Source organism: Psychrobacter sp. Ps3, assembly GCF_022129275.1.
GTDB classification, from domain to species: domain Bacteria; phylum Pseudomonadota; class Gammaproteobacteria; order Pseudomonadales; family Moraxellaceae; genus Psychrobacter; species Psychrobacter submarinus.
This window is the reverse complement of the sequence record NZ_JADQAL010000001.1, coordinates 115343-159484: the sequence shown is the minus strand read 5'-3', so window position 1 is coordinate 159484 and position 44142 is coordinate 115343. Positions and strand designations below refer to the sequence as shown.

The 44142-nt window shown below is 44.7% G+C and carries 39 protein-coding genes and 2 tRNA genes (1 of these 41 running past the window's edge); 19 read left to right on the top strand and 22 right to left on the bottom strand.

What is annotated here, in order from left to right:
• Positions 1–198: 198 nt before the first annotated feature.
• The 4 genes from I3248_RS00705 to I3248_RS00690 form a co-directional block, all read right to left on the bottom strand.
• Complete coding sequence (locus I3248_RS00705) at positions 199–531, bottom strand: CopG family transcriptional regulator (protein ID WP_201601218.1); 333 nt, start codon at positions 529–531, stop codon at positions 199–201.
• Between the two features lie 559 nt (positions 532–1090).
• A tRNA-Asn gene (locus I3248_RS00700) sits at positions 1091–1166 on the bottom strand.
• A 322-nt stretch (positions 1167–1488) separates the two neighbouring features.
• Positions 1489–1564 (bottom strand) — tRNA-Asn (locus tag I3248_RS00695).
• 303 nt (positions 1565–1867) lie between these two features.
• Entirely contained in the window at positions 1868–3070 is a 1203-nt protein-coding gene (locus I3248_RS00690) for a pyridoxal phosphate-dependent aminotransferase (RefSeq protein ID WP_025646393.1), read from the bottom strand.
• 373 nt (positions 3071–3443) lie between these two features.
• Between I3248_RS00690 and I3248_RS00685 the strand changes: the two genes are divergently transcribed.
• The 7 genes from I3248_RS00685 (at position 3444) to I3248_RS00655 (ending at position 11473) form a co-directional block, all read left to right on the top strand.
• Positions 3444–4184 carry an SDR family NAD(P)-dependent oxidoreductase gene (locus tag I3248_RS00685; RefSeq protein WP_201601212.1) on the top strand — a complete coding sequence of 247 codons (741 nt, stop codon included), beginning with the start codon at positions 3444–3446 and terminating at the stop codon, positions 4182–4184.
• A 69-nt stretch (positions 4185–4253) separates the two neighbouring features.
• Positions 4254–5984, top strand: a complete 1731-nt coding sequence (locus tag I3248_RS00680) for an FAD-dependent oxidoreductase (protein ID WP_238062172.1) — start codon at positions 4254–4256, stop codon at positions 5982–5984.
• A gap of 11 nt (positions 5985–5995) precedes the next feature.
• Entirely contained in the window at positions 5996–6988 is a 993-nt protein-coding gene (locus I3248_RS00675; protein ID WP_238062171.1) for a DUF1365 domain-containing protein, read from the top strand.
• A gap of 160 nt (positions 6989–7148) precedes the next feature.
• Positions 7149–8597: a cyclopropane-fatty-acyl-phospholipid synthase family protein gene (locus I3248_RS00670; RefSeq protein WP_238062170.1), complete on the top strand. Its 1449-nt coding sequence runs from the start codon at positions 7149–7151 to the stop codon at positions 8595–8597.
• Positions 8598–9102: 505 nt separating this feature from the next.
• A complete protein-coding gene (locus I3248_RS00665; RefSeq protein ID WP_025646388.1) occupies positions 9103–9528 on the top strand; it encodes a DUF2177 family protein in 426 nt (141 codons plus the stop codon).
• A gap of 166 nt (positions 9529–9694) precedes the next feature.
• Positions 9695–10264 carry an acyl-CoA thioesterase gene (locus I3248_RS00660; RefSeq protein ID WP_025646387.1) on the top strand — a complete coding sequence of 190 codons (570 nt, stop codon included), beginning with the start codon at positions 9695–9697 and terminating at the stop codon, positions 10262–10264.
• Positions 10265–10405: 141 nt separating this feature from the next.
• Positions 10406–11473, top strand: coding sequence for a cation diffusion facilitator family transporter (locus I3248_RS00655; protein ID WP_238062169.1), 1068 nt, complete (start codon positions 10406–10408; stop codon positions 11471–11473).
• 104 nt (positions 11474–11577) lie between these two features.
• Here the strand turns inward: I3248_RS00655 and dps are convergent, their stop codons facing one another.
• A complete protein-coding gene (gene dps / locus I3248_RS00650; protein WP_025646386.1) occupies positions 11578–12060 on the bottom strand; it encodes a DNA starvation/stationary phase protection protein Dps in 483 nt (160 codons plus the stop codon).
• 459 nt (positions 12061–12519) lie between these two features.
• On the opposite strand from dps, the gene uvrB reads away from it, so the two are divergent.
• Both uvrB and I3248_RS00640 read left to right on the top strand, forming a co-directional pair.
• Positions 12520–14631, top strand: a complete 2112-nt coding sequence (uvrB, locus tag I3248_RS00645) for an excinuclease ABC subunit UvrB (protein WP_238062168.1) — start codon at positions 12520–12522, stop codon at positions 14629–14631.
• A 222-nt stretch (positions 14632–14853) separates the two neighbouring features.
• A complete protein-coding gene (locus tag I3248_RS00640) occupies positions 14854–15234 on the top strand; it encodes a hypothetical protein (protein ID WP_269117114.1) in 381 nt (126 codons plus the stop codon).
• Between the two features lie 129 nt (positions 15235–15363).
• Here the strand turns inward: I3248_RS00640 and I3248_RS00635 are convergent, their stop codons facing one another.
• The 3 genes from I3248_RS00635 to I3248_RS00625 form a co-directional block, all read right to left on the bottom strand.
• Complete coding sequence (locus tag I3248_RS00635) at positions 15364–16863, bottom strand: alkaline phosphatase D family protein (protein ID WP_346268413.1); 1500 nt, start codon at positions 16861–16863, stop codon at positions 15364–15366.
• Positions 16864–16940: 77 nt separating this feature from the next.
• Complete coding sequence (locus I3248_RS00630; RefSeq protein WP_025646382.1) at positions 16941–17327, bottom strand: hypothetical protein; 387 nt, start codon at positions 17325–17327, stop codon at positions 16941–16943.
• A 161-nt stretch (positions 17328–17488) separates the two neighbouring features.
• Positions 17489–18004, bottom strand: a complete 516-nt coding sequence (locus I3248_RS00625) for a YcjF family protein (protein ID WP_238062167.1) — start codon at positions 18002–18004, stop codon at positions 17489–17491.
• A 254-nt stretch (positions 18005–18258) separates the two neighbouring features.
• On the opposite strand from I3248_RS00625, the gene recJ reads away from it, so the two are divergent.
• Positions 18259–20100: a single-stranded-DNA-specific exonuclease RecJ gene (gene recJ / locus I3248_RS00620; protein ID WP_238062166.1), complete on the top strand. Its 1842-nt coding sequence runs from the start codon at positions 18259–18261 to the stop codon at positions 20098–20100.
• Positions 20101–20104: 4 nt separating this feature from the next.
• Here the strand turns inward: recJ and I3248_RS00615 are convergent, their stop codons facing one another.
• The 5 genes from I3248_RS00615 to I3248_RS00595 all read right to left on the bottom strand — a co-directional run bounded on the left by I3248_RS00615 (position 20105) and on the right by I3248_RS00595 (position 25113).
• Positions 20105–20767, bottom strand: a complete 663-nt coding sequence (locus I3248_RS00615) for a trimeric intracellular cation channel family protein (RefSeq protein ID WP_238062165.1) — start codon at positions 20765–20767, stop codon at positions 20105–20107.
• 25 nt (positions 20768–20792) lie between these two features.
• Complete coding sequence (locus I3248_RS00610) at positions 20793–21428, bottom strand: trimeric intracellular cation channel family protein (RefSeq protein WP_025646378.1); 636 nt, start codon at positions 21426–21428, stop codon at positions 20793–20795.
• Between the two features lie 80 nt (positions 21429–21508).
• Entirely contained in the window at positions 21509–22669 is a 1161-nt protein-coding gene (locus I3248_RS00605) for a multidrug resistance efflux transporter family protein (RefSeq protein WP_238062164.1), read from the bottom strand.
• Positions 22670–23165: 496 nt separating this feature from the next.
• The gene (dapD, locus tag I3248_RS00600; RefSeq protein ID WP_238062163.1) at positions 23166–23987 is read right to left on the bottom strand and encodes a 2,3,4,5-tetrahydropyridine-2,6-dicarboxylate N-succinyltransferase; all 822 of its coding nucleotides are present in this window, start codon (positions 23985–23987) and stop codon (positions 23166–23168) included.
• Between the two features lie 184 nt (positions 23988–24171).
• Positions 24172–25113 (bottom strand): alpha/beta fold hydrolase, encoded by a 942-nt coding sequence (locus tag I3248_RS00595; protein WP_238062179.1) that lies wholly within the window; start codon positions 25111–25113, stop codon positions 24172–24174.
• 227 nt (positions 25114–25340) lie between these two features.
• On the opposite strand from I3248_RS00595, the gene I3248_RS00590 reads away from it, so the two are divergent.
• The 5 genes from I3248_RS00590 to I3248_RS00570 all read left to right on the top strand — a co-directional run bounded on the left by I3248_RS00590 (position 25341) and on the right by I3248_RS00570 (position 30079).
• The gene (locus I3248_RS00590; RefSeq protein ID WP_238062162.1) at positions 25341–26543 is read left to right on the top strand and encodes an FAD-dependent oxidoreductase; all 1203 of its coding nucleotides are present in this window, start codon (positions 25341–25343) and stop codon (positions 26541–26543) included.
• Between the two features lie 236 nt (positions 26544–26779).
• On the top strand, positions 26780–27757 hold the full coding sequence (arsS, locus tag I3248_RS00585; RefSeq protein WP_238062161.1) for an arsenosugar biosynthesis radical SAM (seleno)protein ArsS: 978 nt from the start codon (positions 26780–26782) through the stop codon (positions 27755–27757).
• A 57-nt stretch (positions 27758–27814) separates the two neighbouring features.
• On the top strand, positions 27815–28636 hold the full coding sequence (locus I3248_RS00580) for a DUF547 domain-containing protein (protein ID WP_238062160.1): 822 nt from the start codon (positions 27815–27817) through the stop codon (positions 28634–28636).
• A 9-nt stretch (positions 28637–28645) separates the two neighbouring features.
• Positions 28646–29356, top strand: a complete 711-nt coding sequence (locus I3248_RS00575; protein WP_238062159.1) for a TIGR04283 family arsenosugar biosynthesis glycosyltransferase — start codon at positions 28646–28648, stop codon at positions 29354–29356.
• A gap of 84 nt (positions 29357–29440) precedes the next feature.
• Positions 29441–30079: a TIGR04282 family arsenosugar biosynthesis glycosyltransferase gene (locus I3248_RS00570; protein WP_201601171.1), complete on the top strand. Its 639-nt coding sequence runs from the start codon at positions 29441–29443 to the stop codon at positions 30077–30079.
• A 66-nt stretch (positions 30080–30145) separates the two neighbouring features.
• Here the strand turns inward: I3248_RS00570 and mtnP are convergent, their stop codons facing one another.
• From mtnP to I3248_RS00550, 4 genes are all read right to left on the bottom strand, one after another.
• A complete protein-coding gene (mtnP, locus tag I3248_RS00565) occupies positions 30146–31042 on the bottom strand; it encodes an S-methyl-5'-thioadenosine phosphorylase (protein WP_238062158.1) in 897 nt (298 codons plus the stop codon).
• Between the two features lie 111 nt (positions 31043–31153).
• Entirely contained in the window at positions 31154–31627 is a 474-nt protein-coding gene (locus I3248_RS00560) for a GFA family protein (protein ID WP_238062157.1), read from the bottom strand.
• Positions 31628–31809: 182 nt separating this feature from the next.
• The gene (lipA, locus tag I3248_RS00555; protein ID WP_238062156.1) at positions 31810–32853 is read right to left on the bottom strand and encodes a lipoyl synthase; all 1044 of its coding nucleotides are present in this window, start codon (positions 32851–32853) and stop codon (positions 31810–31812) included.
• 117 nt (positions 32854–32970) lie between these two features.
• Positions 32971–33390 carry a carboxymuconolactone decarboxylase family protein gene (locus I3248_RS00550; protein ID WP_238062155.1) on the bottom strand — a complete coding sequence of 140 codons (420 nt, stop codon included), beginning with the start codon at positions 33388–33390 and terminating at the stop codon, positions 32971–32973.
• 391 nt (positions 33391–33781) lie between these two features.
• On the opposite strand from I3248_RS00550, the gene acnB reads away from it, so the two are divergent.
• Together acnB and I3248_RS00540 are read left to right on the top strand one after the other, a co-directional pair.
• Complete coding sequence (gene acnB / locus I3248_RS00545; RefSeq protein ID WP_238062154.1) at positions 33782–36385, top strand: bifunctional aconitate hydratase 2/2-methylisocitrate dehydratase; 2604 nt, start codon at positions 33782–33784, stop codon at positions 36383–36385.
• A gap of 218 nt (positions 36386–36603) precedes the next feature.
• Positions 36604–37050, top strand: coding sequence for a PACE efflux transporter (locus I3248_RS00540; RefSeq protein ID WP_238062153.1), 447 nt, complete (start codon positions 36604–36606; stop codon positions 37048–37050).
• Between the two features lie 238 nt (positions 37051–37288).
• Here I3248_RS00540 and I3248_RS00535 read toward each other — a convergent pair whose 3' ends face one another.
• On the bottom strand, positions 37289–38086 hold the full coding sequence (locus tag I3248_RS00535; protein ID WP_238062152.1) for an enoyl-CoA hydratase-related protein: 798 nt from the start codon (positions 38084–38086) through the stop codon (positions 37289–37291).
• A 329-nt stretch (positions 38087–38415) separates the two neighbouring features.
• On the opposite strand from I3248_RS00535, the gene I3248_RS00530 reads away from it, so the two are divergent.
• Positions 38416–39237: an alpha/beta fold hydrolase gene (locus I3248_RS00530; RefSeq protein WP_238062151.1), complete on the top strand. Its 822-nt coding sequence runs from the start codon at positions 38416–38418 to the stop codon at positions 39235–39237.
• Positions 39238–39269: 32 nt separating this feature from the next.
• On the opposite strand, the gene I3248_RS00525 is transcribed toward I3248_RS00530, so the two are convergent.
• From I3248_RS00525 to I3248_RS00510, 4 genes are all read right to left on the bottom strand, one after another.
• A complete protein-coding gene (locus I3248_RS00525) occupies positions 39270–40334 on the bottom strand; it encodes an HpcH/HpaI aldolase/citrate lyase family protein (RefSeq protein WP_238062150.1) in 1065 nt (354 codons plus the stop codon).
• 86 nt (positions 40335–40420) lie between these two features.
• Positions 40421–41584 (bottom strand): cysteine protease StiP domain-containing protein, encoded by a 1164-nt coding sequence (locus tag I3248_RS00520; RefSeq protein ID WP_238062149.1) that lies wholly within the window; start codon positions 41582–41584, stop codon positions 40421–40423.
• Positions 41585–41598: 14 nt separating this feature from the next.
• Positions 41599–42429: an HAD hydrolase family protein gene (locus I3248_RS00515; protein ID WP_238062148.1), complete on the bottom strand. Its 831-nt coding sequence runs from the start codon at positions 42427–42429 to the stop codon at positions 41599–41601.
• On the bottom strand, positions 42426–43688 hold the full coding sequence (locus I3248_RS00510) for a phosphoribosyltransferase domain-containing protein (protein ID WP_238062147.1): 1263 nt from the start codon (positions 43686–43688) through the stop codon (positions 42426–42428). Before I3248_RS00510 ends, I3248_RS00515 begins: the two co-directional genes overlap by 4 nt.
• A 439-nt stretch (positions 43689–44127) precedes the next feature.
• On the opposite strand from I3248_RS00510, the gene I3248_RS00505 reads away from it, so the two are divergent.
• On the top strand, positions 44128–44142 hold the 5' end (the start) of the coding sequence (locus I3248_RS00505; RefSeq protein WP_238062146.1) for a sugar transporter. It continues 1182 nt past the right edge of the window; 15 of the gene's 1197 nt are visible here — the first part of the coding sequence; its start codon is at positions 44128–44130; its stop codon lies off the right edge, out of view.

Genomic DNA, 44142 nt, shown 5'->3' with positions numbered 1-44142 from the left:
TCAAACCTATCTAATAGTCAATATTGGCTAGGTTTGAGTAAGATTTTTGGAACGGGTGAGACTAAAGAGTTGTCAGTCCAAGGATAAATGATCAAGAATATGAGATAAAAAAAGCTAAGCGCGATTAAGCAAACTTAGCTTTTTTTGAGTCTTTGAGTAGGCGTTAACGATATCGTCTAACGATAGAGGTCGCCCTCATCACTTATCATTGTCTTGTAGCTCAGATAGAGGATGGGTGATATTGTTATTATGAGTCACCACAATAGCCTCATCGATAATACGCTGACTAACGCCGCGCTTACGTAAGGACTCAATAAACACCTCATCATGCGCCAAAGTATAGTCTTGATGGTCGCGATCCAATCCTTGGCGTATATACAAGCGAATCAGCCCCTGAATGCGCTTAAAGCCAAGCTCTGAAGAGGTAGACTGTAATAGCTCAATCATTTCCTCAGAGAGGCGAATGCTAATCGGACGCATGATTTTTTGGGGATGATCAGAGAATTTATTTTTTATGCGTACAGGTATCATAATAAACCATTACTTTTAGTGAGTAGGAATAATAGGGCGTGTTGAACATTCGACCATGGCACTGACAGAGACTATTTTTTAGGCGATTTGCAGATAAAAATGGTAAGTTTAGTCGTTCTAAGCGTCTATTTTTATCAATAAAGCGGCAAAAAATAGTCCTGTCCCTGTTGTTGTAGTTAGGGCTGATGCTAAAATCGCCCTAGTCGTTGTGAAAATCTAGCCAATGCAATAAGCATTACCTGCAATTTTAACGACGACTAGAACTATTTTAGCGATCAGCAGTACGCATTTGTGAATGTTCAACACGCCCTAATATTAAGAAAAAAGATAGCCGACTTTAGAGTGTGCAATGCTATAAGTGCGCTGCGCTATTCATAATGGCAATCAGTATATAGGAGTCATCAGCACTAGCAAAAAAGCTCTCTAAAACACGCTATCTAAATAAACCAGCTATCTGTCTTACCATACAATAAAATGGCGCAAAAAAATAGCTAAGCCAGAAAATAACGCACATAAAAAAGCCCCCATCACATCATGATGAAGGCCTCTTTATAGAATATGGCTCCTCAACCTGGGCTCGAACCAGGGACACACGGATTAACAGTCCGACGCTCTACCAACTGAGCTATTGAGGAATAAAAGGGTATAACTTTAAACTTAAATTAGCAGTGTTTGCTAAGTAGTTCGCGTTATGTGTGGCATATTTTAGCCAAGTCACTTGAGACTGTCAACCTTTAAGCGCAATATTTTTGAACTCTTTAAACCTCGTCTAAAGTCTCTAGCGATTTGCGTAAAAGCTCAAAAATGTAAGATATCAGTCATAAAAAAACCCTCATCAAAAAGATAAGGGTCTTGGCAAATGCCATAATTGAATCAAAGTGATTCAACAAAACAGATTAGCTGGTCATTAAGATATTCGTAGATAACCAGCTAACGATTGACTAATAGTCAAAAATTTGGCTCCTCAACCTGGGCTCGAACCAGGGACACACGGATTAACAGTCCGACGCTCTACCAACTGAGCTATTGAGGAATAAGCTATGAGTGTTTATGCTCATAACGAGCTTAACAACGACTTATTTAGACAATGAGTTGCTGCTAAGTGGAGCGTATTCTAGCAAAGATAAAAAATACGTCAAGCCTTTTTTATTTTTTAATGCAAATTTTAGCTAAATTGGCAAAATTAAGGCTTATTCTTCTTCTGACAGCTAGGATACGCCTTAGTGCTTGACACTATTGGCGAGTATGCCGTAGCCACAAAAAAGACGTCTTTAATAGACGTCTTTTTGCTAAATCATCAAATTTGCTCAATGCTGCTCACGTTTAGATTGGCTAATTACTCTGCAACATCCAAATCAGCAACCGCCGATTCGATACGCGACAGGGCATCTTTTAAAGTCGCTTCATCAGTGGCATAAGAGATACGCATAAAGCCGCCTAAACCGAAAGCATCGCCAGGGACGACTGCGACGCCAACTTTCTCAAGCAACCACTCTGAGAACTCGGTGCACGAAGATAGACCAGCTGCTTTAATCAAAGGCTTAATATTAGGATAGACATAGAAGGCACCGTCAGGGCGCAGGCAAGTAATACCCTTAATCGCATTTAGACCGTCGACAACTAAGTCGCAGCGCTTCTCAAACGCATCGACCATAGGTGTTAGGACACTTTGATCGCCGCTAATAGCGGCAGCTGCTGCTACTTGACTGATAGAGGTTGGGCAAGAGGTCGACTGCGATTGTACTTTTTTCATCGCGCCAATCAGCTTGGCAGGACCACCGGCATAACCGATACGCCAGCCGGTCATGGCATACGCTTTTGATACACCATTTAAGATAATCGCGCGCTCTTTTAATTCAGGAGCGGCGTTTAAGATATTATAGAACTTATCTCCCGTCCAGCGAATGTGCTCATACATATCATCTGAGGCCACATAAACTTGCGGATGCTTTTTCAGAACTTCAGCCAGCGCCTTTAGCTCGTCTAAAGTATAAATCATGCCAGTTGGGTTAGAGGGGCTGTTTAGCACCAGCATTTTGGTTTTGTCAGTGATGGCAGCTTCTAATTGCTCAGCGGTGATCTTGAAATCTTGCTCAGCAGGGCATTCTACGATGACCGGCTTACCTTCAGCGATAAGTACCATGTCAGGATAGCTGACCCAGTATGGTGCTGGAATAATGACTTCATCGCCTGGATTAATAAAGGCTTGCGCTAAATTAAAGAACGACTGCTTACCACCTACCGATACTAGGATCTCATTTGGCTCATAGCTGATGTCATTATCACGCTTGAACTTGTCGATGATGGCTTTTTTTAGCTCAGGCGTACCGTCAACGGCAGTGTATTTAGTAAAGCCATTATTAATCGCTTCAATCGCCGCTTGCTTGACGTGCTCTGGGGTATCAAAATCTGGCTCGCCTGCACCCAAACCGATAATGTCTTTACCAGCCGCTTTTAGCTCTTTGGCTTTGTTGGTAATAGCAAGAGTTGGTGAAGGTTTGATGCCATTAACGCGGTCAGATAGTTGCAGCTCGCTCATAAAAAATCCTTAATAAGTCTGAATAGAAAATAGAGATAGGATAGAAACGCCGTTATTAAATGGTCGTTATTAGAAGTGTCACTATAAAAGTAGAATTATCGCTGTGCCCACGCGCCTCAATAAGCGCGAGTAGCGGCTTTATTGTAGCATGTAGACGGTAGGCTGTCCTACCACACTAGTAACAGAAAATTTATGGTCTTTGGCAAAGTCAGACTCTGAATAACCATATCTAACTTTTATTTTACGTTTGCGAAGTTACAACAATAACGATAACTTTTATTTGTATTATTTAGCTATTATAAACTCAAGTATTGCTAAAACAACTATGGGTTAATAGTGAGAATGCAATCATCATTAAAAAGGGACGAGTGTAATGGCAACAACGACTGAAAGACTGCATATCGTAATCACAGGTGCGACCTCAGGTATAGGTATGCAACTCGCAAAAGACTACTTAGCAAAGGATCAGCACGTCTATGCGGTAGGGCGCGATGATGAGGCTTTAGCGGAACTCAAAAGTTTAGGCGCGACGTCCATAGATTTGGACTTGATGGATAGAGAAGCGGTCATCGCGGCTTTTGAGAAGCTAGATACCATTGACCTAGCAATTTGCTGCGCGGGGGCTTGCGAGTACTTAGATATGCCGAACTTTGACAGCGAAAGCTTTATGAAAGTGATGTCAATCAATATGGGCACACTCTCGCACGCTATCGAAGGCGTGCTACCTAAACTTATCGCCTCAAAAGGTCGCCTAGTCGGTTTAGGCTCGGCCTCCGCTTATGTGCCTTTTGCTCGCGCAGAAGCTTATGGCAGCTCTAAGGCGGCGATTCATTATCTTATGAAAACGTTGCAAATCAGTCTTGCACCATTTGATGTCGCGGTCAGCTTAGTTGTGCCAGGGTTTGTCGATACGCCGATGACTGAGCAAAACGATTTTCCGATGCCGTTTTTGCAGACTCCTCAGCAAGCCAGTCAAGCCATTCGTGATGGTATCGAAGCTGAGCACGAAGTCATTGAGTTTCCAAGAAAACTAACTTTGCCACTAAAAACTTTAGGCACTCTGCCTGATATGGCGTGGCAGCAAGTCAGTAAGCAGCTGTACAAAAAGTCATAAGTGAGTCGCTAGAGAGCTACGTACATCAAGACAGTCAAATATATTAAAAAAGTCTAAAGGATAATAGGCATGCCGTTGTTTCGCCGTAACGCTGTAACCGCCGCACAGAGTAGTACTAGCGATGATAATCGCCAAAAGAATGGTAAAACTAAAAAACATATTGCCATTATCGGTTCAGGCGTCTCAGGACTCACTTGCGCGCACTATTTAGTAGAAGAGCACGACGTTACCGTCTTTGAAGCTAATGATTATATCGGTGGTCACGTCAATACTATCGATGTGGCATTACAAGACGGCAGAAAGTCAAAGTCTAGGTTTAGTAAAAAAAGTCAGGCAGAAAAAAGTGCGATTGATACCGGTTTTATTGTCTTTAATGAGCGCACTTATCCGAATTTTTTTCGTCTGTTGCATGAGCTGCAAGTGCCGTTTCAATCGACAGATATGAGCTTTTCGGTCAAAAACGTTGCCCGCAACTTTGAGTATAACGGTCATACCATAAATACTTTGCTATCGCAGCGTAAAAATATCATCAGCCCGAAGTTTTGGCGCTTTGTGCAAGATATATTGCAATTTAACAAGCAGATGAAGCAGCTGCGTCAGGATTTTGAAGCGGCTCGCAGCAATGGCGAAGCGGTCACTCGCTACACTCAGCAAACCTTGAGCGAGTATTTAGCCAGTAAACGTTACGGAAAATTATTTACTGATAACTACCTGCTGCCTATGGTGTCAGCTATTTGGTCAACGAGCTTAGAAGACGTACAAGATTTCCCGTTAGTCTTCTTTGCGCAGTTCTTTGATAATCATGGTCTGCTAGACGTGGTCAATCGCCCGCAGTGGTTCACGATTAAAGGTGGCTCTAAGCAATATGTTAATAAGTTGGTGACGCGCTTTGTTAAAAAAGGTGGGCAAGTGCGAGTCAACTCTCCCGTACAGTCGGTCACTCGTAATAGGGACAACAAAGCTGACAGTACTGACGCTAAAGTGACTTTGAAGATGAGTAATGGCAAGAGTATAGAAAGTTTAGACTTTAATGAGGTGATTTTTGCGTGTCACGCCGATACTGCTTTAAAGATTTTGCAAGATGCGACTAGCGATGAGACTGAGGTCTTAAGTCATTTTCGCTTTACTTCTAACACAGCTGTGTTGCATACCGATACTAGCGTCCTGCCCAATAAGCCATTGGCTTGGGCGAGTTGGAACTACTTGCTTGATGCCGATGGCAAGACGCATAACACAGTCGAGCAAACTTCTGCGAAGCCAGTACTGACGTATCATATGAATATCTTACAAAGGCTGACGAAGCAGCACAATTATCTGGTCACTCTTAATCACAAGATTGACCCTGCACAAATTATCAAGTCGATTGACTATAGCCATCCGGTGTTTGACAAGCCGATGATAGAGGCGCAAAAGCAGTGGTCAACCATCTCTAGTAGTGGTTTGCACACGCATTTTTGCGGTGCTTATTGGTTTAATGGTTTTCACGAAGATGGCGTGCGCAGTGGCTTGCGAGTTTGTCAGTCTTTAGGTAGTCAGATTGACATCAAAGACGAGGTTGACGCCAGTCATTTGCCAGATGGTGAGTCGGCGCATACGCCCTTTGTCTATAAAGACATACCAGTCAGAGCGGATAAATCTATGCACAAATTAGACAATCGCCAACTGCTTAGTGCGGAGACCAATCAAGAATTGCTTGCTTATATCGCATCGATAGCAGCTAAGCCTAAAGTTCTAACCGCTGCTAAAACAAAAAAGCACGGTCTGTTGGCTAGAGTCCTTCACAGCAGTAAACATAAATGAAAGAGCGCTTAATGCCTAAAAGAGACCACTCGTCTAATAGTCAATTTACCCATCAGCTGTTTCATGGCACAACGTGGCACAGTCGCCTATTACCGAGTGTGCATAAATTTATCTATCCGTACCGTTATTGGGGCGTCAATATTAGCGCTTTGGCAGCAGGTGATGGATTACCAGAAGTCGCAAGCATGCAGCTTCAAAATAACCATACTCATAGCGCAAAACTGTTCAATAAACTTCTCTTTGGTGCAGCAATTATCAAAGGCTTGCCGATATTTTCAGCGAAACATAAAGCGTTACAGCAGTTTTATGCCGATGACTACTTGCAAGGTTTGCCATTAGATCAGGCGAATCAAGAAATAGCTGATATTACTAGTGCTGATGCTAATGTTCAAAGTATAGAGGGATTGTTGCAGCGTTTAAATGCTGTCTTTAAAGATAAAACGGGCAGCACGCCGACAGGCGAGATTATTGGCTTGATAGTGTGCCGTAATGTTGGTGTTTATTTTAGCCCAGTGAACTTTTATATCGGTTTTGATAGTGAGCAAACGCCCACCCATTTACTAGCAGAAGTGTCTAATACACCGTGGGATAAGCGCCACTATTATGGTTTTTTATTAAAAGGCGAGGAGACGGAGCTTTGTCATGATAAAGATTTTCATGTCTCGCCCTTTAATCCTATCGATCAGCTCTATCGCTGGCAGGTCAGCGTCAAACCACAACCGTCTAAAAGCAATAAGGCTAATAAAAACGATGTTTTTGATATTCGGATAGCGATCAATATCAGTGACAAGCGCGGTGAAGTACTCAAAACGGGCATAAAAATGAGTGGAGAGCCGATGACCCACGAGAGCATCCGCCAAAGCTTAAAACAAAACCCATTGATGAATTTCACCTCACTCACTCGTATCTATTGGCATGCTTTTAAACTCTATGCATTCAAAAAAGTGCCTTATATCAATTACGATGAGAAGCTAGCAGATAGTGAGCAGTCAGTAAATAATTAACAAGTAATCACTCAGCCGGCTAAAACTGAGCTGATGTAACAGATCTAGACCATAGTTTTAACGACATAAAAGCTTTGAACAACAGTAGTAAAGAAAAATATTAATATTGAGCGTTGATCCATAGGCGACTCTCTTAAACGGACAAGAGGATACCACCGCGATGCCAGCCCGACCAACCGATCGCCAGCCAAGCAGTAGATTAGAAAAAATAAATGCCCGTGTGAGTCAGGCTTTAAATGATAGCGCTCTTTTGCGACCTGTGAGTAACGGCGTTAATGCTTTAGCTAGAAAGGCGATATTTCAAGCGTTAAAACGAGTACAGTTTGGCGGTATCACAGTAATAGAGGATTATGCTCAGCAGACGCAAGCATATAGCTTTGGTAGTCAGGCTATCAATAGCAAAAGTAGCTCTGCTATTGGTCGTCATTTTCTACATGTAACCCTCACGATTCATGATATCAGTGTCTATCGTCAGCTGCTTTTTGGCGGATCTATAGCGCTTGCCGATAGCTACATTAATGGCGAGTGGGATACCGATGATTTGACAGGCTTGATACGCTTGGCGGCGCGTAATCTAGCAGTGCTCAATAAGCTTGAGAACCGCTTTGCCGGTATAAGCAAAGCCTTTGAGAAGGCCAATCATCAGCTGCGTAGTAACGACCAGTCAGGCTCTAAATCCAATATCTTAGCTCACTATGACTTGGGCAACGATATGTATCAGCGTTTTTTAGATGAGACCATGATGTACTCCTCGGCCGTCTACAAAAACCCAGAGGCCACCCTTAGCGAGGCTCAGCAGCATAAGCTTGCGCTTATCTGTCAGCGCCTGCAATTGACTGCCGATGATCAGGTAATAGAGATTGGCACTGGCTGGGGCGGTTTTGCCATTTATGCTGCGAGTCATTACGGCTGTCATGTAACGACCACAACCATATCCGATGCGCAGTTTGATGAAGCACAGGCGCGCATTGACGCGGCAGGGCTGTCTGACAAGATAACTTTACTCAAAGAGGACTATCGCAATCTGTCAGGACAGTATGACAAGCTAGTCAGCATTGAGATGATAGAGGCAGTCGGTTGTGAGTATTTGCCCACCTTTTTTGCTAAGTGCAATGATTTGCTTAAGCCTACGGGACTAATGGTACTACAAGCCATCACCTTTAACGATCAAAACTATCAAGACTATATTGATTCAGTGGATTTTATTCAGACCCATATCTTCCCAGGCGGCTGTCTGCTCTCTAATCAAGAGCTGAATAACCAGTTTATGCAGCAGACGGATATGGTTATCAAGCAACTGCATGACTATGGCTTTGACTACGCGCATACTTTACGCGATTGGCGTATTGCCTTTATGTCGCAGCGCGAGGATATCAAAGCACTTGGTTATGATGAGGCCTTTATTCGTCTATGGGAGTTTTATTTTTGTTACTGCGAAGGCGGCTTTTTGGAGCGCACCATTGGCGTTGTCCAACTGACTGCGGTGAAACCTGACAATATCGACATTTTACATTTCTCTGATTCGCCTGTAATTGATGTGATAAACAAGCCCATGGGCAGTACTATTAATCAGCGTAGCGCTTCTAGCATTGCGGCTGCATTTGGCTAAGGACAAGATGTCTAACATTAGGGCGTGTTGAACATTCAAATGTGGCACTGGCGGCGGCTATTTTTCAGGCAATACGCAGTGAAATTTTCGAATGCTAGTCATTCTAGGATAGACAATTTCACCATGTATTGGCAAAAAAGAGCCCCGCCCCAAAGGGCTGATGCTAAAATCACCCCAAACGGTGTTGTAAACCTAGCTAAGGCCTCGACATTATCGTCGGTTTACGCCTAGTTTGGTGCGATTTTATCTATCAGCAGTCCTAATATTTGAATGTTCAATACGCCCTAGAATAGTTATCGTTATAAAAGCTTTATAAACTATAGGCTCTTACAATTGAGACACTTTACAATTAAGTTACCTAAAGCCATAACGATTACTAAACCTAAAAACGTCATATTGAAGTACAGTTAAAGCATGGTAATAAGTCTAATAGATTACGCAAATAAAATAGGCTAGACATAGGGGCAGTGGAAATCTATGTGTAGTATGATAAAAGGATATTATTATGGGCTATACGTTTGTTTATCTCGTTGCTGTTGCTATGTTTTTGGGCGTGGATTTTGTCTGGCTGTCAACGATGAAAGGGCTGTTTTATGAGGAGCGTATCGGTCATCTTTTAGCGAATGAGCCGAATATGATGGCGGCGGCTGTGTTTTATATGTTCTATATCCTAGCTTTATGTATTATTGTTCTTTATCCGCAAATAAAAGCAGAGGCCTCTATCGGGCATATCTTCTTATTGGGCGGCTTACTTGGCTTAATGGCATACGGTACTTATGACTTTACCAGTTTGGCCTTATTTAAAGGCTATACGCTAGATACTGCCTTGGTAGACTTTACTTGGGGCGGTTTTTTAACGGGTTCAGTCAGTGCGGGCACAGCTTGGTTAGCATATCGTTTTCGCTGGCTAAATAAAGCGGCTACAGCTTAATTTCTTGAGCGATTAATAACGGCGGTTTAACTTAGGTTAAGCCGTTTTTTTGGTTTTATCGATTTGCACTAAATAATCGCCTACTGTATAAATGACAAATAAACTTTGCACAACAAACCACAATGACACTTTCACAATGACTTCCGTACAGTAACTAAGGATCACTATGGCTCAGTTCAACACCAGCTCCACCGCCAAAAAAGCCCCTTTAAACCACGAACTTTATATGTCGATACTGATGACTCCAGACATGGCCAACTTCATCGGTAATGTCCACGGTGGTGACTTGCTCAAAATGCTCGATCAAGTCGCTTATGCCTGTGCCAGTCGCTACAGTGGTAGCTACGTTGTCACGCTATCGGTCGATCAGGTGATGTTCCGTGAGCCTATCTATGTCGGCGAGCTCGTCACTTTTGCCGCTAGTGTTAATTACGTCGGTACCACCTCAATGGAGGTCGGTATCAGAGTCGAAGCTGAAGATGTACGCGCGCGGACGATCCGCCATACCAATAGCTGCTACTTTACTATGGTCGCGATCGACGATAACGGCAAGCCTACGCCTGTGCCGCCGCTAGAGATCAAAAACGAGAGCCAACAGTGCCGCGCTGATGCAGCATTAGAGCGAAAAGAGATGCGTATGCAAAGCGCACATCGTCCTAGTTGCGATATCAGTAAAGAAGTCGGAGAGTTGACCCGCACAGCTGAAAATACGCAGACCAACCCAGAATCTAAGTAACCCAGAATCTAAGTAACATCGTCAAAAGTTACCATCAGTTAACGGATGGGCTACTGTAAAACAATAACGGTTAATTTATTTTAGTCTAGATAATAATTATGTTTAGCCTTTAAACTTTTAACCCATGCTATAGAGTTTTTTATGAGTCTAAAACCCTCCGTCGCCAACCCGCAATTACACTTAGGTGGTCCAGAGCTGACGCGTCATAAACCAAACGCGCAAAAGCCTGAACCAGATCCTGATAATAAAGATAAAAAGTCCAGCTCGGTGATTACGGTTTTGATTGCTATTGGCGCTAACTTTTTGATCGCTATCGCTAAGTCCGTTGCCGCTTTTATCACCGGCTCGGCGTCTATGGTAGCGGAGGCGGCGCACTCATGGGCGGATACGGGCAATGGTGTTTTTTTATTAGTCGCTGAGAAAAAAGCCGTCAAACCTGCGGATGAAAGTCATCCGTTAGGCTATGGTAAAGAAGCTTATGTGTGGTCGATGATAGCGGCTTTTGGCGTGTTTATGGCAGGCTCCATTGTCTCTATTTATACAGGTATTACCGAATGGAATGCACCAGAAGCTGAGACCAATTATACGATCGCTTTTATTATTTTGGCAGTGGCTTTTGTACTTGAGGGCTTCTCGTTAGTGCAAGCTTATTTGCAAAGTAAAAAGCAAGGTCAGGCTATCGAGGTTAGCGCTATTGGTTATGTGGTTGAGACTTCTAACCCCACTTTGCGCGGGGTGTTTTTTGAGGACTTAGCGGCGGTTACTGGTCTAGTTATCGCGGCAGCGGCAATGGGCATGCACGTCTATACCGGGCAGGCTTTTTGGGATGCGTTAGGTTCCATTATTGTCGGTATATTATTAGGGGCAGTGGCGATATTTTTGATCAGTCGTAATCGCGACTTTTTGGTGGGGTATAAAGTTTCAGATAGTACGCATGATTATGTATTAAGCGAGCTTTTGAGACATGAAGGAGTCGATAGCGTCTCTTACTTACATTTAGAATGGGTGGGACCAAAAAAGATATTTATGGTAGCGGCTGTAGATGTCAGAGGTAATCAAAGAGAAGAGAGTATCGCGCAGATCTTTGAGAGCATCGAGAGCCAGTTTCGTGCCAATAAGATATTTCAAGAGGCCATCCTGACGCTATCTGCGCCTAATGCCAAAACCATCGCGCCGCCTAAAAGCTCTCCAAATCCAGTGCGAAGCTAAATAACCCTAGTATCAAATCAAAAAAAGTATCAAACCAAAAAAATCGCCATCTAGGCGATTTTTTTTTGTATTCTATAACTTAGCAAATAACAGTGATAGAAATATTATTTTTTAGGCGCATTAGCACCGATGAACCAAGCATCTTTATCGATAGTACGGCTAACTTCGGTTAATAAATCCGCAGTATCTTCGTCGCCTGCATCACCAGCTGTATCGATACCTTCACGTAGTGAAGCTGCAATAGTCTTATAACGGTTGGTCAGCTCACGAACATGCTGCTCAACCTCAGTAATATCAGTTGGGTAAGTTTCTAAAATAGAATCTTCAACGACACGCTTAGAGATGCCATTTGCTTTGCCGCCCAAGATGACAATACGTTCAGCGACAGTATCAAAAGCTTCTGTCAGACGTTCATAAGTTTCATCTAATAACTGATGCACGCCGATGAATCCAGTACCTTGTAAGTTCCAATGGCACTGCTTGCTATCCATACTCAAATCAATCAAGTTGGCTAGATTAGAGTTTAACAGCTCAACCATTTTTTTGGCAGTATCATCATTTATACCACTTGCATAACGTTCTCTCATAGATTACTCCATTTTTGATTATATTTAATTGTTATCTAATAACCGACTAAATTTTTAGACTCTTAGTTTAAAGCTCTTAGTCAGCGTTTTCTTATCAACTTTCGATACTAATAATAACAGCTTATTAAAGGTATGCAACCCATGAGCGTTAGGCTTTATTAGGTGGTCATGTAATGGCTTTGTTAAGCATGAAAATCTTTGTAAATATAATAGCTAAAACAAGCTTAATTATAATCTTTGATTACCTAAGCGGGGCAGCAGCCTTTGATTTAACAAAGTATCTTAATGAGCTTCTTATCAATACTCACTCATAACTGATAGCTGAATATCAGCTTTGATAGTCAGTGATTATGGTCTGTAATTAACACCAAATTACTAGCATCAAGGCCAGCAAATAACCTTTAAAAACAGGCGTAAAGCCCCCACATAATTGTAAACTTAAAAAAGAAGAAAGCTAATATGCGTATGCCCGAACCGCGCTCGTCGCGCCAGTTAAATCAATTAGCCACTCAGCTACAAGGCGAAGCTGAGATCAGTGGTGTCAATGCGTCAGGAACGCAAATATCGAGCCGCGCCTTTGAGATGGTCACCGACTTTGAGCCTGCAGGCGATCAACCGCAGGCGATTGAAAAGCTCGTTAAGGGTATCAATGCTGATATGGATGAGCAGCTGCTGCTTGGCGTGACGGGTTCGGGTAAGACTTATACGATGGCTAAGGTGATTAGCGAGTGCCAGCGCCCAACGATTATCATGGCGCATAACAAAACTTTGGCGGCGCAGTTATATGGCGAGTTTAAAGCCTTTTTTCCGAATAACGCTGTTGAGTATTTTGTCAGCTATTATGACTATTATCAGCCCGAAGCTTATGTGGCAGCTAGCGACACCTTTATCGAAAAAGACAGCGCTATTAATGATCATATTGATCAGATGCGTCTGTCGGCAACGCGGGCATTGCTTGAGCGCCGGGATGCTATTATCGTCGCATCCGTCTCTTGTATCTACGGTCTGGGTGATCCGGAGAGTTATCTTAAAATGCTCTTGCACGTCGTCGTCGGTGACAAGATCGATCGTACCGCGACCATCAAACGTCTGGTCGAGATGCAATATACCCGCAACGAGCTGGATTTTGGCCGTGGTACGTATCGCTTGCGCGGGGAGCTACTTGACATCTATCCTGCGGAGTCTGAGCAGTTGGCGATTCGTATTCACCTGTTTGATGACGAGGTCGAAAAAATCACTTGGTTCGATCCTTTGACAGGCAAAACCGTGCGCAGTGTGCCACGGATTACCATTTATCCCAAGTCGCATTATGTGACACCGCGTAATCGCCTTGAGGCCGCCAGCGAGACCATTCGTGCTGAGCTTGAGCCGCGTCTTGAGTACTTTCGTGATAATAATAAACTGATTGAAGCGCAGCGCCTCAAAGAGCGCACGCAGTATGATCTAGAGATGATTCAGCAGCTCGGCTACTGTAATGGTATCGAAAACTACTCGCAGCATCTCTCTGGTCGTCCTTGGGGTGAGGCGCCGCCAACGTTGTTTGATTATATTCCAGAAGATGCGCTGCTGTTTATCGACGAGTCGCATGTGACTGTCTCGCAGGTCGGCGCGATGTATAAAGGTGATAGGTCGCGTAAAGAGAACTTGGTGAATTACGGCTTTCGTCTGCCAAGCGCGATGAATAATCGGCCGATGAAGTTTGAAGAGTGGGAGCGCATCAAGCCCAAGACCATTTATGTTAGTGCGACCCCAGCGCAATACGAGCTTGAGCACAGCGAGCAAGTCGTCGAGCAAGTGGTGCGACCAACAGGCTTGATTGATCCTGAGATTGAGATACGCCCTGTATTGACCCAGGTCGATGATGTGCTCTCAGAGATTACCAAACGCCGCGAGCTGGATGAGCGCGTATTGATTACCACTTTGACCAAACGCATGGCGGAAGATCTCACCAGCTATCTCAAAGAATACGATATCAAGGTGGCCTATTTGCACTCCGACATCGATACCGTTGAGCGTATGCAAATCATTCATGAGCTGCGTACCGGTGTCCATGATGTACTCGTCGGCATTAACCTGCTGCGTGAAGGGCTCGATATGCCAGAAGTATCATTGGTGGCGATATTTGATGCTGATAAAGAAGGCTTTTTGCGCTCTGAGCGCTCCCTTATTCAGACCATTGGCCGCGCTGCTCGCCACCTAAACGGTAAAGCGATTCTTTACGCCGATCGTATTACGCCAAGTATGGAAAAGGCGATAGAGGAGACCGATCGTCGCCGCGAAAAGCAAATTGCCTTTAATGTGGAGCATAACATCACGCCAAAAGGCGCGCGCCGTAGTGTCACTGATAAAATTGATACCGGTGAAGAGCTTGATGCTAACGACAATCAAGCGATTCCAGTTAAGAGCAATCTGCCGGATGTCGATATCAGTATACTCAGAAGCCCTGATCTGCTGGCTAAAGAGATCAACCGTCTTGAGAAGCTAATGAAGCAGTTCTCGCGTGACCTCAAGTTTGAGGACGCTGCTAAGACACGCGATAAAGTGCTAGAGCTCAAGGCGCATTTGATTTAGAAGTATGCGAAGTTGAAAACCCGATATTTCGATATAACGAAGAGCGGCTATTCTTACTAACTATAAACGCAGTTTTACATTTTTTACCTTAAAAATAGCGAGTTCATTTTATAGAATAAATTGATAAAGTATCGTTTGATAAAGCTAGCTAAAGCTCCGGCTTATACAGACTTTAGCTAAAAAATAAGATTTTTAATAAATTATTCTAGGAGTATAACCATAATGGACGTCAAAGCGTTATTTAAAAAAGGAATCGAAAAAGAGTTACTCGACGTCGATGATTATATTTTTACGCCGCAGCGTTTCGATATGATGATTGATGAGGGAGAGCTGATTTGTGTGCTAAATAGTGACGGTAGTGTCAATGTGTTTTATAGCAAACAAGGCATTACTGATGTCAGAGCGGCGGCGCGTAAGCATCCCTTTACTGATTTTGAGACTGAGCTGCATCACGGTCTTTATGATGACGTGATTGAAGATCTCATCGATGGTGTTAATGAGATCATAAATACGCATTCTAAGTATTTCCGCCGTAGTAAAGTACTACCGATGGCGGCAGCTGTAGGTCCTGATACGGTTATTACTGATGCCGATAAGCTCTAAGCGCTTGAAGGTTTTAGAGTAGCGTTGTCTAGAGAGTTTCTATAGAGTCACAATAAAAGAGGTGCACTAATTGTTTAGTGCACCTCTTTTATTGTGACTTGATCGTCGCTTGGTGTTAATACACTCGAATCAAACCGTTTTTACTGCGACAGCTTTGTCTTTGGAGGCCAGAGCGGGTGAGTCCATAATAGATCGAGCTTGTGAGCTATCTACCAAATGATTCGTTGATGTTTGCGTGACTAAGCCTTTGGCAAAGCGAGTGCTATCGTTGCGCTCTTTTAAGGTATCGGTATAGTACCATTCACAGCCAAAGGCTTGCTCAGTGATATCAAGAAGCATATAGCCATGATCAACTTGATTATTAAATTTTTGGTGCGGATTGGCTTCTGGGCCGGAGTTATCCTCAGGTGAAGCTAATGACGTTAAAGCCGGACAGACGAACTCTACCGCCAGCGAGCCTTCTCCAGTGCCTGGATTATAGCTGCTAGTCTCAAAAGGGTTTTTGGCCACATCAAAGGCAAATGAGGCATGATAGTCGCCAGTGAGTACGACGGTATTGTCAATATTGTTATCTTCAATAAACTCTAACAAACGATTACGTGCACTAGCATAGCCGTTCCAAATATCACCAGAGTTGGTTGCAGACGCTCCCATAAAAGGCGCTAAAATTACTTGCTGACCTAGCACTTGCCAAGCTGCGCCGCGATTTTTACCATCCATTAGGTTTAGATAGAGCCAGTTTTCTTGCTCAAGTCCAAGTAGTTGACGCTCAGGCTCATTACTAGCAGAGGCGTCAAGCTTCTCACGGCCAAAGATACGCGTGTCTAACATATTTAAGTCAAACAGCTTACCAAACTCAAAACGTCTATAAATACGCAGTTGACTATCTAGCTCATTGCTATCATCACCGCGAATCGGCATCCACTCATGATACGCGCGCACCGCTGACATCTTGCGCTCTATATAGCTGCCTTTACTAGGAAAATGGAATCTGGCACCGCCTTTCCATGAGTTGTCGGCGATTTCGTGATCATCCCAAACTGCAATAAACGGATGCTGACGATGACACTCTTGTAGGTCTATGTCAGTACGATAACAAGCGTAACGCAGGCGATAATCTTCTAAGCTTATAATTTCATTCTCAGGGAAAATTGGTCGCTCGTCTTTCAAATCGTTGTCGCGATAAAAACCTTCTGGATACTCGTAAATGTAATCGCCCAAATGCAGGACTGCCGAGATATCCGCTTGCTTAGCGATATCGGCATAACCGTTAAAATAACCATAGCCATAATTAGAGCGAGATACTACTGCCAAACGTACGCGATCAACTTCGCTTGCTGGCAGATCAGCATTAGGGATAGTGCGGGTGCGGCCGACAGGAGAAGCGTAGCCTAAAGCCTCAAACTGATAGTAGTAAGTGGTATTAGGCTCAGGCAGTTTAGGATCCACTTTTACTGTAAAGTCAGTCTCAGCAGTGGCTCGGCTTTTGCCTCTAGCTACGACGTTTTGTAGCTCTGGATCAGTCGCAACGACATAACCAACAGGGATGCTAGCGGCGGTGATGCTACCGTCATTGGTGATGCGTGTCCATAGTATGACTTTATCATGTAGAGGGTCACCGCTGGCAATACCATGAACAAAAGGCGCAGCGCCTTGATACCCTAAGTCATCTAGTTTATTTGCACAATGACGCGGTTTGTAACCGCTTAGCCAACGATGCTGCCATAGCAGCTTTGTAGCGATTTTGCGACGACTCGAGTGACCAGTTGCGTACGGTAGCTTGGATCTATTGCCGCATTACCTAATTCAACGAGAGTCACTTGCTGCGGTGCTTGCTCACTGACGCAGCCGCATACCCGAGACTTGACCGCTTCTTCTTGCTCATCACTCATCGCCGCGCTAGCAATACGCCACGCATTTTGGTTTTCGATTTGGCTGCGGCATTGGTTATCAATAGCGGCTTTGAAGACATTCATACCAATCTCATTGGCCGTACCGATAGCATCGCCTGAATTGCTAGTAGCGCCAGTAGAAGCGCAGCCTGTTAGAGCAAGAGCCGCTAGCATAGTAGTGGAGAGTACAAGTTTTTTCATTATTTAGTCCTTTAAGCTGAATTTGTAATAGGCAAAATAGCACGACTGGTTTTTAATTAATAGTGGCAAGCTTTATACATGAGATATAAAAAACCAGCTAAGCGACGCTTAACTGGCGATATGGTTGCAAGTATCTAGTCATTAATGATTTAACTGATGGTTTAGACGTTTTTGCTGCTTTGTTTTTGCTGAATCTCTTTGGCAAGTTTGTAGCAATCCTCAACATGATCAGAGGCAATTTTTTTGAAGATAGTGTAGCCCATAGTCGCTGCAACGAGTTGCCCGCCTAATGGTACAAACTTCGTCACTTGTTTTGCTGCGATACGGCCGCCGAAGCCTTGAACGGTCTTTTTGACGATACCGCGAGTGGCCATTAAACCTGCGAAGTCAACGGTCCGATCTCTGATAGCGCTCCAGTGTACTTCGCGCGACTCTAGATCAATGGCTGATTTGCGGTCTTCGATGAGGCCAAAACGCTCACTAATCTCAGGGATGAGCTGAGTGAGCATACCTGCATCAACGGCAACATCAAAAAACGGTACAGGCACAACCGCTACACCGGCTGAAAACTTCGCGCGTTTTTTGACTAATTTTAAGCACTCTTTTCTGACTTGTTCGAGGTCTAAGTTGGGATCAATAGTGCTAGGAAGTTTTTCAGCTTTTGGCGTCGTTTTCATAAATTATCCTTATAATAGGGTGAATAGTTAAAAGTGGAAACAAAAAAGTTAATTTATAGTTTAAGGAAATATTTGCACTGTACAATCATAGCTTTGTAGCAAATTGCAGAAAAGTAGCGCAAAAATGCACGGTTTTTGTAACTGCTATCATAAGTTTTTCTCTAACAGCTATGCAGCAGACTATTCAAACGATAAGTGGTCGTAAGATAAAAATTAATATTGTGACCCTCTACTAAAGCCAGTAGAATACCGCTATGCTAAATTTAACTCCCCGCTTTACTGGTACTCGTATCGACGAGCTACCCATCGCGCTGCAAGCGCTCGCTGCTCAGTCTTTTACCCTGGCTCGGTTATATGCCGGCCGAGGTATCATGCAGCCTGAAGAGCTTGAGACTCAGCTTTCAGGTTTGCTGCCTGCTGAAGACTTGCATGGCGTCACACAAGCAGTGCGCTTATTAGATGCAGCTATCGATGAGGGCAAGCGCATTTTAATCGTCGGCGACTTTGACTGTGACGGTGCAACGAGTACGGCGCTGATGATGCGTGCGTTAAATCAGATGGGCGCGCAAGTCGATTTCTTAGTGCCCGATCGCTTTAAGTACGGCTATGGTCTAACGCCGGAAATTGTCGAATTAGGCATTGAGACTTATCAGCCTGATTTGATTGTTACCGTTGATAATGGTATCTCAAGTCATGAGGGTGTTGCCCGCGCGCAAGCGGACGGTATCACCGTTATCATTACCGATCATCATCTAACGACCAAAGCGACGCCGCCGGCTGAAGCAGTGGTTAACCCTAATCAGCTAGACTGCAGCTTTGATAGTAAGGCTTTGGTGGGAGTCGGCGTGGCTTTTTATGTCTTAGGCAGGCTTGCAAAGCTTAGACGTGAAGCGGGTAAACCGGCGGTGCAAGTCAGTCAATATCTAGACTTAGTAGCGCTCGGCACTATCGCTGATGTCGGCGTACTCGATAAAAATAACCGTATCCTTGTTCATCATGGGCTAAATGCCATTCGCCAAGGGCGCTGCTGCATCGGTATTTTAGCCTTGCTTGAGCAAGCAGGACGTGACCCTAAGCAGCTGCATGCGCAGGACTTTGGCTTTGTATTGGGGCCACGGATCAATGCAGCGGGACGTATGGACAATATGCGCATCGGTATTGAGTGCTTATTGACCGATGACTGGGGGACAGCCCAGCGCTTAGCACATGAGCTTGAGCGACTTAATCGCAGTCGCCGACAAGTCGAGGGCGAGATGCGGGCGCAGGCTGATCAAATTATTAAGGATTTAGAAAATGATAGCGCAGCTGACAATACTCTAGAGACTGATCTAGAAGGCAGCGATGATACTATCATCGCCTCTACAGTCAAAACAACGCTAACCGTAGATGCTGGGCCAGCCACTGCTACCAAACGCAGCTTAGTGCTCTATCAGGACGACTGGCATCAAGGCGTCATCGGTATCGTCGCAGGCCGCCTAAAAGAAAGCCACTATCGGCCCAGTATTGTCTTTGCTCCTGCAGATACCGAACGTACGGGAGACGACGACGCAATCAAAGGCTCGGCGCGCTCCATCGCTGGGGTGCATATTCGCGACGCTATTGAGCAAGTCGCTGAGCAAAACCCCGAGCTTATTACCCACTTTGGTGGTCATGCGATGGCCGCTGGCTTGACGATTAAACGTCGCAATTTTGATGAGTTTGTCGCCGCTTTTGATGAGGTATTGGCGGAGCTGGATCAAGAGGTTTTCGCTGAACAAAAATTCACCGATGGTGAGCTGCAAGCAAGCGACTTTAGCTTATGGTTCGCTGATGAGTTGGCCGATGCGAGTATCTGGGGACATGGCTTTGCCGCGCCAATATTCGATGGCATCTTTGAAGTCTTAAGCTTCAAGATACTCAAAGACAAGCATCTCAAACTCTCCTTACGCTATCCTGGTGTGCAGTATCCTATCGATGCTATTTATTTTAATTTTGATACCGATGTCTGGGATTACCGCGCCGAAAAGGTACATATCCTCTTTGAGCTCGATGTCAATGAATGGAATGGTAAACGCAGCTTACAGCTGATGGTCAAAGATTTGGCTTTAGTAAACTAAGAGTCTAACGCCGCCATTCTAAGGATGGGAACTGCCAATCGTAGCGAATAGCCAACATACGAATGCTAAAGATAGCACTCATAGTACAGATATCTGCAACCCAAACTGCTACCCCCAAATTGTACAAAGCGAAGTACAAAATACCGCCAGCTAAAGCGGCACTGATATAGATCTCTTGTTGTAGTACCAGCGGAATCTCATTACAGATCATATCGCGAATGATGCCACCGACAATGATCGTAATAACACCTAATAGCAAGGCTACGGGCACATTAGCGCCCATGCTATCGGCAACTTTGATACCGATTAGCGTAAAAGCTGATAGCCCAATGGTATCAGTGAGTTTTAAAAACTTATCAACCCGCCTTGAGTTGGGATGAAAAAATATCTGCGTCGTTATAGAAGCTATGGTAATGACTGTCAGATAGCTCATATCAATCATCCAAAATAGTGGATGTCTATCTAAGATCACATCTCGCACGGTACCACCGCCAATCGCTGTGACAATTGAGACCAATAAACAGCCAAATACATCGAAGTTTTTGTGCTTGGCCAAAATCGTTCCAGAAACACTGCACGCAACGATACCTATCATATCGAATAAATATAATAACGAACGCGGGTTAAAAGTAGTGATTAAGGTTGTATCTAAAGCAATGTTTAACATAAGCGCGGCTAAGTGGTTATTAGTATCAATCAACGAGACGAATGGAAGGCAGATGCCAGTCAAACTTTACTGCTAACATACGTACGGCAAAGATAACACCGAGCATAATAAACTCGTTAAGCCCAGGGTTTAGGCCTAAATAGTCGAGCAATAGATAAGTCACGGAACCTGCGATACTCGCGGTGATATAGATCTCTCTTTGCAGCACAAGCGGTATCTCATTGCAGATAATATCGCGTAGTAAGCCACCAATAATAGCCGTCCAAACGCCCATCATAATGGCAATCAGAGGCGACATATCTTGATGAAGAGCGACCTTAAAGCCAATGACGCTAAAGGCGGCAAGCCCTATTGCATCAAAGAACCTCAGCGCATTGTCGATTTTATGATACAGATGAAAAAACACTTGTAGGGTAAGGGAGGTTGCGGTGATGACGATGACATAATTGAGATCGGTCATCCAAAATAGCGGGTGGCGATCCAAAGCCATATCGCGCAAAGTTCCGCCGCCAATCGCATTCACCATAGAGACTAAGATACAACCGGCGATATCAAAGCCTTTATGCTGAGCCAGCAAGGTGCCGGCGATAGCGCAAGCAATCACCCCAACCATATCTAGCAGATATAATAAAATATCAGGAAAAATCAAGTCATTAACCATTGTTATGTTTTTCCATGCTGACGGCTCTTTATGGTAGATAGTTAATTATATTCAATAATAAATAAAAGCTTGCTTTGTGTTTAACCGTCTTTAGCAAAAAATATCAGCCCGATAATGATCAAACCAATACCGAGCAAACCCATCGCTGAAGGTACCGAGTTACCCAGTAATAATATCCCACCGATAAGGGCAAAAATCACCTCACTGGCTTGGGTGGCATCGACGCCAGCCACTTCGCTTGAGGTCACCGCCTGACCGCGCGCGTACAAAAATATAGTAGTAGCCGCCACCCCGGCCAACAAAGCCACCAGCAATGTATTGAACACTTGTGTGCTATCGGGCAGCTCGGGTCGCACTATCATGCCCAAAAGCAGCCAAAATGGCAAACTCCCTACAGTCATTAGCCAAACTTTGTTAAAGGCATTGTGTAGTAAGGTAGTCTCAATCGAGGGAATACGATGGATCAGAGTTTGCAGTAGTGACGGCGCAGGTGCGGCGGCAGGCAGAGCATTTAGAGCGGTGCTGGTGGTATTAGTGTCATATAAAGTAGGCGGCAGATCATAAGCTTCAGAGATGAGTGGCTCGTCATGGGGGTCGGCAGTGCCAGATACGGCGTGCGACTGATCTGCCAAGTCAGCGGGTAACGCTGGCGTGCGGGAGTTATGAGTGACTTGCCAGACCAACTGATTGCCAATCGGATAGCTAAAGGCGGCAATAAGGGCGGGCAGTGCGCCATAGAGCAGCATCTGTGCTATAGGGACGGCATGGGCAATATCAGTGTCGGCAAGTGCAGCGGCGTGCAAGCCCTCACTGACATTGACCATCACCACGCCAACAAACACCAAAAGGGCATAAAGGATGAGTTTTTTATCAAAACGCTGGCCAAAGACCATCAGCACCAATAAGCTGGTAACGACGGTAAACATAAAGGTCGCCGCGACCACCCAACCTGCCACATGATCGGCGGCATAGCAGATACCTGCATAAAACAGCCCAAAGCCAATACTGCCTGTGAGGCACCAAAAAACCCAGTGCTGACAAAAGACCGCTGTCAAAGCTTTGAGGTGCCCCATCCCTTGCTGAAACAAGATGATGCCGGTGATTATCAGCCACATAAAGACATAGCGCAGACTCGCCGACCAAAACCAGTGGCCGCCTGCCGCGCTCATCATCTCATTTAAAATAAATGTCGAGCTAAAAAACGCCCCTGCCAATAAGCCCAGTAGTATTAGCTTGATCATCTTTGTGCCCTTATCCTTATTTCCGTGTCGTGTGAGCGATTTATACCGTTTTTCTTGTGCCCTTGATACAGCTATTTAGCTGTTTATGATAACGCCGAGGCAATAAGCTTGTGCAAAAAGTCAGGTCGTAGGTGCGGCCGCTTTATACGAGGATAGCGCAAAAAATCACGGTGAATTATAACGTAACCAATGATATTACGCTGCGGCTAATACATAAAAAATTAAAATATAAAAAAAGATGCTGAAGCCATGCTCCAGCATCTGTATATAAAGTTATTTTACTAGGGCGTGTCCTCATTTTAAAAATGGTGATAAAAATGAGATAAATCGCAGTCAAACAAGGAAGATATCGCAAGTAATATCGAGATATTAGTCAGCTATTTGACACCGTTTGGCCAGATTTAGCCATTTTTAGCCCATTTAGATGGCTATCGATTGAATTGAGGACACGCCCTAAAAACGGTTTGGTACAAAAATCAACGTATACGCGAGCAGATTAGTCTAAGCGTAGCAGCTCATTAACCGCTGTTTTTGCACGCGTTTGCGCATCAACTTTTTTTACGATGATGGCGGCATATAGGCTATGGCTACCGTCTTTTGATGGCAAGCTGCCTGGAACGACGACCGAACCTGCAGGGACACGGCCGCGATGAATCTCGCCCGTTTCGCGGTCATAAATGCGTGTAGATTGACCGATATAGACGCCCATAGAGATGACTGCGCCTTCCTCAACGATAACGCCTTCGACGATCTCAGAGCGCGCACCAATGAAGCAGTTGTCTTCGATAATAGTCGGGTTGGCTTGTAGCGGCTCAAGCACACCGCCGATACCGACGCCGCCTGAGAGATGCACGTTTTTGCCGATTTGCGCGCAAGAGCCAACGGTCGCCCACGTATCGACCATCGCGCCTTGATCAACATAAGCGCCAATGTTGACGTATGATGGCATCAGTACCGCGCCTGCTGCGATATAAGAGCCTTTACGAGCGACTGCTGGTGGCACGACGCGTACGCCTGCTTCTTTAAACTGCGCCTCACTCCAATCAGCAAATTTGGTCGGTACTTTGTCATAGAACTGCACATGCTCGCCGGCAGCTTGCACATAATTGTCATTGAGACGGAACGAGAGTAGCACTGCTTTTTTGGCCCACTGATTAACGACCCATTCGCCGTCCTTTTTTTCCGCAACGCGCAAGCTGCCATTGTCTAATTGCTCAAGCACTTGCTCGATAGCATCACGGACATCTTGTGGCATATTGGCTGGGCTGTACTCGTTACGATTTTCAAAAGCTTGTTCGATGGTTTGTTGTAATGACATAAAAATTCCTAAAAGTTAATATTCAAAGTACGATAAAGACAGAGCTATCACTTGCTGCTGGTATTGTCGCCAATTTTATAGGTTTTAGCAAATCACAGGCTTTTAGGCAGCTCAATTTGGCAATGACACTTCAGACAGATTCGCTCGATTGCATAGTGACTCTATAGCTTGAGAGTAGTTGCTGCTATACAGTGTTGATATGACTATTTATCCAGTCCAAGATGTCTTGATAAACCCTCTGTTTTTCAAGTTCGTGTAGTGGCTCGTGACGCATATGCGGATATAGCTTGACGTCCACCTCACTAAAGCTTTGCTCATTTAAGCGGTTGACCACTTTGCGTACGCCTTTGCTCATATTACCCACAGGGTCATTTTGTCCGCTGATAAACAGCATCGGAAAGTCTTTATTAATAGTCGCGGCCCAGTTTTTGTTTAGACCAGATTCCATTAAGTTAAATAGTGTTAAATAACCATTATTAGTAAAGTCAAAACCGGTTAGAGGATCGGCTTCATACGCTTCGATACTGGCTTGGTTTTCGGTGAGCCAAGCAAACTGTGAAGAAGAAATACGATTATTCAGCTTACTATTAAAGATTTTATTCATAATATTAGCAAACACGGCATTTGGCTTTTTGGGAGCGATTTTGGCGAGCGCTTTATTGATAGGTAAAATAACCTTGGCTAAAGGATCAGCATCAGCGCTACCCATCAAGATCGCACCAGCAAAACTGTGTGCATGATGCTTCATCACCGTACGAACAATAAACGAGCCCATCGAATGCCCCATAATAAAGTGCGGCACGTCCGGATGCTTCGCTTTTAGGCTATCGGCCATGATAATCACATCTTTTAGCAACGACTGCACTGGGTGCTCTTCACCGAAGAAGCCAAACTCACTCTCTGACTTGACCGTTTTACCATGACCGAGCTGATCATAAGTGGCAACAGCGATACCGTGATCTGCTAAGAACTGCGCAAAATCGCTATAACGACCACTGTGCTCCGCCATGCCATGAACGATTAGTAGGGTGGCGGTTATATCTACCGAGCTGTCTTTTGGCGTAAAGAAAGTATGATGCAAATAATGGCTGGTATTCGATGAAGTAATTTGCTCAGTATTGCTCATAGCAGTATTCATATAAGGGTCCTTGATAAGTTGAATAGTTAATATACAGCCTGTTTATAATATTACGGCCTATTGCGCGCTTGCATTGGCCTTAGCGCGATCATATATCGTTTGGCCTTATTAATGGTCAAACATTTTATCCATCCTACAATAGACTGACTTAAAATTATATTAACTTATGTTTTAATCTTAGCGATATTTTCTAATCATCCATAAAAGCCTAAGTTATGAAAAAGCTATTCCCTAAAAAACAGCGCCCGAACAAAAAACTACTGCTCGCTGGAGCAGGGCACGCCCATATAGGTTGGCTACGTAGGCTTGCCCGTAAGCGTTTAGATAATCTTCAGGAGGTAGAAGTAAGCGTGATTACTGAGCATCCGCAGACGATTTATTCTGGTATGTTACCGGGCTGGATGGCTTCTCATTATAAGCGTAGTGAGATCAGTATCGATATCGCTGCGCTGTGCAGACGTGCTGGCGTGACGCTAATACAGCGACCTATCATCGCGGTCGATGCGGATACTCAAACGGTTATTACTTTTAAAGACGCTAAAAACGCTAAAGACGAACGTTTTGATTACGAGCTGCTGTCGCTCAATACAGGCGCAGATACTGATATGACTTGGCTTAATACAGACGGCCTAGTTAATGAAGACTTAATAGATAAAGATTTGGCAGATAAAAATCTAAAGAATACCGTAATTCCCGTAAGGCCTATATTCAATTTCGTCGAGCAGTGGCAGCAGATCCTTAAGCAAGCTGAGCAAGTGAGTGATTATAAAGTTGCAGTAGTCGGAGCAGGCGCTGCAGCAACGGAGCTGGTGATGGCCGCGCAGTTTGCTTTGCAGCAAATTAATCCTAGTCATCAAGCTTATTTGGTTTGCGGTGAGCAGCTGCTATCAGGCTTTGATGCAGGCTTTCGCTCTCGCGTCATCAAGCAATTACAGCGCCGTAATATTGAGATTATCTACGAGCGCACCAAAGGTTTAGCTGGTGGTAAATTAGCGACCTTTAAGCAAACGCTAGCGGCCGATGCGACTATTGCGGCTACTGGGGTGATGGGTTCGGCGTGGGCCGCGCAGACTAACCTTGAGACGGTAGATAAGGGCTTTATTGCGGTCAATGATAAGCAGCAAAGCATTTCGCATGATAATGTCTTTGCCGTAGGCGATGTGGCGTCACGCGTGGATCGAGAGATGGCACATTCTGGGGTGCATGCAGTATTTGGCGGCAAAGTGGAAGCGGATAACTTACTGGCTTATTTAGTAGGAGATAAGTTAAAAAGCTATCGACCCAAAAACCGCACTTTGTATTTGCTCGCTTGCGGTGACAAGTACGCAATCGGCAGTTGGGGCAATTTCAGCGCGCAGGGATGCTGGATTTGGTATCTTAAGCGCTATATCGACAAGCGTTTTGTCAACGCAAAATAAGTAGAGGCTGCACGAACCGCATTAAAGATATTAATTTATAAAACAATAGCTTAGTACTATTGATTATTTAGTTACACTGACTACCACTGCGCGTCACAATAGAATAATTAAACAGTGTAATAATAAATGAGTTAACACTCAAAAAAGCTATTCATCTTTAAGGTTTTCCTATATTCTGCTTGTATACGCAGTAAATACCAAAGATTAAAACCATTATCATCCAAAGGTCATACGCTATGAAATCCACTATTGAATTGCTTGAACATACGGATTTTCCTACTATTAAACGCCGTAAATTAACCACGCTGCAAGTCAATCTAGGGTACCTGTGCAATATGTCCTGCGTGCATTGTCATGTGGCAGCAAGCCCTTATCGTACTGAGATGATGTCGCGCGAGTTGGTTGAGCTGATTTTAAAAGTACTGCAAGCGCAAAATATCGATACACTTGATTTGACCGGCGGCGCACCCGAGATGCATGACGATTTTAAATACTTAGTCGTCGAGGCTCGCAAACTTGGCGTTAAAGTCATTGATCGCTGTAATTTGACGATCTTGATGGAAGAAGGTTTTGAGGATACGGCGCAGTTCTTAGCGGATAATGGCGTCGAAGTGGTCGCCTCACTGCCGTGTTATTCACTTGAGAACGTCGATAAACAGCGCGGCAAAGGCGCGTTTGACGACAGTATTTTAGGGCTACATAAGCTTAATGCTTTGGGTTATGGACGTGCAGATACAGGTCTGACTTTAAATCTAGTATATAACCCACAAGGCGCGACCTTACCACCCAATCAGCAGATGCTAGAGGCGGACTATAAACGTGAATTAAAAGAGCACTTTAATATAGAGTTTAATCAGCTCTTTGCGTTGACCAATATGCCGATTCAACGTTTTGGCGCCGTCCTTCTTGCCAAAAACGAGTTCCATCCTTATATGGATCTGCTCAAAGATAACTATGATGCGGGGAATCTTAAAGAGGTGATGTGCCGCTCGACTATTAGTGTTAATTGGCTCGGCGAGCTGTTCGATTGTGATTTTAATCAACAGCTTGAGATGCCTGTACACAATAAATCGCGCCAGCATTTGCGCGATCTGCTCACCCAAAATCCTACTGGTGACGATATCGCTATCGGTGACCATTGTTACGGCTGCACAGCAGGGCAAGGTAGTAGCTGCGGCGGCGCTTTAGAAGACGAAAAAGTAAGTGCGACTTAGAGCTAGTTCTAAGCATTTTGATTTAAAAAACTTATCAGCATTAACGGAGCTCATCTCATGCTTATAACTAAAACTCCATTTTCTAAAGCTTTAACGACAAAAGCCCTTATTGCCGCAAGCCTTATGCTATCAAGCGCTGCCTATGCTGATTTTAACCACAGCACTTGGGACAGTTTACTAAACAAAAACGTCAACATGACCAACGGGGGCAAAGCATCTGTCGTTAATTACAACGGCATGAAAGCGGACCAAAGCAAGCTTGATGGCTATTTGGCAGCGACGGCTAAGGTCAGTCGGTCTGAGTTTAACCGCTGGAGCAAAGATGAGCAATTGGCGTTTTTAATCAACGTCTATAATGCGGGTACTGTGGATTTAGTGCTGACTAAGTACCCTAATATAAAGTCGATTAAGGATATCGGCGGTATATTTAGCTCGCCTTGGAAACAAGACTTTGTCAACGTACTGGGTAAAAAGCGCTCGCTTGATGATATCGAACACAACCTGATTCGCGGCTCTGGGCGCTATAATGAGCCGCGTATTCACTTTGCGGTGAACTGTGCCAGCATTGGTTGTCCTGCATTGTTGGATGATGCTTACACAGGCAGTAAACTCGATAAACAATTAGAGCAAGTCACCCGCAATTTCCTCGCCGATAGTAGTCGTAACCGTCTCAAGGGCAGCACGCTTGAGATCTCGCCAATATTTAAGTGGTATAAAGAGGACTTTGAGAGTAATTGGCGCGGCACCAGAGATTTAGAAGGGTTTTTGGCGCGTTATAGCTCACCGCTCGGTCTTAATAAATCACAAACTGCGGATTTAAAAAGCGGCAAGACTAAGATCAGTTATACCAATTATAATTGGAATTTGAACAAGAAGTAGTGAGATAGCATGTCCACGGTTTCTATTATAGTTCCTATACTCAATGAGGCAAATAATCTGCCTCATTTGTTTACTCATATCGCTGGGCTAAACCCATCACCGCAGCAAATTATCTTAGTTGATGGCGGTTCAAACGATGATTCCTTCGAATGGGCACAAAAGTTTATTGTAGATTTAAATAACAGTAATCAGTCAGCTATTAATTGGCAAGTGGTTAAGTCACAAGCAGGTCGTGCGCGGCAGATGAACAAAGGCGCGTCCTTAGCAACAAGCGACATACTACTATTTTTACACGCTGATACTGAGCTGCCCACTCACGCTGTTGCAGATATCCAAACCGCTATGCAAAAATCAGAGTGGGGGCGTTTTAACGTTAAGTTAAACAGTCGTCAGCCGATGCTTTGGGTGGTCAGCCATATGATAAACTTACGCTCACGACTCACAAGTATCGCTACTGGCGATCAAGCGATTTTTATTACCCGTAAGCTTTTTGAGCAAGTTGGCGGCTATCCTCAGCAAGCGCTGATGGAAGATGTTGAACTATGCAAATGCTTAAAAGGAATCTCTCAGCCTGCTTGTCTGAAAAGCAAAGTTATTACTTCGGCGAGGCGCTGGGAGCAGCATGGCACTTGCCGCACGATACTGCTGATGTGGCAGCTGCGTTTTGATTATTGGCGCGGCGTCTCGGCGGACAACATTAAAGCGCGTTATTATAAGTAATATAGATAAGCCTAAATCAGAATAATACAGCTATGCTAGCACTAGGTTTGTTGTATAGTGGATCAAATATAGAAAGTTTTTAATATGACTCAAGAACAAAATACCTGCATTATCCTATTCGCTAAATTCCCTGCTAAAGGCATGGCAAAAACCCGCTTGCAACCTGCGCTTGGCATTGATGGTGCAGCAAAAATGGCAAAGCAGCTATTACTACATAGCGTAGAGCAAGCGTTAGCAACGGGCTTTAGCGTTGAATTATGTGTCAGTCCCCCTCCTAATACTCCTTGCTGGCAAACGCTGAATCTACCAGAGTCATTGACATGGTCAGCACAAGCCGATGGTGATTTAGGAGAGCGTATGTACACGGCTAGTACGCAAGCTTTGGCAAAGTTTAAAAAGGTGTTGTTAATAGGAAGCGATTGTCCCAGTTTGACGGCGGCAGTGATTCAAGATGCCGCGCAGCAGTTAGACAACTTAAATAGCGTCATGATTCCTGCTTTTGATGGCGGTTACGTACTGCTTGGCTTTAGGCAAATAAACGCGCACCTATTTACCAATATGACGTGGAGCGTCAGTGATGTGGCAGCAGTGACTAAGCAGCGTATTAAAGATCTAAATTGGTCATTAGCTTCGCTACAACCTCTACCTGATATCGATGAGCCAGAGGATTTACAATATCTGCCTGCAGGTTGGCTTGATGGTTATGAGCTTAAGGATTATTAATTTATAATTATCACAAAAAAAAGCCATCAACTATTTGATGGCTTTTTTTTGTGATAGAGGTCGATATTACTTGGGCAATAACGCATTAAGCTTGGTCTTCGTTTCTTCACTCATCGCCTCAATAGGGGTGACTAACGCTTGCGCTAGCGCGGTATGAGCAATAGAGTCAGGCTGCTCGCTGGCAAGTAAAGCCACGGCTTGTTTGACCACTTGCTGCGCGTTATCGGCGTTTTTCATAAGGTTTTGAATCGCATAATCAGCGCTGACATCTTCCTCACTTGGATGCCATGAATCAAAATCTGTCACTAGCGCAAGCGTAGCATACGCCATGCTCGCTTCACGTGCAAGCTTAGCCTCTGGCATATTGGTCATGCCAATGATGTCAGCATTCATCTGTCGATACCAATTGGACTCAGCGCGAGTAGAAAATTGCGGCCCTTCGATACAGAGGTAAGTCGCGGTACTATGACATTGGCCTTCGCTAATATTTGCCTGACTATAAGCGCGCTTTAACACCCCACCAAGCGCCACACATAAAGGATCGGCCATTGCTACATGCGCCACCGCTCCCTCACTAAAAAAGGTACTGGCTCGCTGTTTGGTCATATCGATCATCTGATCTGGAATGACCATATCTAAAGGTTTGAGATGCTCTCGTAGTGAGCCTACCGCTGAGACTGAAATGACATAGCGTACGCCCAAAGTTTTTAGCGCATAGATATTAGCGCGGTAGGGAACTTCTGACGGGCTAAATCTGTGCCCTTGACCGTGGCGGGTCAAAAAAGCGACAGTTACGCCATTTAGCTCACCCATGACAATGTCATCAGATGGCTTACCATAAGGCGTTGAGATTGTTACCTGACGCTTATTGCTTAGCGCTTGCATCTGATATAAGCCGCTACCGCCGATAATGGCAATGTCGGCGGATAAATGAGCGGTGTCTTCTACTAAGGTTGAAATCATATCAGTCCCAGATGGAGGAGTTAAAAACGAGTCATTGTAATTATCAGTAACGCTTGTCTTTTAAGATAAAATAGCGCTTAAAATACTAAACCGAGCGGTTGACGATAACCATTAGCGTTTGGTAACTCTTTTATACAGCCCTTGAGCCAACTCCTTAACCACCATGCTTTGACTTTGTACAAAGCCTTCGTATTTAGGCAAGTTATCATCCACGTCTCTGATACGGCGATTATAAAATAGGTGCATAGCAGGCTCTGGCAAGGCCACTTTATCAGGATAATTATCAGTAGGGATTAATACCAGATTGCCGCCTACCGCCGTCTCTATACTAGGCTTATGACAACGCTTACACAGTCCGCGGCTGATATTAGGCGGCATTTTCCAACTACGAAAGCGGGTTTTATCAATCTCTAATTCGCTAAGGTCTGACTTTAGTAAAACCGTCACATCATTATAAGCTTTACCGGTATAGTCCTGACAAATCGTACAGTGACAAATAAAGCGAGCCATAGGAGTATGGTTGATGGTATAAGTATTGCTATAGCAGGAGCAAGAGCCTTCTTGCGGGGTGAAGTCGTCACTCATAAGGTAGTCCTTTTTTATAAAATTAGCGGTATGTATCTATGAAATTCATTAAGACAAAATATAGCATTTTCTGTATCCGGCAGTGTAGTGGCTTTAAGTAGAGTTGCTAAGGACTTATGCTAATCATTAGCATAAAAAAAGAGACCCAAGCAGGGTCTCCATTTTTTGTTATCAATCCATTCTTAACAGCCAAGCTTACCTTCCGCCTCAAGCGCCTTTTTACTACGGATGGGCGCCGGGCAATCTTCACCATAATACTGACGATCGGCAAAGTAGCTTGAGCGTACCATGGGACCGGCCCAAATACTAAAGAAGCCAATCTTTTTACCGTAATCCATATAGCGCTGAAACTCGTCCGGATGCACATAGCGATCGACAGGGGCATGATTTTTACTCGGCTGTAGATACTGACCGATGGTAATCATATCGACATCATGGGCTTTTAGGTCATCAAGTAGCGCATATACCTCTTCTTCGGTCTCGCCAAGACCAACCATAAAGCCGCATTTGGTCGCGATATCAGGACGGCGCTCTTTATAAATCTTGAGCAAGTCGAGCGAGTGCTGATAATCAGAACCTGGACGGAAGGCTTTATACAGGCGCGGAACCGTCTCGATATTATGGTTAAAGACATCAGGAGCTGTTTCGGTGAGTAAGTCTAAGGCAATATCCATACGGCCACGGAAATCAGGCACTAAGATTTCGATCAAACAGTTTGGGCTTAGCGCCCGTGATTCGTTGAGTACTTCGACAAAATGCTGCGCGCCGCCATCTTTTAAATCGTCGCGATCGACTGAGGTGATCACTGCATATTTGAGCTCAAGACCTTGAATAGTCTCGGCGGTATGACGCGGCTCATCTTTATCAAGCTCGTTCGGGCGACCATGACCGACATCACAAAACGGGCAACGACGCGTACAGATATCGCCCATAATCATAAAGGTGGCGGTGCCGTCACCAAAGCACTGCGCAAGATTCGGGCAAGCGGCTTCTTCACAAACAGTATAGAGCTTTTGTTCGCGTAGTTTGGCTTTGATACGCGCTACCTCAGCAGGTGAGGACATTTTTACTCGAATCCAATCCGGCTTTTGCTTAGTTTCAACCGTCGGGATTACTTTAATCGGGATGCGCGCGACTTTATCGTAGCCACGCAGCTTTTCACCTTGAATGGCTTTTTTGGGTTTTACTCTTGGCGCAGGAATATGGGTTTGTACGGCAGTAGTCATAATCAATGATCTCTTAACCCTTTATAGTATAAGGGTTTATGGAATTATCAGTATGCTTTATAGGTGTCTTTATTATAGCAGATATTGCGCTCAGGGTTTATTATTCAACCCTTTGTGCTATGGCTTTTTGTTTAAGTTATCAATATCTATACCCATCTCATTAAATACTTCGATAGCCGCGCGAAAAGCCTCTTGGGTAGCAGGCGCACCGCAGTAAGGCAGGCTGTGCATGAGTACCTCGCGAATCTCGGCGACAGTTGCGCCATTGTTAATCGCGCCTCTGATATGACCTTTTAGCTCATTTGGGCTCTTTTGCGCAATCAAAAATCCTAAGGTAACCAAGGAGCGATACTTACGCGGTAAGACGCTATCGTCTTGCCAAGTGGTGCCCCAAGCGTGCTCAATGATCCAATCTTGCAAGGGCTGAGTAAAGGCTGTAGCGGCATCGAATGAGCGCTTAACGTGAGCCTCGCCCATGACCTCAGTGCGCACTTTTAACCCTTTTTTATAGTTTGAGTGCTCATTGTTATTGCTCATTTTATTATCCTTAACTTTTAAAATTGAATCGGAACCGTTCGCCGAGTCGGTCTTGATATTATTTAATGTCATGATGCTATTTAATATAGAATCATGAGTTTAATATCGAACCATGAGTTAATATTGAATTGTTAGTTTTCGAGTGCATTGAACTTATATGTCTAATATTTACTCTAGTAGCTACTACTATTTTTATAATAAATATTGAATATGGCTTGATTCTACGCCTTTTGCAGCCTAAGCCATTAACTTTTTGAGCGTTTTAAGCTATCATTGCAGCACAAATATTTCAATGACCACATTCCCTTAATTATTTCCTATAGTGCATCGACGCAGGCAGTCATTCTGACTACTCACGCAATGTACTAGCCCAACTACGAGGACAATTATTGTGTTAGAAGCTTATCGTAAACATGTCGAAGAACGTGCTGAGCTAGGAACTGTACCGCTTCCACTAAATGAAAAACAGGTAGCCCAGTTGGTTGAGCTACTAAAAAACCCACCAGCGGGCGAAGAAGCGTTCTTAATGAACCTGCTAGAAAACCGTATTCCAGCTGGCGTTGACCAAGCCGCTTATGTAAAAGCTGCATTTTTGGCCGCTATCGTTAAAGGCGAGGCGAGCTCACCACTTATTGATAAGAAAAAAGCGGTTGAAATTCTAGGCACCATGCAAGGCGGCTACAACGTACAGCCATTAGTGGCAGCATTGGATGATGAAGAAGTTGCTCAAGATGCAGCTGAAGCACTTAAGAAAACTTTGCTCGTATTTGACGCGTTCAATGACGTGACTGAAAAAGCCGAAGCCGGTAACGACATCGCAAAAGAAGTGATTCAGTCTTGGGCTGACGCTGAGTGGTTTTTGAACCGTGACGAGGTACCAAAGAAATCGACTTATACAACCTTTAAAGTCACAGGCGAAACCAACACTGATGACTTATCTCCTGCGCAAGACGCGTGGAGCCGTCCTGATATTCCACTGCACTCGCTTGCCATGCACAAAAACTCTCGTGACGGCATTACTGCTGACGAAGAGGGCGTGCGCGGTCCAATGAACCTTATTGATGAGCTAAAAGAAAAAGGCCATCCGCTAGCGTACGTTGGTGACGTCGTCGGTACTGGCTCTAGCCGTAAGTCTGCGACCAACTCAGTGCTATGGCTGATGGGCGAAGATATTCCAAACGTACCAAACAAACGCGGCGGCGGTCTGGTACTGGGTAACAATATCGCTCCTATCTTCTTTAATACGATGGAAGATTCTGGCGCCTTGCCAATCGAAAAAGTAGCTGTCGATAAGCTAAACATGGGCGATGTGTTTGACATCTACCCACATGACGGCAAAATCACTAAGCATGACTCAGACGAGATCATCTCAGAGTTCAAACTAAACTCACCAACGCTACTTGACGAAGTGCGTGCTGGTGGCCGTATTCCATTGATCGTTGGTCGTGGTCTGACTAACCGTGCGCGTGAGTACATGGGTCTGGGTCATTCAGACGTATTCGCCAAGCCAGAAGAGCCAGCCGACACGGGTAAAGGCTTTACACTCGCGCAAAAAATGGTCGGTAAAGCTTGTGGTCTAGAAGGCGTACGTCCGGGCATGTACTGTGAGCCGAAGATGACGACTGTCGGCTCTCAAGATACCACAGGTCCGATGACTCGTGATGAGCTAAAAGACTTGGCATGTTTGGGCTTCCAAGCAGACCTCGTGATGCAGTCATTCTGTCACACTGCTGCTTATCCAAAGCCAGTCGACGTTGAGACTCAGCACACCCTACCTGACTTCATCATGAACCGCGGCGGCGTGAGCTTACGTCCAGGTGATGGTATCATTCACAGCTGGTTGAACCGTATGCTCCTTCCAGATACTGTGGGTACTGGTGGTGACTCGCACACGCGCTTCCCAATGGGTATCTCATTCCCAGCGGGTTCTGGTCTGGTAGCCTTTGCCGCCGCAACTGGTGTGATGCCACTGGATATGCCGGAATCTGTCCGTGTCCGCTTCGTCGGTGAGCGTCAGCCTGGTATCACCTTGCGTGATCTCGTGCACGCGATTCCTTATCAAGCGATCAAAGAAGGTTACTTGACGGTCGATAAAAAAGGCAAAATCAACGAGTTCAACGGTCGTATTCTTGAGATCGAAGGTCTAGAAGACCTAACTGCTGAGCAAGCGTTTGAGCTATCTGATGCCTCTGCTGAGCGTAGTGCTGCTGGTTGTACTATCACCTTATCTGAAGAGTCGGTAACTGAGTACCTAAACTCAAACATCACATTGCTTAAGTGGATGATCTCTGAAGGTTATGGCGACGCGCGTACCATCAGCCGCCGTATCGAGCAAATGCAAGACTGGCTGGCAAACCCAAGCCTGATGCGTGCTGATGCAGACGCTGAATATGCCATCGATATGACTATCGATATGAACGAGATCAAAGAGCCAATCCTTTGCTGCCCGAACGATCCAGACGATGCCAAGACTCTAGCAGATGTGGCTGGCGACACTATTGATGAAGTATTCATCGGTTCGTGCATGACCAACATCGGTCACTTCCGCGCGGCAGGTAAACTGCTACAAGACGTCCCAGCGGGTAGCCTGAAGACGCGTCTATGGATCGCACCACCAACTAAGATGGATGCCCGTCAGTTGATGGAAGAAGGTTATTACAACGTCTACGCACAAGCCGGCGCTCGTACTGAGATGCCAGGCTGCTCACTATGTATGGGTAACCAAGCACGTATCGCACCGAAGTCTACTGCGGTATCGACGTCGACTCGTAACTTCCCGAACCGTCTCGGTCAAGGCGCAAACGTTTATCTCGCGTCTGCAGAGCTTGCTGCAGTCGCTGCAGTACTCGGTAAACTGCCAACCAATGATGAATATCAGCAGTACGCTGGTATGCTCAACAGCATGGGTGAGGAAGTGTATCAGTACATGAACTTCGATCGTATGGAAGAGTACACTGAAGAAGCAGATAAAATTAACGTTGCTCAGTTGACTTAATCTTTGCTTTCAAGCTAATTAATAAGATAAAAATAAACCCCGTGTCAAAATGATGCGGGGTTTTTCGGTTTAAACACACTAGCTGATTTCTCTCACTATCTTCTGTATAATATAAGGGCAGGCGGAAACCGTGGCTCTGCACTTTTTTACTTTTTCTATCTCGGGACGGACCGAGACTTTAATTATGCACTTATCATTTAGGTGCTTTGGAGTCTTGGTTGATTACTTTATCCCCTCTCAAACGTCGCATCGTCTATGTGACTGTCTTTGAAATCATCGCGATTATCTCATCCACCTATATATTGATGATGCTCAGTGGTAGTGATGCCGCAGAGTCGTTACCAGTGGCAGTGATGGTGTCATTGGCGGCGGTGATTTGGAACTTTATATTTAACACTGCCTTTGAAGCTTGGGAGCAGCGTTGGCAAGTGGCTAAGCGCACGTTACTGATACGCAGCATTCATGCACTAGGTTTTGAGGGCGGCTTGGTATTGGTTTGCTTGCCAATTTATATGACTTGGTACGATGTCGGTTTGCTCAAAGCCTTTACGATGGAGGCGGCGTTACTGCTGTTTTTCTTGGTATACACTTTCATTTTTACTTTGATCTTTGACAAGGTTTTTACTCTATCGCATCAATATAAAAGCGCTTCTACTTTTCAATAAATCATACTGTATAAAATCATTGTGAAGCATCTTCTATTTATGAGAATTTAGAAGAGTAAAAGGCTACCTAATGGTAGCCTTTTTGGTTATATAGTCGAACCACTATTAAAGTGTTACGGCGTTAGACTCGTTTAGCCTACTACTGTAGTACTTGCACTCGTCTGCCTTGTACCACTTTTAATATTGATTGACTATATTAAAACTACTAAGGTGTAAAAAACAAACTAAACTAGACGTTTTACTTCCCTTTATAAATCGGCTTACGTTTCTCCATAAATGCCGTAATCCCTTCTTTAAAGTCGTCGGTCTGAGCCATGATGTTTTGTTGCTCGACCTCCATACCTAGCGCTTCGTTAAGTCCTGAAAACGCATGAATGTTGATCATATGCTTCATAGAGGCCAGCGCCTTACCCGGTAGTTGGCTTAAACGTGTGGCTAGGATGTTCACTTCATTGTCAAGTTCCTCGGCGCTGACCACTTTATTGACTAAGTCTAATCTTGCGACGTCATCGGCTTTAAGCTTATCACCAAGCATCACAAGCTCGGTCGTTTTCGCCGCGCCAACCAATTGATTGAGTAAATAAATACCGCCTGCGTCAGGGATTAGGCCGATATTGACAAAGGCTTGCACAAATTTGGCATTATAAGCTGCGATACGAAAGTCACAGGTCAGCGCTAAGTTCATACCTGCGCCCGCCACCGCGCCTTCTAATTTGGCAATGATAGGTTTGTGGATATTACGCAACTTTAGGCTGACCTCAGCAACTTCGCGCAGCATAAAATCAAGCTTAGCCACGAGCGCTTCTGACTCCATGCCATTTTCTAGCATCTCGCCGATATGACCACCACTAGAGAAGTTATTGCCGCCGCCTTGTAAGACGATCACGCGTACTTCATTATCTTGATCTGCCTTATCAAGCGCTTCCATAATCGCACCTTTCAACGGCGTACTAAAAGCGTTCAGGGTTTTGGGATCGTTCATAGTGATAGTGGCGATGTGGTTGGTTACTTGATAATCGACAAGCGCTTGTGACATAAGGGTCATCCTTGTAATCGTTAGGGGTTAAGTAAATCTAACTGACTGGCAATGAGCTAACCAATAGCTCAATGCCAGTTACTAATGCTACGGCTAATACTCAAGCTAATTACTATAGCAGGTTAGTGGGCGCTCTAAAATCTGATTTAGTGCACCTCTGCGCCATCTTTAGTAGTCGATACAAGCTACTATTTACAAATATCACTACTAAACTTAGGCGTTGTAAATTATGCTAATTATACGAAGTTAGACATAATGATATGCTCATTTGAACATTCGTATAGAGTTACGCATAGATTCAACAGTCACCACATAAACAAGGAAGAGTTATGCCAACGATTACAGTAAATAATGCCGACATTTATTATGAAGACAGCGCGCCCAATGATCATCAAAAGCCCGTAATTGTCTTCGCTCATGGGCTGCTTTGGAGCGGTAGAATGTACGACAAACAAGTCGAGCATTTTAAAAAGGACTATCGCTGTATTACCTTTGATTTTCGCGGACAAGGGCAGTCGCAGATTACCAAAGACGGCTATGATATGGATAATTTAACCAAAGACACCATTGGCTTACTTGACGCGCTAGATATCGATAAGTGTCATTTTGTTGGCTTATCTATGGGCGGGTTTGTGGCGCAGCGTATCGCGATACACCATCCTGAGCGCTTATTGTCGCTATCTTTGCTTGAGACTTCAGCGGATGCTGAGGATCCCAAAAACGTCCCTCAATACCGTAAATTAATGAAAGCGATTCGCTGGCTTGGTATGAAGCGGGTCAGTCAAAAGGTGATGCCGATTATGTTTGGCAGCACCTTTTTACAAGCCAAAGAGCGTAAGGCCGATCGCAAAGCATGGTTATCTATGCTGCAGAGTAATCGTAAAGGCGGCACGGTTAAGGCAACAACAGGCGTAATCGATCGCAAAGGAGTCTATGAGCAGTTAGGCAGTATCCAAACGCCGACTTTGATCATCGTCGGTGACGAAGATGCGGCAACCCCTTATGATAAGTCGGAGCGCATACACTTTGCTATCGATGGCTCTAAGCTTGCAGTGATTAAAGGTGCGGGTCATACCTCAACTGTTGAAGAGCCTGAGCAAGTCAATAGAGTATTAGGTGAGTTTTTGGATAAGATTGAAGGCTGGTATTAATCAGTAGGCTACCGCTTCTCAGTTAGAGCCAATTACAGCCGTGAGCTATACTCTGTATTGTTATTATTGATGGTGCCAAATACTTTTGCACGGTTAATAATCTCTGTCGCCCAAGCGCGGTGTGTGGCTGGCTCCAGCATAGTATTGTTATATTTAAATACGGCTTTGGCCTCGCTATGGAGTATCGCTTGCGCCTCATCTAAGGTGCTCGCCGGTACGCAATACGCTTGCTGTACTAAGGCAATTTGATTGGGATGAATGACGGTTTTACCCACCAAGCCTAAGCTGACATCGCGAGTCAACTCTTGCATAAATAGCGTAGGCTGGTCTAAGTACTCAAATACCGGCGCGGTCAAATAAAAGCCATGCGGTACAAAGCAGCCAAGCAGCTGATAAGCCAAAGTACCGATAGGAGTGTCATAGACGATACTGTTCTTAGGACGGCGCAGACGTAACGCGGCAAATAGGTCATTACCGCCGATACGCAAAGCAAAAACAGGCTGACTGAACGCTTCTTTAAAGCCAATGGCCAGCTCTTGATTATGATGCGGATTAAACAGCGCCGCTGTCTCCAAAGTCGGCATTAGCAGCTGGTCGGTGCTGAGGTTCTGACAAGCCATGCGCCAATTAGATAAGCTGCACATATCTACCTTTGGCATCACAAAACCATCGAGCAGTTCAATATGCTTATAATGTGCCAACTTTTGTAGCATCATCGGATTACGCGGACGCACAAACACTAAAGGACGCGTCGGCTGCTCTTGCTTATTGTTCTGAGGCGTCGAAGGGTCATTGATACTATCAATATGCGCCGCCCAAGTGTTGAGCAGCTCTTGCAGTCTTTGTAGTGATAGCTCCACATCATCATGGCTGACGGCGTCCTCAATACAAATAATAATACTATTAATCGTCGGTAATTTATCCCGCTTGATGACTTGCCAGATATCTTGCCGAGTCGCTGGCATATATAAGCTTGCGCCTAACTGATAAGGGTGATGAGTATGCGGCTTTAGCAAAGCGTGGCGCTCAGTGATGAGGTGCTCATAAGACTGCGTGTAATTATATAGGTTTGACTCATTATTAGAATTATCTGGCATAGTCGGTATCATAATTAGTTAAAGAGAGTATAAGGGGTAAGAGAAATCGCGGAAATACAAAGCGCTGAGGTGCTGACACGTTAAGCCTAGCTAATGCGCTTTTTGATAAGGGTAATCGCTTGATAAGGTAATATTTTAGCACCTAATATGCTGATTTCAATGTCTCTATCATGGCATAAGTGTCGTAATAATGTGGTGTCAGGATGATCGGCGCTCGCCAGTAAGATACGGTCAGGATCGCGGCGTAATATAGCGCGAGTCGCCTCGGCTATCGTCGGTTTGATGCGGTTGCGGTTATCGATATTGTATTCTTTGGCTATTTTATCGACAATGCTTTGGGTGCTATATCTAGGCTGCGCAAAGGTCGCTAAATGCTCAGGTGTTGTCGTTAAGAGGTGCCGCGCTGACTCAATATGCTCGATAAAGGCTAAGCTGTGATCGATAGCGACTAAGTTATCATAAAAAATAGCGCGATGTAGACCTGACTTTGGATCAGTATAAAGCGAGCGCGAGATCAATCCAGATACCGTACTGTTTAATAGTCCAGATGGTATCAGCCAGTCCTCCTCGCTCGCAGCTAACCAAGCGACGCCAGCGGGATCGGCAAGGGTAAGTAGCGGTATAACCCTCTCACCTTGATGAAAAATATTAGCAAAGTTGACGTGGTTATCATCATTAAATGGATTCAGGCTACGCGCTAGCTCTTGATAGATAGCGCCCTTGCCGGTCCAACCATCAACGAAAACGATAGGGCTATCAGGATGGTTGTCCAATATGAGCTGCAAGGCGACTGGATCAAGACCACGATCGCGAATGATACTCATGCCATAGTGTTTAGATTGCAAGGCATAAGCGCTATTGGTATTCGCTAAAGCGCGCTGTAATAGCACACCAATAGGCAGTCCGGCTCTGACTAAACTGACTAATATTAATGGGTTTTCGCTACTAACGGTTTGTTTAAAAGTCTGCTGTAAGGAGTAAGCCAAATTAGCAATATCGCTAGCCATGCGCGCTTTACCTTGCTCAAGCGCTTGCAGATATAGCTGCTCATGCTTAGCAGTTGGTGCTTGCTCTAAGGTGAGCATATCGGAGTAGTGCCGCTGCCCACTTTGGATCAGCGCTTCCTTTTTGCTGACCGGTACATCAGCGACCGCGTCTTTGTCAACGACATCTAGGAGCACCGTGACATCATCAGCTAAATAGCTGCCTGAGCCAAATCTCTGTAAGTCTTTTGTTCTAGCTTTCGTCATTGCAAGCTCTATAGTTATTTTAAATGTTGAGGATTATATTGATCATGTAGCTGACCATGATTGGGCATCCCGTACCAGTCTAGTAGCTGCAAAAACGGCAAATCGGCTAAGCTATCACCAAAGCCAAAGCTTGGCCTGCTGCTCTCTAAGTGCTGCTCTAGCAAGAACTCTACTGCATGACGCTTGTGCACAGCATGCGGCAAAATGGCTAAGTTATTCGCATTGACATGCACATAGAAGTCTTGATCAAAGTTTCGTATCAATTTAGGCAACTGCTCAGCGAGCTGTATCAGAGCTTGATGATTTTTTTGCGCGTGTTTGATAGCAAGATAGATGGTCAGTCCTTTGTTTTCAGTGCCGTTATTAAAATGATCTTTATGCGTGGTAAACTTTAAATGGCTGTTGTCGCTGCTGCTGTGCTGAGTAAATAACTGGCTTAGCTGCCCCAGCTTCTTCTGCAAAGGCGCAAGCTTGCTATACATGCGCTGCTGCCACTGCGTGTCTAGCTTGCCATCTTGAGTTAAAACAATCGCCCCATGAGTCAATACCTGCCAGCTATCAAAGGGCAGTCTCACCCGTTTGATCTCTTTGCGATCGCGGGCAGTGACCACTATCAATTCAGTACTCGCTAATAACCAATTAACAAAGCTTGCTTGTCGCTGACTCATAAAGCTCAGCGGCTCGCCCTGTTTATTGACACTCGCGCACACTAAGTTTTCAGCTTTGGACGTTGGCAAGTTCCAAGCATCTATTTTGCGCTGCGTCTGAAATAGCGTATCGTCTAAATCCATGAGCGCGTAGGGCTTTATTATATCAGGACTCGCTTGAAAGAAAGAGATAGTCATAGATCTGCCCCTACAACCAATACATTATCTAAACCTTGCCACATACTATCAACGCTATCGCTAGCGGTCTCTACACACAGCACAATCAAGTCCCAGTCTTTTGGCTCGACATTATAGACAAAGTTTGTCATACCAAGGCCATAGTTATCATGGAAGCTGAGCATCGTGTGAATAGCGCCACCTAACGCAATGGGCGAGCGCGTTAATGCGCTGAATTTAACCGTTGAATTTTGGCTGACCTCTTTGGTTTCAGCCTCCAGCCACTCGGCTAATAAAAACGGTAACCAGACAAACTCATTACTGCCTAATACTAAAATCCGCTTGGGTAGCTTACCTTTATCAAAATTCGGCTTATCATCGAAGTATGCAAAAGCTTGCTGGAAACGCTCTAAGTAACCGTCAAAGCCATCCGTACTATCCAATGTTGGGAATCGTCCCCAATTGCCTGTATTACCCAACGGCTGCGAGCCTGCCTCGGTGGTATCGACCACGGGCATAGTGATAGGCTCAGGGTTCGGCGCGTCTGTCCACTGCCAAGCGCCTGATAATAAATGATGACGCTGAAAGTCAATATTAGGCATGCGAGTAGAGATGTGGTCACAGTCGTCAGTTACCTTTTGGTCAGTTGCCTCTTGATTGAGTGACCAATCCACCAAAGTCGTCAGATGCACTTGTTTTAACTGGCTTAGACCAGCGTGACGTAGTGCGGTCACTACATTGACGCAGGTATTACCAGTTGAGGCTTCATCATCGACCATGATTAAGGTTCTGCTGGCGAGGAGCTGCGATTGTATGTTTTTATCGCGACTTTGATAAATCAAATGCTGGCTGGCATGACTATGATCTTCGCTAAAGGTAGTGAATAACGCTTCGTCATTGTCTTCGTTATGCTGAGCGTGACGGGTAGAGTTTAGTAGTAAAGCATCTGGGTAGCGCGTTTGTAGCGCTTGATGCACGCTTGCCGATAGTCCTACCGCTGTTTCTGCCATACCAACGACCAAAATAGGCTCAGGCAGATTATCCGGTACTAAGTTTGCCAAATCGGTAAAAGCGCCGCGCATGATGCTAGGCGCGACAGGAATATGGCGACCTAAGACCTTGGAGACGAATAAGAATGCCCGTTTGGGATTGATCCGCTGCGCAAAGCCAAGCAAGTCTTCGAGCTGATATGTATTATCATTTTTGTTATGAGTCTGATAAGTGAGATCTAGTGCGCCGCGAGGCAGAGTAATGGTCGTACTTTGTGGTTTAGCTGACATTCATATTCCTTAACCTAACTATTTAAAGCGGTTTTTATAGTCGAGATTTTGTCCCATTTATCTGAGGGTTTGATTTCTTATTTAACGGCTTGTTGAAGTGCTTTTTGACTTATCACTACTGCTTACAAATCGTCGTAACTTTGTTTACTAAATTAAGCTTGCTTAGTGACGAGATTACGATTAAATTCCCCTAAAAAAGTAGCTGTTTTTAGCGTTCACTTTTACTCTAAACTCTAAACCAAAAATATATTGGCTCAGTATTTTTTATCAACATATATCAATTACCAATAGAATGTCACAGTGTTGGTGTTTTTTACAATAGTAACGAAAGAGATGATAGTTCGGTGATGCTATAAGCCTAACGGTCTATCTTCCTTGCGTTATTCCTTTAGCTTTTGGGCCAATATTACCATTTTGGCTCCCCTATAGAGTAGATTCTATGGAACCCCCTCCA

Coding starts and splice junctions, on each gene's coding strand:
- I3248_RS00705 (WP_201601218.1), bottom strand. CDS start 531: ATGATACCTGTACGCATAAAAAATAAATTCTCTGATCATCCCCAAAAA.
- I3248_RS00690 (WP_025646393.1), bottom strand. CDS start 3,070: ATGAGCGAGCTGCAACTATCTGACCGCGTTAATGGCATCAAACCTTCA.
- I3248_RS00685 (WP_201601212.1), top strand. CDS start 3,444: ATGGCAACAACGACTGAAAGACTGCATATCGTAATCACAGGTGCGACC.
- I3248_RS00680 (WP_238062172.1), top strand. CDS start 4,254: ATGCCGTTGTTTCGCCGTAACGCTGTAACCGCCGCACAGAGTAGTACT.
- I3248_RS00675 (WP_238062171.1), top strand. CDS start 5,996: ATGCCTAAAAGAGACCACTCGTCTAATAGTCAATTTACCCATCAGCTG.
- I3248_RS00670 (WP_238062170.1), top strand. CDS start 7,149: ATGCCAGCCCGACCAACCGATCGCCAGCCAAGCAGTAGATTAGAAAAA.
- I3248_RS00665 (WP_025646388.1), top strand. CDS start 9,103: ATGGGCTATACGTTTGTTTATCTCGTTGCTGTTGCTATGTTTTTGGGC.
- I3248_RS00660 (WP_025646387.1), top strand. CDS start 9,695: ATGGCTCAGTTCAACACCAGCTCCACCGCCAAAAAAGCCCCTTTAAAC.
- I3248_RS00655 (WP_238062169.1), top strand. CDS start 10,406: ATGAGTCTAAAACCCTCCGTCGCCAACCCGCAATTACACTTAGGTGGT.
- dps (WP_025646386.1), bottom strand. CDS start 12,060: ATGAGAGAACGTTATGCAAGTGGTATAAATGATGATACTGCCAAAAAA.
- uvrB (WP_238062168.1), top strand. CDS start 12,520: ATGCGTATGCCCGAACCGCGCTCGTCGCGCCAGTTAAATCAATTAGCC.
- I3248_RS00640 (WP_269117114.1), top strand. CDS start 14,854: ATGGACGTCAAAGCGTTATTTAAAAAAGGAATCGAAAAAGAGTTACTC.
- I3248_RS00630 (WP_025646382.1), bottom strand. CDS start 17,327: ATGAAAAAACTTGTACTCTCCACTACTATGCTAGCGGCTCTTGCTCTA.
- I3248_RS00625 (WP_238062167.1), bottom strand. CDS start 18,004: ATGAAAACGACGCCAAAAGCTGAAAAACTTCCTAGCACTATTGATCCC.
- recJ (WP_238062166.1), top strand. CDS start 18,259: ATGCTAAATTTAACTCCCCGCTTTACTGGTACTCGTATCGACGAGCTA.
- I3248_RS00615 (WP_238062165.1), bottom strand. CDS start 20,767: ATGTTAAACATTGCTTTAGATACAACCTTAATCACTACTTTTAACCCG.
- I3248_RS00610 (WP_025646378.1), bottom strand. CDS start 21,428: ATGGTTAATGACTTGATTTTTCCTGATATTTTATTATATCTGCTAGAT.
- I3248_RS00605 (WP_238062164.1), bottom strand. CDS start 22,669: ATGATCAAGCTAATACTACTGGGCTTATTGGCAGGGGCGTTTTTTAGC.
- dapD (WP_238062163.1), bottom strand. CDS start 23,987: ATGTCATTACAACAAACCATCGAACAAGCTTTTGAAAATCGTAACGAG.
- I3248_RS00595 (WP_238062179.1), bottom strand. CDS start 25,113: ATGAGCAATACTGAGCAAATTACTTCATCGAATACCAGCCATTATTTG.
- I3248_RS00590 (WP_238062162.1), top strand. CDS start 25,341: ATGAAAAAGCTATTCCCTAAAAAACAGCGCCCGAACAAAAAACTACTG.
- arsS (WP_238062161.1), top strand. CDS start 26,780: ATGAAATCCACTATTGAATTGCTTGAACATACGGATTTTCCTACTATT.
- I3248_RS00580 (WP_238062160.1), top strand. CDS start 27,815: ATGCTTATAACTAAAACTCCATTTTCTAAAGCTTTAACGACAAAAGCC.
- I3248_RS00575 (WP_238062159.1), top strand. CDS start 28,646: ATGTCCACGGTTTCTATTATAGTTCCTATACTCAATGAGGCAAATAAT.
- I3248_RS00570 (WP_201601171.1), top strand. CDS start 29,441: ATGACTCAAGAACAAAATACCTGCATTATCCTATTCGCTAAATTCCCT.
- mtnP (WP_238062158.1), bottom strand. CDS start 31,042: ATGATTTCAACCTTAGTAGAAGACACCGCTCATTTATCCGCCGACATT.
- I3248_RS00560 (WP_238062157.1), bottom strand. CDS start 31,627: ATGAGTGACGACTTCACCCCGCAAGAAGGCTCTTGCTCCTGCTATAGC.
- lipA (WP_238062156.1), bottom strand. CDS start 32,853: ATGACTACTGCCGTACAAACCCATATTCCTGCGCCAAGAGTAAAACCC.
- I3248_RS00550 (WP_238062155.1), bottom strand. CDS start 33,390: ATGAGCAATAACAATGAGCACTCAAACTATAAAAAAGGGTTAAAAGTG.
- I3248_RS00535 (WP_238062152.1), bottom strand. CDS start 38,086: ATGTCACAAGCGCTTGTCGATTATCAAGTAACCAACCACATCGCCACT.
- I3248_RS00530 (WP_238062151.1), top strand. CDS start 38,416: ATGCCAACGATTACAGTAAATAATGCCGACATTTATTATGAAGACAGC.
- I3248_RS00525 (WP_238062150.1), bottom strand. CDS start 40,334: ATGCCAGATAATTCTAATAATGAGTCAAACCTATATAATTACACGCAG.
- I3248_RS00520 (WP_238062149.1), bottom strand. CDS start 41,584: ATGACGAAAGCTAGAACAAAAGACTTACAGAGATTTGGCTCAGGCAGC.
- I3248_RS00515 (WP_238062148.1), bottom strand. CDS start 42,429: ATGACTATCTCTTTCTTTCAAGCGAGTCCTGATATAATAAAGCCCTAC.
- I3248_RS00510 (WP_238062147.1), bottom strand. CDS start 43,688: ATGTCAGCTAAACCACAAAGTACGACCATTACTCTGCCTCGCGGCGCA.